This window comes from Humibacillus sp. DSM 29435 (assembly GCF_001758225.1).
GTDB lineage: Bacteria > Actinomycetota > Actinomycetes > Actinomycetales > Dermatophilaceae > DSM-29435.
The window spans coordinates 115,343-166,731 of the sequence record NZ_MAST01000002.1 but is presented as its reverse complement, the minus strand read 5'-3'; the positions used below and the strand labels follow the sequence as shown (position 1 = coordinate 166,731).

Below are 51,389 nucleotides of genomic sequence, written 5' to 3'. Positions count from 1 at the left end.
TCGGTGGCGGCATCCGGCCGCGGGGATCGGACCGTGGCGGGGTTGCTGGGGTCGGTGGCGGCATCCGGCCGCGGGGATCGGACCGTGGCGGGGTTGCTCGGGTCGGCCGACCGGAACGCAGGGCTCAGCCGTCGGAGCCGTCGGGCGCCGGGTTCATCCGCATGAGCGAGAAGGTCTCCCCCTGCGGGCCGGCGACGAGGGACACCCGGCCGTTGGGGGTGTCGAGGGGCGGTTGCAGAACGCTGCCGCCGAGCTCGGTCACCAGATCGGCAGCGCGGTCGCAGTCGTCGACGGCGAAGTACGGCATCCAGTGCGACGGAAGCTCTGCGGGCGCTTCGACGGGGATCGCCCCCACGCCACTGACCGGTCGGTCGGGGGCACTCTCGAGCGTGGCGATGGAGTAGCGGAACCCATCTCCACCGACCTCCTGGAGCCGGTAGCCGAAGACGTCACGGTAGAAGCTGAGCGAGAGCGGGTAGTCGCGGCTCAGGGACTCGGCCCAGCAGAGCGCTCCCGCCTCGTTCACCAGGTCGGCGCCGGTGTGGGTCTTCGCCTCCCAGATGCCGTAGACGGCGCCCGCCGCGTCGGCGCCGATGGCCATCCGCGCGAGCTCGAGCACCTTGAGCGGCTCGGTGAAGAACACCCCACCCGAGCTCTGGGCCAGCGCGACCGTGGCATCGGCGTCGGTCGTGGCCAGGTAACAGGTCCAGCTCGAGGCCATCTCCTCTCGCCCTGGGCCTTTGGGGCCCAGGCCGGCGACGACATGACCGTCTCGGTAGGCCAGCACGTAACCGCCGGCCTCGGGGGGAAGCTCGTCGAAGTCCCAGTCGAAGAGGGCGGCGTAGAACGCCCGCGCGCCGTCGACCTCATCGACGATCACATCCGCCCAGCAGGGCGTTCCGGGCTCGAAGGCCGCTTCGTGAACCGGCATGGTGGCTCCTCGGGCTCGGTGGGTGAGCAGATGGTGGGTAAGAAGTCGGTGGTGAGGGTCTGTGGGTGGAGTCGGCGGGTGGAGTCGGTCGGTGCTCAGGCCATTCTCAGTCTTCGGGCACCAGCACCGAGAAGATCTCACCTTCGAGGCCGCTCAGCACGGCGCTGAGCCCGAAGGGCCCCTCGAACGGACCCTGCAGCAGGGTTGCGCCGTGGTCAAGGGCAGCCGCCACGCTCGGCACTACGTTCTGCGTGGCGAACGACACGACCCAGTGCGAGCTGATCTCCGTCGGCCACTCCTCGCCGATCTCGGCCAGACCGTACGCCGGGTTGCCGTCGCTGGTTCTCGCCACCGACCAACGCGGCTCACCCTCGTGACTCTGGTCGTCGAACGTGTGGCCGAGAACCGCCGACTGGAACGCCCTGACGTCGTCGTAGGAACGGGTGAGCAGCTCGTTCCAGGCGAGTGCCCCCGGACTGTCGAGCAGTCCGCTGCCCCCGAGCGAGCCCGGCTGCCAGAGGCCGAAGAAGGTGCCACCCGGATCTCGGGCCACCATGGTTCGAGCGAGCCCGCCCAACGAGACAGGTCGGCCCAGAGTCTGCCCGCCGAAGGCGGTCACCGTGGGCAACAGGGCCTCGATGTCGTCGACGCGCAGATAGGTCGTCCACTGGCTCGGCGCCGCAGCGTGGTCGGGGCGATGGCTGATGCCGGCCACGGGGTGACCATCGTGCAGAGCGAGCTGATAGCCGCCGGTCTGGTCGTCGCCCGCGCGCCATTGCCAGCCGAACACCGCGGAGTAGAAGGCCTGGGCACGAGGCACGTCACCGACCAGCAGGTCGACCCAGCAGGGAGCGCCCACGGGGTACTCGGGGCCGGACAGATCGATCACTGACATCAGGTCAGTGTGACGCGGAGCCGGCTGCGGGCCTCGACCGGGTGCCGTGGCCCGACCCGGATCGGCTGGCCTTGCGGCTCTTCGCGCCGGGTACGGATCGTGCGTCGTCGGCTGGCGTGGGGGCCTGGAGGGCCCGGCGCAGATGGTCGAGGATGCCGTGGCAGGCGGCCTCGACCGCCTCGAAGCAGCGCGAGAAGTGCTCGTCACCGCCGTACCACGGGTCGCTCGTCTCGAGGGTGCCGGCGGCCACAGCGCTCGGGTCGAACTCGCGAACCAGGCGGATCTTGGCCAGGTTCTCTGCAGACCCGGCCAACCGCTGCAGGGTGCGCACGTGCCCTTGGTCCGAGGCGAGCACCAGGTCGAGACCGTCGAACTCGGTCGGGTCGAACTCGCGCGCCCGATGGCGCGTGCCGTCGTACCCGTGCTGGGCCAGCACCTCGACCGTGCGCGGGTCGGCCTGCTCACCGACGTGCCAGTCGCCGGTGCCGCTCGAGCTGACGACCACCGCGTCGCTCAGTCCCGCCGACTCGACCATGTGGGCGAGGACGACGTGGCCCATGGGAGAGCGACAGATGTTCCCGCTGCACACGAAGGTCACGTGGAGGGGGCGCGACGGCATGGCCCCATTGAACACCGTGGGTCAAGCCGGGTGGGCGTTCGGTGACCCCCTCGGACTGCCCGCAGTCGTCGCGTTCGAAACTGGCCACTCGACCGGGAACGCGGTCGAGTGGCCAGTTTCGTACACGGCGGCCGGGTGTTCGGGTCGAGACCACTGTCGGTGCGTGCTGAGACGGTGTGGCCATGACGACGAACGAGGCGGCTGAGCGACACGAGGGCCCCGAGGCGCTCTGTGCCCGGTTCGCGGCCTACGCGGCGGCCGGTGACCTCGACGGCATCGTCAGCCTCTATGCCGCTGACGCCGTCGTCACGCTGCCGCGCGGGCGCGAGGCGGCCGGGCCCAGGGCGATCAAGGCGGCCTTCTGCGGCGCGCTCGCGGCCGGCGAGCCGATCACCGGCTCCTCGGTCGCGTCATCGCGGATCGTGGTCGCCGGCGACCTGGCGATGACCTCGGCCACCGGCCCTGACGGTCAGGTGCGCACCCAGGTCGCCCGGCGGTGCGCTGACGGTCAGTGGGTGTGGATTCGCGACAGCGGGCACCTGCGTGACATCGAGTCGGCCCTACCGGCCCAGGACGGCGAGCAGCAGGTGGCGTAGTTTTCGCTGGTGAGCTCGTCGGCCCCACCGTCTCGTCCCCCGCGCCGGTCACACTTCGTCGACCTGACACCGCTGCGGACGAGCCCGGCGTTCGCGCGGCTCTGGTTCGGCAACAGCCTGGCCGGCGTCGGCACCTTCGTCACCATCACCGCCGTCGGCCTTCAGATCTACGACCTCACGAGCTCCACCTTCGCGGTCTCGCTCGTCGCCTGGTTCTCCCTGCTGCCGATGATCGCGGCGGGCCTCTACGGTGGGGCGATCGCCGACCGGTTCGACCGGCGCACCGTGGCGATCATCGCCTCGGTGATCGCGTGGCTGGCCACGGTGTCGCTGGCCTCCATCGCGTGGGCCGACGTGCGAGTCGTGTGGCCGTTCTACGTCATCACCACGGTTCAGGCCGTCGCGGCCACGATCGCCTCCGCCACGCGACAGGCGATCACGCCCCGGCTGCTGCCCCTGTCGATGATGCCCAAGGCGGCCGCGCTGTTGGGAATCTCGTCAGGCTTCATGGTGACGGTCGGTCCGGGGCTGGCCGGGGTGCTCGTCGCCCGGGTGGGTTACGCCTGGACCTACAGCGTCGATGTGCTGCTCTTCCTCGCCGGCTTCTTCGGGCTCTACACCCTGCCGAAGATCCGCCCGCTGGAGCGTGAGGGCGACGACCCTGCGGGCGGTCGGAGCGGGGGAGTCCGTTCGGTGCTCGACGGCCTGACGCACCTGCGGAGGGCTCCGAACGTGCGGATGAGCTTCGTCGTCGACATCATCGCCATGACCTTCGGCCAGCCCATGGTGCTGTTTCCGGCGGTGGGGGCGGTCGTGCTCGGTGGGGGGTCGATCACCGTCGGCATCCTGCTCGCCTCCTTCGCGGTGGGCAGCATCCTGTCGAGCATCGCGTCCGGACGGCTCACCGACCTGCGCTGGCAGGGCCGGGCCATCCGCAACGCGATCGTGTCGTACGGGCTCGCGATCCTCGTGCTCGGCGTGGTGCTCGCTGTCGTGATGCTGAGTGGTCAGGCGGTGACCTCGGCCGACTTCGCCGACGTCAACCGGCCGGCGCTCGCGATCGCCTCGTTCGCTCTCGCTGTGGCCGGGGCGTCCGACAACGTCAGTTCGATCTTCCGTCAGTCGATCCTGCAGTCGGCGGTGCCCGACCACCTGCGCGGGCGCACCCAGGGGGTCTTCACCGTCGTGGTCACCGGGGGCCCCCGTCTGGGTCAGATGTTCGCCGGCACGCTCGCCACACTGACGGCCACGTGGGTGCCGCCGGTCGTGGGCGGCATCCTCGTGGTGCTGCTCGTCGTGATCTCGGTGGCGCGGGTCACGAGCTTTCGCGACTACGACGCGCTCGACCCGCAGCCGTGAGACGGCCTACTCCTGTGAGGGCTCAGGCGTCGGGGTAGCCCGTCGGGTTGGCGCTCTGCCAGCGCCACTGGTCGACGCACATGTCGTCCATCGAGCGGGTGGCCGCCCAGCCGAGCTCGGCGTTGGCCCGGTGCGGGTCGGCGAACGACTGGGCGATGTCGCCCGCCCGGCGACCGACCACCTCGTACGGCAGCTCGCGGCCGACCGCTCGTTCGAAGGCGTGCAGCACCTCGAGCACGCTGGTGCCGTGGCCGGTGCCGAGGTTCCAGGTCGACACGGCCTCGTCGGTCTGGGTGAGCTTTCTTAGCGCCGCGAGGTGCCCGGCGGCGAGGTCTTCAACGTGGATGTAGTCGCGCAGCGGGGTGCCGTCGGCCGTCGGGTAGTCGTCGCCGAACACCATCAGCTTCTCGCGGCGACCGACCGCGACCTGGGCGATGAACGGCATGAGGTTGTTCGGGATGCCCTGAGGGTCTTCGCCGATCGTGCCGCTCGCGTGGGCCCCGACCGGGTTGAAGTAGCGCAGGATGGCGATGCGCAAGGAGGGGTCGGCCACGGCGACGTCGCGCAGGATCTGCTCGATCATCACCTTCGTCCACCCGTACGGGTTCGTCGCAGAGGTCGACATGTCTTCGACGAGCGGCGAGGGGTTGTGGCCGTAGACGGTGGCCGACGAGCTGAACACGAGCTTGTCGACGCCGTGGCGACGCATCGCCCGCACCAGCGAGAAGGTCGAGCCGAGGTTGTTCTCGTAGTACTCCAGCGGCTTCTCGACGCTCTCCCCGACGGCCTTGAAGCCGGCGAAGTGGATCACCGCGTCGATCTGCTCGCTGCTGAAGAGCTGTTCCGTCTTGTCGGCGTCGCCCAGGTCGAAGGCGTGCACGGGCAGGTGGGTCCCCGTCAGAGCCTCGAGACGGTTCACCACCGAGGGCTTGCTGTTGCCGAAGTGGTCGACGATGAGCACGTCGTGCCCAGCCGCGACCAGCTGAACCACGGTGTGCGATCCGATGAACCCTGCTCCACCACTGACGAGTACGCGCATGGCCGCCAGCCTAGCCAACCCGGCCTGCCGCGCCCGACGAAAGGCGTCTCGCCCCCGGCGGGTCACGGCGGCGAAGGTGACGGGGGTCATGCCGCGGTCGGGAGGTGCGCGCGCGTCGGTTAGGCTGTCCTTAATCACGGAAGATTCCGTGATTAATAAGACAGTCTGAAAGGGCACATCATGGAGCTGGTCAAGTACGGAGAAGGGGCACTGCGTCAGCCTCCGGTGCCGAACGCACCCACCGTCGAGGTCGTGTTCGGCGGTCAGGAAGGTGGCTCCGACGTGGGGCTGGTTCGGGTGCGTATCCCGGCCGGCGCGGGGATGTCGGCCCACCGGCACAGCGGTTCCGACGTCATCCTCACGCCCATCGCGGGCTCGGTGCGCATCAGCAAGGGCGAGCAGAGCATCGAGGTTCAGGTCGGGGACTCGGCGCTCGTCAACAAGGACGAGGAGGTGGCTCTGACGAACCCGGGCAGCGTAGCCGCCGAGGTCATCGTGGCGGCCGGTCCGGCCAACTTCGTGGCGAGCATCCGTCGTTGGCCCGAGCCGGCTGCGAGTTGAGCGCGCGGCTGCCCGCCTACCCCGGCGCCGAGCTCCTATGACCAGGCAAGCGCTGTTGGTCTCGGTGCTGGTGCTCGCCACCAGCGTGTGGGTCGGGGGCTACGTCGCGATCGTGGTCGTGGCGCGTACCGCGACCGCGACGTTGGAGCCGGCCGCCCGGGTGAGGTTCTTCCGATCCCTCGGACGTCGGTACCTCTGGGTGGGCGGTCCCGCGCTGCTGGTCGCACTGGCCACCGGGGCAGTGCTGCTGCGGAGCCATGAGTGGGACCTCCTGCTCATTGCCACCGCCGCCGCGGCCGTTGCGCTGCTGCTGCTGCTCGCGTTGGCGGTCGGTCAGGCACGCCGGATGACCCGGTTGCGCCGTCGCTCGGTCGACGACCCCGCGAACACTCGCCTGACCCGTCAGGTCACGGGTGCTGCCCGCGGTGCTGCGGCCCTCCGGGGAGTCCTGGGCCTGTTCACTGTGGCCCTGGTCGTGCTCGGCGCCTGCCTGGCCACGGGCTGACCGCGCGAGACCGACCCCGATGGGCGAGCCGTCGGCCTCCGAGAAAGCCGCCCGGCGACCGGTACCGGCTCAGCTCGACGTGGTAGCCAGGGCGGCGAGCAGCAGCGCCACCGGTGCAGCCACGAGCAGGCCGGACGCGGTGTAGATCAGCCCGGACGCGACCACGTTCGGCAGGCCGAACACCCGCCCACCCTCCAGCAGCTCGATCCGCTGTCTCGCGTCGGACGCTGACGCGGGCCCAGACCCAGACATGCCGAGCGCGCCCTCGGGACGGGGACCACCGACCATCGCGACGATGGCCCGAGCCGTGGCGACGACGCCGACCGAGCGCACCGCGGCCCGGTCGGCCAGCACCTCGATCAGCAGCGTGACCGAGTGCAGGGCCTGGTCGGAACGCATGAACCGGGGCACCGCCTCGTGCATCACGGTGAAGAACTCCAGCACCAGGTCGTGGCGGGCGGTCAGGTGCGCGCGCTCGTGGGCGAGCACCGCCCCCAGCTCGTCGGCAGCGAGCGAGTCGAGGGTGCCGCGCGTCACCACGACCCGACGGGCCAGACCCGGCACGCAGTAGGCCGTCGGGGTCGCGTGCTCGAGCACCCGCATCCGGTCGTCCTCGCGGGGGTCGTTCACTCCGTCGACGGCGAGCAGGTCGACGAGGTCGCGGTGACGACGCCGGGCAGCGCGCAGTCGGCGGCCCACGCGGTCACCCGAGAAGAGCAGCCGGGCGGCGACCACGGCGGTCACGAGCAGAGCGACCGGGGCCGGCCACAGACCCACGTTGCCAAGGGTCAGGCTCGTGCCTGCCTCGGCCGTCGATCCCACGGCCGACCCCACCCGCGACCCCACCCCCGATCCCGGTCTCGCCTCGACGATGGTCAGTACCGCAGCCGGTGCGGCCAGCAGGGCCGCGAGCACAGCAGCAACGGCCGAGGCCTGCCAGAGCACCAACGACGCCCGGGGCGCTCGGCGCAGCCTGGTCAGGCGAGCCAGCCCGCGTGGGACCGGCCAGGCGAGCACGATGGCCAGCAGGGCGAGCGCGGCTACGGGCAGGTTCAGTGCACTACGCCGGTCGGCCGGATCGGCCGCCACTGACGTCGGCGGGCTGCTGTCGTGCTTCGAGATCGGCCAGCGCCGAACGCAGCTCGTCGACCTCTTCCGGTGAGCTGCTCCCCAGGAAGTGCAGCAGGGCCCCACGCCGTTCGTCGCCGGCGAGCTCGCCGAGCGTGTGGTGCATCGTCTCGGAGGTCAGTGCCTCACGTGACGACGCGGCGGTGTAGCGCCAGGCCCGGCCGTCGCGCTGGCGTGAGACCAGGCCCTTCTTGGTCATTCGGTCGAGAACGGTCATCAGGGTCGTGTAGGCCAGGCCGCGGTCGACGCCCACTGCGTCGTGCACCTCACGCACGGTGACGCCCGAGCTGGTGTGCGGGGCCGCCCAGAGGTGCTCGATGACCGCGCGCTCCAGGTCGCCGAGGATGTTGCGTGCCTTCTGCATGATTCAAAGACTCTACTCGGCCGCGGCGGTTCGAGTCGGGTCGGCGATGTCGAGCACCCGGTCGAACAGGTCGAGGCCCTCGTCGCGGTGCGTTACCATGACGATGGTGCGTGAGGGTTCGAGGGTGCCTTCGGCCAGCAGGTCCGCCACGACGGCACGGGCGGTGGGCGGGTCGAGATGGGCCACCGGCTCATCGAGCAGCACCACGGGTCGTCGGCTCAGCAGGGCGCGCGCGATCCCGAGCCGGGCCCGTTCGCCCCCGGAGACACCCCGACCGCCGGTGCCGAGAACGGTGTCAAGACCGTGCGGGAGTGACTCGACGAAGGGAGCCAGCCCGACCCGCCTCAGGCCGGCGAGGAGGTCGGCGTCGGTGGCCTCTGGTGCGGCCAGGGTCAGGTTGTTGCGCAACGTGGTGGCGAAGACGTGCGGCTCGTCGTCGACGACGGCGATGCGGTCGCGGACTTCGGTCAGGGCCAGCCCGCTCACGTCGACGCCGTTCCAGGTGAAGGCCCCGCCGGTGGGGTCGAGGTTGCGCGCCAGCACGGCGAGCAGCGTCGACTTGCCGGCGCCGTTGGGGCCCGTGACTGCGACGCGGCTCCCGCACGGTAGGTCCAGGTCGACCGGCCCGAGGTGCGGGCCCTGGCTGTTCCACGAGGCGGTGACGCCGTGCAGTGCGATGTCGGGTGCGGTCGAGAGGTCGCCGACGAGCGCGGCCAAGCCGTTCGAGCCGCCCCAACGGGTCAGGTCGGATGCCGCTGTGCCTGGCACCGCTGTGCCTGGCACCGCTGTGCCTGGCACCGCTGGGCCGGATCCCTCGCTGCCCGCTGCGGTCGGGCGCGGTGCCACGTTCTCCGGGCCCGTCCGGCATCCGGCATCCGTCACCGCGGGGGGAGGCACGGCCCGAACGGCGGGTTCGAGCCCCAGCAGGGCTCGCGTGCGGCCAGCGGCGGCGCGGGCCCGGGCGCGGGCCCGCATCGCGTCGACGAGGGGGGCGATCGCCTCCGACGCCGCGACGGGCGTCAGGGTCAGCAGCGCCTTGACGGGGCCTGAGGCGTCGAGGTCGCGCATCAGGACGGCCACGGTGACCACGGCGCCGCCGACAGCGATGAGAAAGCCGGCGGCGGCGCTGGCTCGACCCAGACTGACCCGCCGCGTGGCCTGTGCCAACCCGGTGTGGGCGTCGTCGAGCCAGCGGAGGGCGGTCGGCCAGGCGCCGACGGCCTGCAGCTGGTCGGCCTGGCTGGTCGCCAGAGCGGCTACGCGGGCCACCTCGTCGCGGGCCCCCAGCAGCTGGTCGAGCGACCTCGTCTCGAGCCGCGCGGCGACGACGCAGATGGCCGCGACGACGACCATCAGGGCGGCGAGCACGGCACCCACCGTGGGCTCGAGCGCCGTCGTCAGAGCGACGACCAGCGACCCGGCCAGCAGAGCCCCGATGACCGGGACCGTGACGCGCACCGTCGCCTCGACCTCGTCGGTGAGGTCGTCGACCACACCCGTCAGCACCTCTGAGCGCCGCCGTGTACCGAGGCGTGCGGGCGTCAGCGGGATGAGGGCCTGGTAGGCCGAGGTGCGGCGTCGGGCCAGCAGGCCGAGGGCCGCGTCGTGGCTCACGAGCCGCTCCCAGTACCGAAAGACCGGGCGGGCGATGCCGAAGGCGCGCACCATGACGATGGCGGTGAGCAGGGTGAGGATGACCGGTCGCTCGGCCGCCCGCACGATGAGCCACCCCGACGTCGCGGTGAGTGCGATGCCGGCGGCCGCGGCCACAGCGCCGAGCACACCGCCGCGAACCACGCTCACGGTCGACGGGTCTGAACGGGCGGTCATGGTCATGTTCGCACCGCCTCGGCAGGGTCGGATGCCTCGACGCTCCTGGTGTCGGGCCCGGTCAGGTGCAGGTGCTGCTGGGCGTGGGCCAGCAGCTCGCGGCGGTGGGTCACTGCGATGACGGTGCGGCGATCGGCGAGGCGGGCGACCAGCTCGGCGAGCGCGACGGCGGACTCGGGGTCGAGGTGGGCGGTCGGCTCGTCGAGCAGCATCACCGCTTCGGGGGCGAGCCAGGCCCGGGCCAGCGCCAGCCGCTGTCGCTGACCGGCCGACAGGCCGAACCCGTCGTCACCCACGCTCGCAGAGAGCCCACCGGCCAGCGCCGCGACCACTCCCTCGACCCCGACCTGGCGCAGGGCCTCCCACAGCGTGGCGTCGTCGGCGGCGTGCCCGATGGTCAGCGCCTCCCGGATGCTGCCCGCGGCGAGGAAGGGCCGCTGGGTGACGTAGTGCGACGCCGGGGACTCGACCGTGCCGGAACGCGGGCGGCGCAGGCCGGCCACGAGATCGAGCACGGTCGACTTGCCGACCCCCGATGGCCCGGTGACCACGGTCAGGCCCGGGCCGGCGACGAGGTCGAGTCGGGTGACGACGTCAGGGGCGTCGGCGCCGTACCGGTAGCTGACCCCCCTCAGCCGAACCGTCGGCCCCGTCGGCCCCGTCGCAGCCGCACCTCTCCCCGCGAACGAGTCGTTCGAGGTCGAACGCGTCGGTACACCACCGTGTTCGACCTCGAACGACTCGTTCGCGGGGGAAGGGGAAGGGGAAGGGGGAGAGGAGGGGGTGAGGTGGGTGAGGATGTCGTCGAGAGCGGCGGCCCCGTCGGCGGCGGCGTGGAACTCGGCACCGACACGGCGGATGGGCCAGAAGGCCTCGGGCGCCAGCAGGATCGCCACCAGGGCGGGCCCGAGGTCGAGCGAACCGGTCGACAGACGCAAGCCGACAGTCACGGCCACGATCGCGACCGAGATCGTCGCGAGCAGCTCGAGCGCCGCTGAGCTGAGGAAGGCCAGCCGCAGCGTTCTCATGGTGGCTCGGCGATGCCGCTCACTCACCTCGCGCACCGTCGCCACCTGTCGTTCGGCGCGCCCGTAGCTGACGAGCGTCGGCAGCCCCTGCACGACGTCGAGGAAGTGCCCGCCGAGCGAGGCGAGCGCCGCCCAGCGTTTCGACGTCTCGTCGGCGGTCGCGCGGCCGATGAGCGCGGCGAACAGGGGGAGCAGTGGCACCGTGAGCATGACGACGACGGCGCTCGGCCAGTCGACGACCACGAGCGTCGCGACCGCCAGAACCGGTACGACGGATGCCGTGACGAGCGTCGGCAGGAAGCGGGCGGCATACGGCTCCACCGTCGTGGCCCCGGTGGTGGCGAGCGACACGGCTGCGGCGGGCTCGGGCCGGGAGTCGGCGTCGAGGGTCGACCAACGCCGCAGCAGGGCCGACCGCAGGGCGTTCGAGACGGCGACGCCGGCCCACGCGGCCACCCGTTCGGTGAGGCCCGCCAGCAGGGCTCGAACGGCGAAGAGGCCGACGAGCCATCCGACGGGCGTTCCCAGCGGGTCGCCCGCGACGACGGCCACCACGAGGGCGGTCAGGGCGAAGGCGGTGCCGATCGTCGCGGCCCCCGACATCACGCCGACGACCCCGAGCGCGGCGACCGGCCGTCGCGCCGCGGGCACGGCACGCAACAAGCGCGGGTCGAACGGCCGCACGTCAGCTCCGGAGGGCGGTGTCGGGTTCGGCGGCGTGCTCGAGGCTCACGTCGGCCGGAATGTGCTTCGTGGACAGGCGCTTACGAAAGATCCAGTAGGTCCACGCCTGGTAGAGGATCACGATCGGGGTGAAGACGAGGGCGACGACCGTCATGACCTTGAGGGTGTAGTCGGTGCTCGACGCGTTGGTGACGGTGAGGTTGAAGGCTGCGTCGGTCGTCGACGGCATGACGTTCGGGAAGAGCATCAGGAAGTAGCTTGCGACCGCCATCGCGATCGTGATGGCGGTCCCGAGAAAGGCCCACCCTTCGCGCTCGCGGGCGTTCGCGGCCAGACCCGCCAGGAGCGCAACGACAGCCACCGCCGTGGTCGCCCACGAGACCGTCTTGCCGTGGTCGAGGCCGAGCAGTGTCAGCAGCACCACGGCGAGCACGGCCGCCACGACGCCCACGCGCCCCGCAACGGCGCGGGCCTCGCGACGAATCGGCCCGTCCGTCTTGAGCGCGACGAAGATCGCGCCGTGCGTGAGGAACAGGGCGACGAAGACGAGGCCACCGAGCAGGCCGACCGGGTTCAGCAGGGTGAACAGGTTGCCGGTGTACTCCATGTTCGCGTCGATCGGCACTCCGCGCACCACGTTCGTCAGAGCGACACCCCACAACAGTGGGGGCACGAGCGAGCCCCAGAAGATAGCGAGGTCCCACCGCGCCTTCCACTCCGGCTCGGGCCGCTTGTGGCGGTACTCGAAACCGAGGTTGCGCAGGATGAGCGCCACGAGGATGAGCAGCAGTGGCAGGTAGAAGCCGCTGAACATCGTGGCGTACCAGTTCGGGAAGGCCGCGAAAGTGGCACCGCCCGCGGTGAGCACCCATACCTCGTTGCCATCCCAGACGGGGCCGATCGTGTTGAGCAGCAACCGGCGTCGCTTGTCGGCGTCGGCGGCATCCTGGGCGTGGCGTTTGCCGCCGAGCAGGGGGAACAGCATGCCGACCCCGAAGTCGAAGCCTTCGAGCACGAAGTAGCCGGTCCAGAGCACGCCGATGACGATGAACCAGAAGGTGGTGAGTTCCATTGCCGCTCTCGTCTTTCTCGTCAGTAGGCGAAGGCGAGGGGGGCGTCCTCGTCCACATCGCTGGGTTCGGTGGGGGGGTCGAAGGGTTCTGCGCCCTTGCGCACGTAGGCGAGGAACAGCTTGATCTCGACCACCGCGAGCGCGCCGTAGAGCAACGTGAAGACGGTCATCGAGGTGACCACCTCACCGACCGACACCGACGGAGATACCCCGGATGCCGTTGTCATCAGGCCGAACACGGCCCAGGGCTGGCGGCCCACCTCGGTGAAGATCCAGCCGAACGAGTTGCCGAACACCGGCAGCAGAGGCGCTGCGACCGCGGCGTAGAGCACCCACTTCGACGTGGGCGCGCGACCACGTCGGGTGGTCCACAGCACGAGAGCCGCGATGCCGGCCGCGGCGATGCCCGTGCCGATCATGAGACGGAAGGTCCAGTACGTGGTCGGGATGTTGGGCACATAGTCGGTGGCGGCGTCGACGAGCGTCGGGTCACCGGTGGCGCCGTACTTCGCCGCATACTGCGCCTTGAGGTCGTTGATGCCCATCACCTCGCCGTCCCACGTGCCGGTGCCGAGAAAGCTGAGCAAGCCGGGGATCTCGATGAGAGCGTTCGCGTGCTGGCCGTCGAGGGAGCCCACGGTGAGCACCGAGAACGGTGCTCCCGCACCTTGCGGCGAGGTCTCGTAGAGGGCCTCGGCGGCGGCCATCTTCATCGGCTGCACCTCGGTCATGATCTTGCCCTGGAGGTCACCGCTCACCGCAACACCGACGCCGGCGACGAGGGTCAGCACGGCGCCGATGCGGGCAGCCTTGCGGTACAGCGGAACATCGGCGCGCGCGGCCGTGGCCTGACGGGCCTGAGCCGTCATGGTCATCTCGGCCGTGGCGCTGCTACCCGTGCCACCCCTGGTGGCGCCGGCGGTGGAGTCGAGGTCGTCGACGCCGCGAAGCAGCGCACTGGCACGCAACGACTCACGACGCATCAGGTGCAGAGCGACGCCCATCAGCACCCCGCCGCCGACCAGGTAGGCCGAGAACGCGACGTGCGGAAAGGTCACGAGCTGCACCTTGTTCGTCAGCACGGCGAAGAAGTCGGTCAGCTCGGCGCGGCCGCTGTCGGGGTTGAAGCGGAACCCGACCGGGTGCTGCATGAACGAGTTCGCAGACAGGATGAAGTAGGCCGAGAGCAGCGTGCCGACGTGCACGATCCACATCGTCGACGCGTGCAGCTTTTCGGGGATGCGACCCCAGCCGAAAATCCACAGGCCGAGGAAGACCGACTCGAGGAAGAAGGCCAGCAGGGCCTCGATGGCCAGCGGTGCCCCGAAGATGTCGCCGACGAAGCGGGAGTACGCCGACCAGTTCATCCCGAACTGGAACTCCTGCACGATGCCGGTGACGAGCCCGAGCGCAAAGTTGATGGTGAAGAGCTTGCCGAAGAACTTGGCCAGGCGCATCCAGTCGGGGTTGTGCGTGCGTACCCACTGCGTGTGGAACACGGCGACCACGAACGACAGGCCGATCGTGATCGGCACGAACAGGAAGTGGTAGAGCGTGACGATGGCAAACTGCCATCTTGCGAGATCGGTGGCGTCCACGGGCTCTCCCCGGCAGGCTCGGAAAACTACATGACCCCGCAATACTACGATGCGTCGTAGAAGGCCTCAGACCAGATCGAACGGTCTTGCCCGTGATGCCGCTCACCGCTATTGTCGCAAGGAGTTAAGTCATTGAGGCCAGCGGAGGAGGTGCAACATCGACTCGCGGGTCGTGTTGTGGTTTCTCGGGCCGGTGGGGTTGATCCTCGCCATCACGGCGCTCGCTCGATGGTGGGCAGCGCCGACTCTTGACCGTCGGGCCGCCCGTTTACGGCGCACGGCGGTCCTGGCCACCGTGGTCAGCTATCTCGTTGCCGACCGGGTACTGACGGGCTCCATCGACGGCGATCAGCTTCACCCCGCTGTTCCCGCCTTTGCCGCGGCCGTCGGAGTAGGTGTCTGCGGTCTGGCGGAAGGGTGGGCTCCGACGCCGGCGGGCGAGCAACGCGCGGCATCCCTGACCATTCGTCAAGGCACCGAGGCGGGTCGGCTCATGCTGCCGTACGTCGTCGGTCTTGCCGTGAGCGTCGGTGCCCTCGGTCTCGGGTATGCCACCTCAGGGGCCGACGGAGTGTCGGGTTCGAGACACTGGGCCCAGACCACGGTCACCACTGCTCCGTATCCCGGCCGGGCCTTCACCTGGCCTACGTTGGCCGCACTCGCGTTGCTGGCGGCCGCGACGTGGTGGGCCCTGCGACGCGTCGAGGCACGGCCGGCCCACATCGACGACCCCCGGCTGGACCGCGCCCTGCGCCTCGGCTCGCGCATCCGGGTGCTGCGGTGGTCTGGGGCCGGTTTGCTGGTCACCGCAGGCGGGCTGTGCCTCACGATCGGACCGAAGTTGAACGAGCTGACCCAGCACCTGCGTCAGTCCGCGTACCTTGCGGGCGGCTCGCCGACGCCCGACGCCCCGTGGGACTGGACGCAGAACGTCGGTTTCGCGATGACGGTGCTGGGCCTTGGGGCTCTCGTGACTGCCCTCTGCGTCGTGATCTCCTTCCCACCAGCGGTGCCGCGGTCTCAACCGTTGGCCATGCCTGCCCGCTCATGACGGCTGATTCGTGGGCGCGTCGACCCATTGCGGTGACAGCGACCGTCAGAAGAGACCTGTGATGCATGACGTGCGGATCGTGGTTGACCTCCAGGCGGCCGAGCCGCCGTTCGAGCAGGTGAGGGCTCAGATCGCCGGGCTGATCGGGTCGGGCAGCCTGCTGCCGGGAGACCGCCTCCCCACGGTGCGGGCGATGGCCGCCGACCTCGGCCTCGCCGTCAACACCGTGGCCCGCGCGTACAAGGAGCTCGAGGCAGCCGGTCTCGTGCAGACCCGGCGCCGGGCCGGCACCACCGTCGCTTCCGGCCACCACCAGGCCGACGTGGCCGTCTCCAGCTTCGCCACGAAGTTCGCCGTGCTCGCCCGCGAGGCCGGGATGGACGATGCCGCGGCCATCGACCTCGTTCGCAACGCCCTGCGCTCCACGGCCCGCGAGGCCTGAGGTTCTGGAACGCCCCTGGAAGTCAGTTCGGGGCGGCGCGGATCGGACCGTGGCGGGGTTGCTGGGCTCGGGGTAGTTCGGGGGCCGCGCGGATCGGACCGTGGCGGGGTTGCTGGGCTCGGGTTAGTTCGGGGGCCGCGCGGATCGGACCGGGGCGGGATGTCGTTGGGCTAGCCTCGCCAGCATGGCCTTGACGCGCGGCTGGCAGACCGACCTGGCCGTGCTGCGGCACCTCGGGTCGCTCGTCGACCACCGGTTCGACCACATCATCGTCAGCAGCCCCGAGAACACGACCTTCCACTGGGGCAACTTCGTGCTCGTCACCGATGCGGATGCCGCCGACGACGCTGCCCGCTGGGTGCAGGTGTTCCGCACCGAGTTCCCCAACGCCGAGCATGTCTCGATCGGTCTGCCCCGATTGCCCGCCGAGGGCAGCTGGAACGGCACCGGGCTCGTGATCGACACCGACGAGGTGCTGTTCACCGAGACCCGGCCTGAGCAGCGGCTGCTGGCCGACGGATACTCGGCGCCCGTTCGAGACCGCCGCCGACTGGGAGGCTCTGGTCGAGCTCGACGTCGCCGACAACGCCCGCACCGGCGCGCAGGAGCCCGTCGGCTACGAGAGGTTCTTGCGCGACCAGAACCGGGGCCGTCGACGAATGGTGGAGGGCGGCGTCGCCCGCTGGTTCGGCGCGTTCGACGCGCAAGGCACGCTCGCGGCATCCCTCGGCATCGTGCGGTGTGACGAGCTGGCCCGCTTCCAGGCCGTGGGAACCGACGCGGAGCACCGGCGGCGCGGTCTGGCCGGCCACCTGCTCGGGCTCGCGGCTCGATGGGCAGGCGACCAGGGCGCCACCGCCTGGGTCATCGTCACCGAGTCGACCAACCCCGCCGGGCAGCTCTACCGCAGTGTGGGCTTCGTGCCGGATGTCGTTCAGGTCACCGTCAGCCACCGGTGACCGCGCCACCCCCGCAACACACCGAGTAATCCTGAACTCACCGAGAAGCTTCCCGGTGAGTTCGGGACTGCTCGGTGTGTTGCGGGGGGAGGGGCGGCGGTGGGTCAGGGCTTGGGGCGCTCGTCGACGATGCGGCGAGCCTTGCCGATGGAGCGCTCGATCGACCCCGGGTTGCGCACCTCCACCCGGCACGAGCTGCCGATGTGGGTCTTGATCGCCCGTTCGAGGTCGCGGGCGATGGCGCTCGACTCGGCGGCATCCAGGCGCTCGTGCGGCTCGACGAGCACCGTCAGCTGGGTCATCCGGCCCGGCTGGGTGAGCACGCACTGGAAGTAGGGCGACAGGCGCGGCTCGGCCAGCACGAACTCCTCGATCTGGGTCGGGAACACGTTGACGCCGCGCACGATCATCATGTCGTCGGTGCGACCGGTGATCTTCTCCATCCGCCGCATCGACGGCACGGCGGTGCCCGGCAGCAACCGGGTCAGGTCGCGGGTGCGGTAACGGATCACCGGCATCGCCTCCTTGGTCAGCGACGTGAGCACCAGCTCGCCCACCTCACCGTCGGGCAGCACCTCCTCCGTGACCGGGTCGATGACCTCGGGGTAGAAGTGGTCTTCCCAGAGGTGCAGGCCGTCCTTCGTCGTGGCGGCCTCCTGCGCGACGCCCGGCCCCATCACCTCCGAGAGGCCGTAGATGTCGACGGCGTCCATGCCGGTGCGGCGCTCGATCTCCTGTCGCATCGCCTCGGTCCAGGGCTCGGCCCCGAAGATACCGACCTGCAGGCTGGTCGCGGCCGGGTCGATGCCGGCCGCCTCCATCTGGTCGAGCAGGCTGAGGAAGTAGCTCGGCGTCACCATGATCACGCGCGGCTCGAAGTCGGTGACCAGCTGCACCTGCCGCTCGGTCATGCCGCCGCTCACCGGCACCGCGGTCGCCCCGAGCCGTTCGACCCCGTAGTGCGCGCCGAGGCCGCCGGTGAACAGGCCGTAGCCGTAGGCGACGTGCACGATGTCGCCCGGGCGGCCACCGGCGAGACGGATCGAACGCGCCATCAGGTTGGCCCACGTGTCGATGTCGGATGCCGTGTAGCCGACCACCGTCGGTCGCCCGGTCGTGCCCGAGCTGGCGTGCACCCGCACCACCTGCTCGCGCGGCACGGCGAACATGCCGAACGGGTAGTTGGCCCGCAGGTCGGCCTTGGTGGTGAACGGCATCCGCCGGATGTCGTCGAGTGACTCGACCTGGTCAGGGTGGAAGCCGACGGCGTCGAAGGCGGCCCGGTAGTGCGGGACCTTCTCGTAGACCAGACGCGCGGTGGCTCGCAGCCGCTCGAGCTGTAGCTCACGAAGGTCACCCACCTCGATGGTGGGGATCTCGTGGTCGGGCAGTTCAGAAGCAGGCGCGTGAGACTCCGTCGTCATGCCGACCATTCTGCCCGCCACGCCTGCTCAGGTGGCCACTCGACCGGTTCCCGCCCGCCCACCGGTCTGAAGTGGGCGGGCGGAACGGGTGGCGAGATCAGGAGGACGCCGGGGCAGCCGGGTCGACCGCCTCGGTTTCCGACTGCTGCTCCTGCTGTTCGTCCGAGCGCATCCGACGCAGGAACGACTGGGTGCGCTCGTGCTGGGGGTTGCCGATGACGTCTTTGGGCTTGCCCTGCTCGACCACGACCCCGCCGTCCATGAACACGACGTGGTCGGCCACCTCGCGGGCGAAGCTCATCTCGTGGGTCACCACGATCATCGTCATGCCGGCCTTGGCCAGGTCGCGCATGACCCGCAGCACCTCGCCGACCAGCTCGGGGTCGAGGGCGGAGGTGGGCTCGTCGAAGAGCATCAGCTTGGGGTCCATCGCCAGCGCTCGCGCGATGGCGACCCGCTGCTGCTGACCGCCGGAGAGCTGGCCCGGGTAGGACGTCGGCTTGTCGCCCAGCCCCACCTGCTCGAGCAGCTCGACCGCTCGGGCGCGGGCCTGCTTCTTCTTCATGCCCTTGACCTGCACCGGCGCCTCGGCGACGTTCTCGAGCGCGGTCATGTGCGGGAAGAGGTTGAACCGCTGGAACACCATCCCGATCTCGCGACGCTGGGTCGCCACCTCCTTGTCGGTGAGGTGGTGCAGCTGGCCCTGCTCGTCGCGGAAGCCCATCAGGTCGCCGTCGACCCAGATGCGGCCGCCGTCGATCGACTCGAGCTGGTTGATGCAGCGCAGAAAGGTCGTCTTGCCCGACCCCGACGGCCCGAGCAGGCAGACGACCTCGCCGCGGTGCACGTCGAGGTCGATGCCCTTGAGCACCTCGACGCCGTGGAAGCTCTTCAGCACGTTGACCGCCCGCACGAGAGGCACGTTCGCCCCGTTGCGCGAGTGACCGCTCGAAACGGTGGATGCCGCTGGGTTCGTCTCGCTCATCAGGCTCCTCCCGCCGCGGCCGGGCGCATGAATCGTCGGTTGGGTGCGCCGGTGCCGAAACCACGACCGAAGCGCCGCTCGAGGAAGTACTGCCCGACCATCAGCACGGAGCCGACGATGAGGTACCAGGCCGACACCGCGACGAAGGCCGGCATGATGAGCAGCGTGCGGTTGCCGATGGCGCTCGTCTGGTAGAAGAGCTCGGTGATGACCGGGATCGCCGACAGCAGCGAGGTGTCCTTGACCATCGCGATCGTCTCGTTGCCCGTGGGCGGCACGATCACGCGCATGGCCTGCGGCAGCACGATGCGGCGCATCGCCTTGCCGCGGCTCATGCCGAGCGCGGCGGCCGCCTCGTTCTGGCCCGTGTCGACCGACAGGATGCCGGCCCGGGCGATCTCGGCCATGTACGCGGCCTCCGACAGCCCGAGCCCGATGATGCCGGCCAACAGCGTGCTCGAGAACTGGTTGACGTTGAGGGTGAAGAAGGTGAAGTCGCTCGAGAGTCCGAGAAACGAGGCGAACTGCTGCCCGAAGGGAAAACCGAAGTCGATCTTGTTGTAGAGGTAGCCGACCCCGCTGCCGATCATCGCGAGCAGCACGAGACGGGGGATGCCGCGGAAGAACCAGGTGTAGACGAACGACACGAAGCGCAGCACCGGGTTCTCGGAGAGGCGCAGCACAGCGATGAGCACCCCGCCGAAGACGCCGATGACCATGGCGCCCACCGTGCCGACGATCGTGCCCTTCCAGAGGCCCTCGAGAACGGGGGTCTGGTTCATGATCGTCAACGCGTCGCCGAAGCCCCAGCGCTCGTTGGTCATGAACGAGCTGATCATCATGGCGATGAGCACCAAGATGACCAGCAGGGCGACCCAGCGCCCGGGGTGGCGCACCGGCCGGGCGTCGATGACTCCCGGCCGGTCAGCGGTGGCGACCGGCGCTGCGGTCGGTGTCTGGCTCATCGTCGGGATCAGGGGTTGACGGCGAAGTCGTCGATCCCGCCGGCCTCCACGGACCATTTCTTCAGGGCGGCCTCGTAGCTGCCGTCGGCCTTGGCCGCCTTGAGTGCGTCGGCCAGCAGATCGGCGAGGGCGGTGTCCTTCTTGGGCACGACGTAGCCATAGGGCGCCGAGTCGTAGATGTCCCCGAGGGCCTCGAGCTTGCCCGTCTTCTTCACGGCGTAGAGGCCCACCGGCGAGTCGGCGAGCATCGCCACGGTCTTGCCGCTGACGAGGTCGGCGGTGACCTGGTCCTGCCCCTTCTGCACGATCGGGTTGATGGCCGCCTTGCCGGCGTCGGTGCACTTCTTGCTGCGAGCCTTGAGGTCGTCGACCTGCACCGTGTCCTTCTGCACGCCGATGCTCTTGCCGCAGACGTCGTCGATGGAGACCTTGTCGGGGTTGCCCTTGGCCACGACCCACTGGGTGCCGGCGCTGTAGTAGCTGACCATGTTGACCTCCTTCTTGCGCTCGTCGTTGATGGTGAAGCTCGAGACGCCGACGTCGTACTTGCCCCCGTTGACCCCGAGGATGATGGTGCCGAAGTCGGCCGGCTGGTAGGTGGTCTTCAGCCCGAGCTTGGCGGCCACGGCGTTGAACACGTCGACGTCGAAGCCCTCGACAGTCTTGCCGTCGGAGCCCAGGATCTCGCTGGGGGCGTACGTCGGGTCGGTGCCGACGTTGATGACCCCCTTGGCCTTGAGGGCGGCCGGCACCTTGGCGGCCAAGGCTGCGTCGACACCGCTGCCCGCGGCTGCCGTGCCGCCGGCCGCCGGCGTGTTTCCGGCCCCGGGGGAGGTCGAGAGGGAGTCGGAGCCGCACGCCGAGAGCGTGAGACCGAGGGCGACCGCGCTGGTGACAGCGATGAGGGACATGCGACGCATGGGGGGTGGTCCTTCCGAGCTTCGTTCGTTTCAGGCAGGGCCGGCACCATGACGGTCCGGCTGGTTTGTGATCCTGCCACCCTTTGCTCGCCGCACACCCGGTTGGCGCCAAACCGTTAGGCATCCGTGCACCTGCCTGTGTCACCACACGGCGAGAAGCCGGCCCCACGGCATCCCGCTGGGCCGGCCCCCGTACGTGCTGTGCTCGCTCGGCTACAGGATCCAGAAGCGCTGTACCGTGCCCGGGCCGTTGACCTGACCGGTCTCCAGGTCGACGTCTCCAAGGGTGCCGGCGTAGAGCCAACCCCCGCGCACCTCGAGCGAGATGGCGTTCGCGACCTTCGCGAAGGTCTTCTTGGCACCGTTCCACTTCACCTTGGTCACCTTGCCCGCGAAGAGCTCGGCGACGTAGACGCCGTCAGGGCCGATCGCGACGTTGGTGGCCCCGAGGAAGCCGGTCGCGAGCCGTGCGGCCTTGCCGGTGTGGGCGTTGACCGTGTAGACCGAGCCACGGGCGCCGAGGCTCGGGTCCTCGGGACCACCCGGCAGGGTCGAGACGACGAGGTTGCCCCGGTAGTCGACCTCGACATCGGTCGGTACCGGCTCGAACGCGTAGGTGACACCCACCACACAGTCGGGGGCGCCCAGGGCCGCGGCCATCGCCTTGGTCAGCTTGACCGGCTGACGCGGCAGCACCGCGAGGGTCGAGACCCTCCCCCTGGCGTCGACCCTCAGCAGGTCGTTGCCGGCGGCGTCGGCGACGATCCAGCTGTCACCCCACGCAGCGACGGCGTACGGGTGGGAGTCAATGAGGCCCCGGTAGCGGGCGGGCCCGCCGGAGATCTGCCCCAACACAGCGTCGGCGCAGGCGTTGCTGCCGGCGATGGCTCCGTAGGTGGTGTGACCGTCGGGGTTGTGGGTGCGCTCGTACTTGGCCAGGTCGGCCACGACGTCCTTCTTGCCCTGCGTACGGATGGTCAGAGAGCTCTCCACCCGCTCACCCGGACCCATCGGCATGGTCGTGCTGGTCCAGGCGATGCTTTTGCCGTTCTTGCTGACGTCTACCCCGGCGACGTCACTGCCGGTGCCCTGGGCGATGAGGCTCAGCTTGCCGTTCTTCTTCAGCAGGCTGAGGTTGTTCTTGAAGCCGTCGGCGATGTAGACGCCCTTGTTGTTCACCGCGAGCTGGAACGGTGCCAGCACCTCCGTGGTGAGGGTGTGGCCACGCCAGTGCGGGCCGGTGTGGCTCTGCGAGGCCGACGCGTTCGGCGCCGACACGAGCCCGAGAGTGGTGAGCGCGGGCGCTGTGACCGCGGCCATGAGCATGCGAGACTTCCCCATCTTGTGTGTTCCTCACACCCAGAGAGGAGGCACAGAGCCCCACTGAGGCCCCCTTGCCTCTCATCGCCAAATGACGACGATCAAATCAGGGTAGGGAGCCACACCGGCTCTCGCACTCCATTTTGCGCGGACAGGCTTCTGTCGTGGCGGCCCACCGAAGGCAATGGTCGCTTTGGGTGCTCTTGGGAGATTTCGAGGCGCCGGGCGACCCCCGGTGGTCGGACCCGCCGGTCGAGTCGGCTAGAATCGGCACAGTGGCCCGCCCAGTTCTGCCTCGGGCCGCTCTTCCAGGCCAGGCGACTGCCGGCCCAGTCGATTCGCTCTTGCGCCGCGACCACGTCCATTGACGAACGGGTTGCGCCGGGCAGAACGACCATCTTCAACTTTTCGGAGTACCTACCTGTGTCTACTGACACCTCCTTCGCCGCCATCGGCGTGCCCACCCCTCTCGTCACGGTTCTCGACGGCCTCGGCATCACGGTGCCGACGCCCATCCAGGCCGCGACCCTCCCCGACTCCCTCGTCGGCCGCGACGTGCTCGGCCGCGGCCGCACCGGCTCGGGTAAGACCTACGCCTTTCTGCTGCCGCTGCTGACCCGTCTGTCGCAGTCGGGTGGCAAGCGTCAGGCGCGTCGCCCCCGCGCCCTGATCCTCGCCCCGACGCGCGAGCTCGTGACGCAGATCGACACCGCCATGGCCCCGCTCGCCAAAGCCTTCGGCCTCAACTCGCTGACCATCTTCGGCGGCGTCGGCCAGAACCCCCAGGTGAACGGTCTGCGGGCGGGAGTCGACGTCATCGTCGCCTGCCCCGGCCGGCTCGAAGACCTCATGCAGCAGGGTCACGTCATGCTCGACGCGGTCGAGGTCACCATCCTCGACGAGGCCGACCACATGGCCGACCTCGGCTTCCTGCCCGGCGTCAAGCGCATCATGGACAAGACCCCGCGTGACGGCCAGCGGATGCTGTTCTCCGCCACTCTCGACGGCGCCATCAACGTTCTCGTGAAGCGCTACCTGACCAACCCCATGACGCACGAGGCTGATTCGGCTCAGTCGCCCGTCTCCACCATGAGCCACCACGTGCTGCACGTGAGCAATGACGCGCACCTTCCCGTCATCCTCGACCTCACCGCGGCGCCGGGTCGCAAGATCGTCTTCACCCGCACCAAGCATCGCGCCAAGAAGCTGACCAAACAGCTCAACGCGTCGGGAGTTCCGGCCGTCGAACTGCATGGCAACCTCAGCCAGGGTGCGCGCACGCGGAACATGGACGACTTCCAGACCGGCCGGGCGCAGACCCTCGTCGCTACCGACATCGCCGCCCGCGGCATCCACGTCGACGATGTCGCGCTCGTCATCCACGCCGACCCGCCCGTCGAGCACAAGGCCTACCTGCACCGTTCAGGCCGTACGGCCCGCGCCGGGAACGACGGCATCGTCGTCACGATGATGCTCGACGAGCAGGCTCGCGACGTGCGTGACCTCACTCGCAAGGCCGGCATCAAGCCGACCACGACCCGCGTGCAGCTCGGTCACCCGCTGCTCACCTCGCTCGCCCCCGGCGAGCGGTCATACGCCGGTGGGCTCGTGCGCGAGGAGGCTCCGGCGTCGTCCGGCAACGGCTCGGGTCGCGGGCGCGGCCAGCGCAGCGGTGGCAACGCCGCGGCCGGTTCCGGTCGCGGTCGTGGCCGTGGCGCGAGCGCCGGTGCGGCGCGCCAGGGCTCCCCGTCCCAGGGCGGCCCCGCCAGAGGCACCCGCTCGGGTGGCCGTGGCCGGTCAGCACAGGGCTCGGAAGGGCAGGGCGCCCCGGCCCGCAGCGGTGGGGCTGGTCGCCGCGGCGGTACGCCAACGGTCTACTCGACCAGCTCGGGCGGCAGCGCGGCATCCTTCTCGGCCGGAACACGCAGCGGAACACGACGCGCCTCGCGCTGACATCTTTTTACCGTCGAAAGGGCGGTTCGTGCTCGGCCCGCGACGTCAGTGACCTTCGCAGACCGCACGAACCGCCCTTTCGAGGTGGTGAGGGTCAGGACCGCTTGGGGCTGCGGCTGCGACCGCGGAACTCCGCCACGATCTGCCCGTCCGACTCGCGTTTGACGGTGACGTCGGTCAGTCCACTGCGCCCGTACGAGCCACGGGTTCTCGCCTCGGCGAAGAGCACGTCGCCGAGGCGCGCCGGGGCGGTGAAGGCGATGTCGGCGCCGGCCGCCACAGTGAGCCGGCCTCGCGAGTTGCAGGCCAAGGCAAAACACGAGTCGGCGAGCGTGAAGATGAACCCGCCGTGACACATCGCGTGCCCGTTGACCATGTCGGCGCGGATCGCCATGCGCACCACCGCGTGGTCGTGCTCGAGCACGGTGGCCTCCATGCCGAGACTGCGGGACGCCGCGTCGTCCTCCCACATCCGGCGGGCGAACTCGACGCCGAGGTCGGTGTCACCGGGCTGCGCGCCCGCCTCGGAGACCTCGCTCACGTCAGGCTCCCGTCGGTGAGTGCGGGGCTCGGCCGGTAGCGACCCCCCGGAAGGGCGGCATCGAGCGCCCTGATCTGGTCGGCCACCACCGAGAACCCGATCTCACGGCCCCACGCGATCGGCCCCTTCGGATACCGCACACCCAGCACCATTGCCGTGTCGACGTCGTCAGCGCTGGCCTCACCGCGGTGCACGAGGTCGACGGCCTCGTTGACGAGCATGGCGAGCGTACGGGCCAGCGGATCGGTCTCGATCAGTCCGCCCACGAGCCGGTCGGCCAGTGCGGCGTCCGGCTCGGGTCGTTCGACCGTTCCGTCAGCCGTGTACGCGTAGACGCCGTGCCCCGACTTGCGCCCGAGTCGACCCTCGGCAACAAGCTGCTGCTGGAACTGCGTTGGGGCATAACGTTCGTCGTGCTCAGTCTGCTCCCAGACCGAGGTGCCGACGGCCAGGTTGACGTCCTGCCCGATGAAGTCGGTCAGCTCGAACGGGCCCATCGGAAAGCCGCCACGTTCGCGCAGGATGGCGTCGATGGTGGCGGGGTCGGCCACACCCGTCTCGACAAGCCGTTGCGCCTCACCGTAGAAGGGTCGCGCGACCCGGTTGACGATGAACCCGGGGGTCGAGGCGCACCGCACCGGCGTCTTGCCCCAGGTCTGCATGAGCGCGGCCGCGTGGTCGACGTAGGCCCGTGACGTCTGTTTCGCGTGCACCACCTCGACCAGGCGCATCAGCGGAGGCGGGTTGAAGAAGTGCAGGCCGAGCACTCGTTCCGGCTCGGTCACGTCGTCGGCGATGGCGCCGATGTCGATGCTCGAGGTGTTGGTCGCCAGCAGCGTGGTCGCCGGCTGGTGCTCCGCGAGCTCGGTGAACACCTCACGTTTGAGCTCGAGGCTCTCGGGCACCGCCTCGATGACGAGTGAGCACTCCGGCAGCTCGGCGATGGTCTCGACGGCGCCGATGCGCGCGAGGATGTCAACCCGCTCGACATCGGTGACCCGACCCTTGGCGACCAGTCGGGCCAGGGTGCCTCCCAGGCGCGTCAGGGCCGCGTCGACCACGGCGGCGTCGCGGTCGACAAGCGTGACCCGGTGGCCGGCCGTGGCCGCGACCTGGGCGATCCCGATCCCCATGGCACCACTGCCGATCACGCCGACCCGCCCCAGCCTGGCGTCGTCTTCGCCGGAGTGGGTTGGCTGTTCGCGGTCGTTCGCGTCGACGTCCATGGTGACCATCCTGCCCTCGCGGCGTACCAACGTTCGAACGGAACGCCACGAGGCGGCAGTGCACCGCTTCGGTCAGAGGCCGCGCGACGGCGCGGGGCGGAGGTGGGCTCGCCGTTTCGTGCCGCCCGAGGTCCCGTCTAGCATCGATGGCGTGACTGCAACGGCGCCTGACCAACACCTGACCGACCACCCGCTGCTCGGCGCCCACGCCGGCCTGCTCGACGAGGCACGTGCGGCGCTCGCGGCGCGCTCCTGGTTCTCGCGCTACCCCGAGTCGCCGAGCCCGCGGGTGTACGGCGAGGCAGCCGCCGCTGACGGACTGGCCGCCCATGAGTCACACCTGAACGAGCCGTTCGGTGCCCTGTCGGGTCAGCCGACCGACGGCTCGTTCGTCGGTGGCGAGGTCTCGCCCTACGGTCCTGTGCTCGGGGTGACCTACCCGTCGCTCGACCTGGATGCCGGCCTGGCCGCCGCGCGCGCCGCCATGCCCGCCTGGCGCGACGCGGGCGCGCAGGTGCGGGCCGCTGTGTGCGTCGAGATCGTCGACCGCATCAACCGGCGCAGCTTCGAGATGGCGAACGCGGTGATGCACACCTCCGGGCAGCCCTTCGTCATGGCGTTCCAGGCCGGTGGCCCGCACGCCCAGGACCGCGCCATCGAGGCGATCGTCGCGGGCCTCGTCGAGCAGGAACGGTTTCCGGCATCCGTCGTCTGGGAGAAGCCGGCCCGCGACCAGCCGATCCGCATGCAGAAGGACTACCGCATCGTGCCGCGCGGTGTCGCTCTGGTCATCGGGTGCAACACCTTCCCGACGTGGAACGCCTACCCCGGCCTGTTCGCCTCCCTCGTCACGGGCAACGCCGTGGTCGTCAAGCCCCACCCGCGCGCGGTGCTGCCGCTCGCGATCACCGTCGAGGTGGCGCGCGAGGTGCTGACCGACGCCGGTTTCGACCCGGCGCTGGTGCAGCTCGCGGCCGAGGCCGACGGCCAGGGCCTGGCCAAGACCCTCGCCGAGCGTGCCGAGATCGCGATCATCGACTACACCGGTGGCCCGACGTTCGGGGCGTGGCTCGAGCAGTCGGCGGCCGCCAACGGCACCCTCGTCTACACCGAGAAGGCCGGGCTCAACACCGTCGTCGTCGACTCGACCGACAACCTTCGGGGCACCCTCGGCAACCTCGCCTTCTCGCTGACGCTCTACTCCGGCCAGATGTGCACGGCGCCGCAGAACCTCTACGTGCCGGCGGGCGGGGTCGACACCGACGAGGGCCACCTCAGCTTCGACGACTTCGGTGACCGGCTGGCCGCTGCCGTCACGCGCCTCACCGGCGACGACGCCAAGGCCGTCGAGCTGCTCGGCGCCACCGTCAACGCCCAGGTGCGCGACAACGCCGACTCGCTCGCAGCCCTGGCCGCCGACGGCGAGGGGCGGGTGGTGCTCGACTCGCGCCGGGTCACCCACCCGACCTGGCCGGATGCCGTCGTGCGCGCACCCGGTCTGGTGGCGCTCGACGCGGCCCGCGAAGACCTCTACACGCAGGAGTGCTTCGGGCCGGTCGGCTTCCTCATCCGCACGAGCGGCACCGACCAGTCGCTGGCCCAGCTCGCCGACACCGTTCGCGAGCACGGGGCCATGACGGCCGCGGTCTACTCCACCAGCGAGGCCGTGCTCGAGGCTGCGCGCGACGCTGCCGCCGAGGGTGGGGTCGCCCTGTCGGAGAACCTCACCGGGCCGGTCTTCGTCAACCAGACGGCGGCCTTCTCCGACCTGCACGGCACCGGCGCGAACCCGGCCGCCAACGCTGCCTACACCGACGCCGCCTTCGTCGCCAACCGCTTCCGGGTCATCACCTCTCGGCGTCACGTCTGATGGTCACCCAGGCCGACCGGGTCGGCCAGCACGTCGAGGCCGACCGGGCGGCGCTGCAGGCCGGCGCCATTCGCACGCTCGTGCTGTCGCAGGTGCTGAGCGGGCTGGGGATGGCCAGCGGCATCGCCGTCGGGGCGCTGCTCGCCCAGCAGCTGTCCGGCTCCGACGCGCTCGCCGGCCTCGGCACCACCTTCCAGGTGCTCGGCGGTGCGCTCATCGCCATTCCCGTCGCCCGGGTGATGGCGGCCAGAGGACGTCGCCCGGGGTTGCAGCTCGGGTACCTGCTCGCCTTCGTCGGCGCGGCGATCGTCGTCTCGGCGGCCGTCGCCGACTCGTTCCCGCTGATGCTCGTCGGCATGTTGCTGTTCGGGGGCGGCACCAGTGCCAACGGCCAAGCGCGGTACGCAGCTGCCGACCTTGCCCTCCCGGCGCGCCGCGGTCGTGACCTCTCGATCGTCGTCTGGGCCACGACGATCGGCTCGGTCATCGGGCCCAACCTCGTCGGCCCCGGCAAGGCCTTCGCCCAGGCGGTCGGGCTGCCCGACCTCGCCGGGTCGTTCGTCTTCTCGCTGGCCGGTTTTCTGCTGGCCTGGATCGTGATCAACCGGCTGCTCCGGCCTGACCCGCTGCTCACCTCACGCGCACTCGAACGAGCCGGTCGGGCGGCCGCGGCCCAGCGGCCCCCGGAGCCCTCGAGGGATGTGACCGACGCGGCCCGGCCGGAACCGGCCGACCCGTCGGGGCCGTTGGAGCCCGACGCGGCTGCCTCGCTCGATGCCGCTGATGACGCCGATGACCACGACGGGTCGCTGTCGCGGGGGCTGCGGGTCGTTCGCGCCAACCCGATGGCTCGCCTCGGCATGATCACGGTGGCACTCGGGCACCTGGTCATGGTCAGCGTGATGGTGATGACGCCGCTGCACATGAGCCACGGCAACGCCGAGCTCGAGGTGATCGGGTTCGTCATCTCGATGCACATCGTCGGCATGTACGCGTTCTCGCCGCTGGTCGGTGCGGCGGTCGACCGGTGGGGCGGGCGCCGCGTCGCCAGCACGGGTGGGGTCATCCTGGCTGCTGCCGGCCTGCTCGCCTCCCGCGCCCACACGGGCTGGTCCGGGCTGCTGCTGGTGGCCCTCGTGCTGCTCGGGCTGGGCTGGTCGTGCACCCTCGTCTCGGGCTCGACACTGCTCACAGCCTCCGTCACGGCCTCGGAACGTCCTGCGGTGCAGGGTCTCTCGGAGGTGGTGATGGGGCTCGCCGGCGCTGGCGGCGGAGCGCTCGCCGGCGTGGTCGTGGGCGGGTTCGGCTATCCGACCCTGGCCGCAGCCGCGGCCGTGGTCGGCGTTGGCGTGGTGGTGCTGGCGACCACGACGCACCGCGACCGGTCGACCGTTCCGACGGCTTCGTGATGGGCCGTGAGCGCGTGCTGACCCTCCGGGGTGAGGGAAGGCGGGGTCCGGGAAGGCGGGGTCCGGGAAGGGTGGGTCAGAGGAACAGGAAGAGCACGAACCCGACGAACGGCAGGGTGCCCTGAGTGAGTGCGGCCCGCAGGTAGCGTCGGCCGGTCGTGACGAGCACGGCGGCCGCGAGCCACATCGAGGCGGTGGAGAAGAGCACCAGGGCCTTGCCGCTGCTCTCGTGGCCGGTGAACCAGAGCACCAGACCGAGCGCCGCACCGACGCCGAGGAACAGGTTGTAGAAGCCCTGGTTGTACGCCATCGGACGGGTGGTCTCGGCCGAGGCCTGGTCGGCGATCCCGAACCGCTTCCAGGTGTCGGGGCGGGTCCACCAGAGGCTCTCCATCAGGAAGATGTAGGCGTGGAGCAGGGCGGCCAGCCCGACGAACACACTCGCGACGACGCTCATGGCTGGAGCCTAGTGCGAGGTCCCGGGCCCGCGAGCGACGCGACGCGAGGCGGCATCCACCGGTTGGTGGCGGTCATTCGCCGACGGGCCCGCCGCACAGCTCAGCGACGATGTCGAGGTGGCCGAGGTGCCTGGCGTACTCCTGCATCAGGTGCAGCAGCACGCGCTCGAGCGTGGCGGGCGGCTTGCCGTTCCAGCGCTCCCCAGGCTGACCGACCTCCTCGAGACCGTGCGCGGCCAGCACCGCGTCGCTGCGCGCCGCCTGCGAACGGAAGGCCGTCAGCAGGGTGGCCAGAGTCTCGTCGTCCGCTACGTGCCAACGGCCGTCGCGGTGGTCGCGGTGGTCGGCCCACGGGTCGGCGACGGTGCGCCCCTCGAAACCCCATTCGAGCCAACGTCGCTCGACGTGGGTCAGGTGGTTGAGCAGCTCGAGAGGGGTCCATCCCGACGGCAGCAGGCTGCTGCTCAGCCGGCCCTGCGGGATGCCCTCGAGCCTGCTGACGACCTGGTCGCGGAAGTACTCGAGGTAGCGGCCGAGCACTTCAGCGCGAGTCGAGGCAGCGCGGGTCGGCTCGGGGAAGGGGAGGCTCATACCGCTGACTATGCACCGCTGCGGCGCCGACGTACTCGCAGACCTCCTCGTCGCCCTCACGGCGCGCCGGTCAGGCGGTGACCCGCAGGGTCGAGGTGTGGTCGGGCCGCACGATGACCTCGATGCGGTCGGCGACCCGCGACTTCAGCTCGGTGACGTGACTGACGATGCCCACCGTGCGCCCGCCCGCCCGCAGCCCCTCAAGGGTGTGCATGACGTCGTCGAGCACGTCGGGGTCGAGGGTGCCGAACCCCTCGTCGACGAAGAGGGTGCCGAGGTCGACGCCACCCGACTCGGAGCGCACCACCTCGGCGAGCGCCAGCGCCAGCGACAGCGAGACGTAGAAGGTCTCGCCGCCTGACAGGGTGCCGACGTCGCGCACCTGGTTGGTCTGCATGTCGTGGACCCGCACCCCCAGACCCGACTTGAGGTTGCCCTTGCGGGCGCCCCAGTGCTCGAGGGTGTAGCGCCCGCCGGAGAACCGGGCCAGCTCGGTGTTCGCCGCCGACAGCACCTCGGCGAAGCGCCTTATGAGCACGTAGTTGGCCAGGTCGAGGCGCAGCTGGTTCTCGCCGCCGCCGGCCACCAGCTGGCCGACCCGAACGGCGTCGGCGGTCGCGGCCATGACCTCGGCGTTGCGGGCCAGCGCCTCGGAGACCTCGAGCACGCGCTTTCTGGCCCTGCTCAGCTGGTCACGCAGGCTCCCGTGCTCGTTGCTCGCGGCCTCCATGTCCTTCTTGCTGGCCTTCTCGAGCGACTCCAGCTGGGCGATGTCATCGAACAGGGCGTCGAGCTGCACGTCGGCGAGCTCGGGCCCGGAGAGCCCGGCCTTGACCTGGGTGCAGGCCGTCTCGAACTGCTCGATCTCACGCTGCCGGGCCTGGATCCACTCCTGGCTGCGGTCGGCCGCCAGCCACTCGGCGACACTGTCGAACCCGGCCGCAGCGAGGTCGGAGCCGCGGGCCATCTCGTCTTCGGCGACGGCGGCGCGAGCGGTGTCGCGCACTCCGAGGGCGTCGATGAGGTGGTCGATGTCGGTGGCCGCCCCGCTGAGCGTCGAGCGACGGGCGGCCACGCTCGGGTGGCCGCCACGGGCGGCTTCGACCTCGGCGCGCTCGCGTTCGAGGCGCGCCGTGAGGTCGGCAACGGACTGGTCGAGTCGGGCCAGGGTGGTGGCCAGCTCGGAACGGGTCGCAGTCAACGACGCCGCGCGCTCGCGCAGCTCTGCGAGCCGGGCCGTTCCCACGGCGACGTCGGTCTCCGCCTGCACCGACTCGGCCAACAGCTCGGCCGCCGTCTCGGCTGCCTGGGTGGCCCTCTCGACGCCGAGCCCGCCCGCTCTCGCCGCGAGCTCACGCACCTCGGCCCGGGCCATGGCCAGCTCGTCGACCCGGCCGGAGGCCAGCTCTCGCAGCCTCGCAACCCGGGTCTCCTCGGCGGTGACCTGAGCGGGGGTGACCGCATCGTCGGTCGGGCGGGCCGGCTCCGGATGCTCGACGGCCCCACAGACCGGGCAGGCCTCGCCCGAGACGAGGGTCAGGCCGAGCTCACCGGCGATGTCGTCGATGCGCCGCTGCCGTAGATGCGCCAACGATGACTCCCCGCGCCGCACGGAGTCGAGAGCCGCGGCAGCCAACACCTCACGTTCGGCCACGCGTTCGGCCGCTCCCGCATGCGCGGTGGCCGACCGAAGCCGCTCGGCCGCCCGCTCCGCCTCGGTGACCCGGCCGGCGAGGAGGGCGAGGCGCCGCCGCGCCTCCGTGAGGGTGTTGTCGTGGGTCTCGATGACGTCGGGCAGGGCCTCCAGCAGGGCCGTGGTGGCCTCGAGATCGGTCTGCGCCCGCTGCCGATCGGCCCGCAGGTCTTGGGCCTCGCCCTCGCGGGCGGCGAGCCCCGCCTCGAGCGCGATCGCTCCCGAGAGCGAGCCGACCACCTCGCGCGCCGAGGTCGCCGCCTCGCGCAACAGCGAGATGCTGCGCTCGCGCAGATGTGGCTCGACCCTCGAGCGAGCAGCCACCAGCGCAGACTCCGCCCGTTTGAGGGCGGCTTCAGAGATGGCCAGGGTGCGAACCGCCCCGACCACCGGTTTCGCCTGCGTGGCCCGCGTGACGGTGGCGGCCAGCTCGCGCATCTCGACTGCGCGCCGACCAAGGTCTTCGTCCAGCTGTTGCAGCTGCCGGAGCCGGTCACGGCGTTCGATGCGCAGCCGCGTTCGCCGCACCTCGTCGGCCATCTGCCCGTGCGCCTCGATGGCCTCGCGGCTCACCTTGGCGGAGTGCCGCTTGCGGGTGGCGAGCTCGTCGACCACCTCCGCCAGCTCGGCGGCCAGCAACTCCGGGCTGGTGCGGCTGGTCGCGACCAGGCGCTCGCGGGCCTCCTCGTCGAGGCCCACCGACACGGCAAAGGCGTGCACGGCGAGCCGGATCTCGTCGACGGCGCCCTGACGGCTGGCCTGCGCCGCCTTGCCGGCCTCGACGATCTCGTCCTGCACCCGGCGGAAGAACGCGGTGCCGAACACCTTCTCGAGGAGTCGGCCCTTGTCTTCGGGCTTGGCCCGCAGGAAGGTCGCGAACTCACCCTGGGGCAGGATGACGGTCTGCACGAACTGGTCGCGGGTGAGCCCGACCGCGCGGGTGATCTCGTCGTCGCAGTCGCCGATGTTGGTCGAGAGCAGGTCACCGCCGACAAGATCATCGGGGGTGGCGACCCGCCACAGCTTGACGCTCGGCTGCGCCACGGTGGTACCCGACCCGCGCGACTTCGGCCGTTCGAAACGGGGGGTGCGCTGCACCCGGTAGAGGCCTGACTGGGTTTCGAAGACGAGCGTGACGAGAGGCACCGTGCGAGGGTCGGCGTGGTGGGAGTGGATGCGCTCGACGTCGGCCGAGGCCTGCGCCACCTTGCCGTAGAGGGCGAAGGTGATGGCGTCGATGATCGTCGACTTCCCCGATCCGGTGGGCCCCTCGAGCAGGAAGAGGCCCGCTCGACCCAGGCTCGCGAAGTCGACACGCTCGGTGCCCGCGTAGGGCCCGATCGCCGTCATCTCGAGGTGGTGCAGCTGCACGTCAGGCCCCCTCCTGCGCCTCGGCCGCCCGCGTCGCCGACACCGCCGCCTCATACCCGGCGGTGAACGCGTCGATCTCGCCGAGACTCGCCTCGCTCTTGGTGACGTGGGCGATGAAGTCGGCGCCGAGCTCGCGGGGGTCTCTCTCGCTGACGGCGGTGGTGCCGCTGCGGCCTCGGTCGACCGCCCCCTCCGGCTCGTGGAAGACCTGCAGGGCATGCGGGAAGCGCGTCTTGAGACGGTCCATCAACGAGTCGGGGCGAACCCGGTCGGTCACCGTGACCCGAACCCAGCTCTGCTCGTGCACCGACAGGGCGGCATCCGCGAGCAGCTCGTCGAGCCGACCGCTCAGCGTCGCCATCGGGCGTGGCTGCTCGATCTCGACGGGGTGCACCCGGGCCGGGCCGGAGGCCGGCAGGTCAACCAGCAGCACCACCTTCTGCTGGCGCTCCTCGGAGAAGGAGTAGCGCAGCGGCGAACCGGAGTAGCGCACCACCGAGCCGTCGGCCGCTGCCGGTGCCTGGGGGCCGTGCAGGTGCCCGAGCGCCGCATAGTCGATGCCACGGAACACCGTGCCGGCCACCCGGTCGACACCGCCGACCATGATGGAGCGCTCGGAGTCGCTGGGCTCGGCTCCGGCGACGAAGGCGTGGGCCATCACCACGCTGCGCCGTCCCTCCCGGCGGGCGAGGTCGTCGCGGATGCGGTCGCAGGCCGCCGCGACGACCGCCTGGTGTGACCGTGGCAACAGGTCACCCGCCCCACTCGGCGCCAGCGCAGCTCGCGCGTGGTCGGGGTCGAGGTAGGGGATGCCGTAGATCGCGACCGGCACGCCGTCGGATCCCTCGAGCAGCACCGGCAGGTCGAGCATGGCCGGGTCGGTGATCATCCGGATGCGGTCGCGGAAGAGCGCCGCACCGTAGCCGAGCCGGATCGCCGAGTCGTGGTTGCCGGAGGTGACCACGACGGTGGTGCTCTGCGCCAGCCGGCTGAGGGTCCACTCGAAGAGCTGGACCGACTCGACGGGTGGCACCCCGCGGTCGTAGACGTCGCCGGCCACGAGCACGGCATCGATCGGCACCCCATCGGGCGGGTTCTCGACGAGGCTGGCGATGCGGTCGAGCACAGCAGACTGCGCCTCGTGCAGGTTCACGCCGTGGAGCGTGCGCCCGAGGTGCCAGTCGGAGGTGTGGAGCAACCGCATGTTCTGACGGTAGGCCGACCCGCTGACAGCGCGTTCCTGACACACCGGCCGTGAGACCGCTGCCGGCGCCGGCCATCATCAGGTGCACCCCCCCAGCGCCACCGCCACGCCAGCAGCGCCGCCGCCGCCGGCACCACCGCACCAGCACCACCGCGCCAATCGGGCAGTGCTGGCGCCGGTGACTCTGCGGGCGAGCGGGCCTACGGTGTCGGGATGGGAAACAGGCGCGCCGGTGGCCTCGACGAGGTGGTGTTCTCGGTCGAGGTGCAGAGCCTCGGTGTGGGCGACCGACCCTCGGTCGCGATCCTGGTCAACGGCCGTCGTCTCGAAGAGCTGGCGGCGCAGGTCGAGCGACAGCAGGCCAGCGACGAGGGGTCGCCTCAGCTTGCCGGGCAGTACGCCGGTCTGCCTGCCCGGCTCGTGGCCGAGGGCGGCCGCCATTTTCTCGGCCACCCGGAGGAGGTGTGGTTCGGAGACGGCGACACGGTGCTGCTCGGCTGCACCTGCGGTATTGCCGGCTGCTGGCCCCTGACCGCGGAGGTGGTGCTCACCCCGGTCACCGTCAGCTGGCACCGCTTCCGCACCGGGCACCGCGACTGGGACCTGCGCCGGTTGGGGCCGTTCACCTTTGCCCGCGACCGCTACGAGCAGTCACTCGCCGCTGCCGCCGGCGTCTGAGCCGAGCCGGGCGCTCAGTCGTCGGTCTTGAGGAAGCCCAGCAGCATCGAGACGAACGTGATGATGAGAGCGCCGAACACGGCATCCCAGAAGAAGTGCTGAACGTGGAACGCGAGGTTGAACTGATCGGCGAGCCACGACGTGAGCTGGAGCATGAGCGCGTTGACGATGAACACGAACAGGCCCAGGGTCAAGATGATGAGCGGCAGCGTCACCAGCTGGGTGATCGGTCGCACCAGTGAGTTCACCAGTCCGAAGATGACGGCGACGAGCGCCACCGTGCCGATCACCTTGCCGGCATCGCCCTCACCGAAGGTGATGCCGGGCACCGCCCAGGCCGCGACCCACAGGGCGAGGCCGTTGATGACGGTCTTGATGGCGAAGTTGACCAGCATGGCGTCAGTCTTCCACGGGTAGACCGGGATGCTCGTCACCTGGGATCCGCGGCTGGAACATGGCGTTGAGGCGCAGCAGGTCGGGGTCGACCATCTTCAGCGAACCGACCGCGTCGGCGACGGCGACGCGTTCGATGCGTCCGCTCCGCAGGGCGACCATCTGGCCCCAGTCGCTCTCGAGGGCCGCTTCGACGGCAGCGACCCCGAACCGGGTGCCGAGCACCCGGTCGAAGGCGACGGGGGAGCCACCGCGCTGGATGTGGCCGAGCGCGGTCATGCGGCTCTCGATGCCGGTGCGTCCCTGGATCTCGCGGGCGAGGATCGAGCCGATCCCGCCGAGGATCTTGTGGCCGTAGATGTCGATGTCGGGCTCGGGGATCTCGAACCCGCCGGGCTTGGGCAGGGCGCCCTCGGCGACGACGATGATGGTGGCGAAGCGTCCCTTGCGGTGCCGGCCGACGATGCGCTCGCACAGCTCGTCGATGTCGAACGGCTCCTCCGGCGTCAGGGTGATCGCTGCGCCCCCCGCGAGGCCCGACCAGATCGCGATGTGCCCGACGTGCCGGCCCATCACCTCCACCACGAGCACCCGGTGGTGGGACTCGGCCGTGGTGTGCAGGCGGTCGATGGCGTCGGTGCAGATCTGCACGGCCGTCTGGAACCCGAACGTCATCTCGGTGAGGCTGATGTCGTTGTCGATCGTCTTGGGCACGCCGATGACCGGGAAGCCGTTCTCGTGCAGTCGGCTCACCACGTGCATCGAGCCTTCACCGCCGATCGCGATGATCGCGTCGAGCCCGTGCCGGTCGTAGGCCTTGCGCACCCGTTTGAGGCCGTCTTCATGGGCGAAGGGCTGGTCGCGGCTGGTGCCGAGGATGGTGCCGCCGAGAGGCAGGATGCCGCGGCAGCGGTCGACGTCGAGGGTCTCGTAGTCGTCTTGCATCACCCCCGCCCAGGCGTTGCGAAAGCCGATGACCGTGCTGTCGTAGGTGACCTCGGAGGCGCGGACGGCGCCCCGAAGGACGGCGTTGAGCCCGGGGCAGTCACCGCCCCCGGTGAGGATGCCGATGCGCATTGCGACGTTCTTTCAGTGGGTTGGCGAGCTGACGGTGTCGAGACGGCCATGGCGCGACGCTGCGAGCCTAGCCACTCGCCCGGATGCCGTCAGGTTCTCGCCCAGCGAGGCGCCCGGTTCGTGAGACGGCCGGCACCGGGATCTTTGCCGGCAAACTAGTTGACATATTTGACTAGTAAGGTAAACAATCTAGTCATGAGCACCCAGACCTGGCCCAGCGAATGGCTGCGGGGCGTGCTCGAGGTCTGCGTGCTGCGAATCCTGCTCGACGGCCCGAGCTACGGCTACGCCCTGACCCAGTCGCTCGCTGCGGCCGGGCTCGGCGAGGTGAAGGGCGGCACGCTCTACCCCCTCCTGGGCCGGCTCGAGCAGTCCGGGCAGGTTGAGGTCGAATGGCGGCCCGGTGACGCGGGGCCGGGGCGGAAGTTCTTCGCCCTCACCGCGCAGGGCCGCCAGCACGCCCGGTCGCTCGCCGAGCACTGGGCGCAGTTCAGCACCACCACCCGCGCGCTGACCGACGGCGCGCTCGCTCGAGGGGAACACCGATGAACGAGACGACCGACCGAGCTCAGGCCCCACAGCGGGCGACGTCGCGAAGCACCGCCCTGGGCGTCCTGGCTCCGCACGTCGACCCCGCCTGGGCCGAGACCTTCGTCATCGAGCAGCGGCTGCTGGGCGTGACCGGCGAGCAGATCGGAGACGCCCTGGCCACCGTCGAGTCGCATGTGGCCGAGTCCGGCGAGACGGCCGTTGCAGCCTTCGGCGACGCCCGCGAGTACGCCCGGCAGGTCGCCGAGGTGCAGGGCCGCGACGCCGTCACCATCGACTCCAGAACGATCTTCGGGTCGGTGCTCGGTCTGGTCGCGATCGCCCTGGTCCCGCGCGCGCTCGGCGACTGGCTCGATGGGCGAGCGGTGTCGGTCTCGGTCGGCGACCTCGTCATGGTGGCCCTGCTCGCCGCGCTCTGCGTCGTGTTGTTCACCGCCTCGCGGGCGGTGCTCACCTTTCTCGTCGACCACCGGTGGGCGGCCCTGCTCATCGCCCCGGTGCTCATCGCGGTCTTCGTCGGCGCTCTGCTGGCGCTGCCCGCAGTGGTGACCACGCTGCCGGTGGGGGTCGTGGCAGCGGTGGGCCTCGCGGCCCTGCTGGCCGAGGTCGTGATCATGTGGCGCCAGCCGCAGGACGAGCTGGTGAACCCGGCCGCCCCCTCCGGTGCGAGGTCTACGGCATCCCCCTCGCCCGTGCTCGCCCTCATCCTCGGGCCAGGCCTGGTGGGCCTGATGTGCTTGAGCGCCTGGGCTCTGCGACTCGTCGCCTGACGGTGTCGCGGTGGCGTGAACCCGGGCCCGCTTCCCCTTCGGTCAGCCGGGCCGTAAGTTCGGTCTCCTTGACGACAACAACAACCACCACCACCACCACCACCATGAGCACGAGAACGAGCGGAGAGGGGGAGGGGTGCCTGGCCGCGGGGCCGCGCCACCCCTGACGACGAGATGAGTGAGCCCACGGACAACCCGGTACGCCTTCGCCACGTGCTGTCGCAGCTGCCCGACTACGTGCCGGGCAAGCCCGCCGCGGCTCCCGCGGGGGTGACGGCCTACAAGCTCAGCTCGAACGAGAACCCCTACGGTCCCTTGCCATCGGTGCTCAGCGCCATCGAGCAGGGGGCGACCACCGTCAACCGCTACCCCGACATGGCGGTCACGGCCCTCACCGAACGGCTGTCGACGGCGCTCGACGTGCCGCCCGAGTGCCTGGCCTTCGGCACCGGCTCGGTCGCCGTGCTGGCCCAGATCGTGGCAGCGGCCTGCGACGAGGGCGACGAGGTGGTCTTCGCCTGGCGCTCGTTCGAGGCCTACCCGATCGTCACCCAGCTGGCGGGCGCCAAGCCCGTCATGGTCGGGCTCGACGAGCAGCAGCGGCACCGCCTCGACGCGATGGCCGCAGCCGTGAACGACCGCACCCGGGTCGTGCTCGTGTGCACCCCCAACAACCCGACCGGCCCGTGCGTGCACACCTCCGAGCTCACCCGCTTTCTCGACCGGGTGCCCGATGACGTCATCGTCGTCGTCGACGAGGCCTACGTCGAGTTCGTGCGCGACCCGGATGCCGTCAAGGGCCTCGAGCTGTGGCGCGAGCACCCCAACGTCGTCGTGCTGCGTACCTTCTCCAAGGCCTACGGCCTGGCCGGCCTGCGGGTGGGCTACGCGGTGGCCCACCCCCCGGTCGCCGCCGCGTTGCGCAAGACGGCGACCCCGTTCGGGGTGAGCTCGATCGCCCAGGTGGCGGCCATCGCCTCTCTTGACGCCTTCGCCGAGCTGAACGACCGGGTCGAGTCGCTGGTGGCCGAGCGTGACCGGGTCACCCAGGCCCTCGACGACCAGGGCTGGAAGCTGCCGGCGTCCGACGCGAACTTCGTCTTCTTCCCTCTCGGTACCGAGTCGGCCGACTTCGCCCGTGCCTGTGAGGAGGCCGGCATCATGGTGCGCCGCTACGGCGACGACGGGGTGCGCGTCACCATCGGCGAGACCGAGGGCAACTCCAGGCTTCTCGAGGTTGCCGAGTCCTTCGGCGCGCGCTGACCCGACCATGACCGGGTCACGCTCTCTCAGGTCCGCGCTCGGCTCGTCGGCGGTTGTGCTCGGCCGCCCTGTGTCGGTGGCGCAGCTGACGGTCGTGGCGGTTGCCGTGCTGGGCCTGGCGCTGACCGTGCCCTCGATCGGGTCGGCCACCTCGCGGTTGGTGATCTCCGACCCCGGGCGCGGTTCGGTCATCAGCGACCAGTCGTCGTGGAGCTGGGGGCAGGTCGTCGTGCGATCTGGCGACTCGTTCGAGAGAGCCTTCCCGAACGCGCCGGGTCTCGTGCTCTTCGTGCTGAGTCTCGCTCTCGGTCTGCTCGCCGTGCTCTGGTGGGCTTGGCGCCCCGGCCGGGCCGGTGCCCTCCTCGGCGTGCTGGGGCTGACCGTCGCCACGGTCCGCGTGCTGACCTCGGTGGCCGAGCGCCTGGGCGACACACAGGTCGACGCCTACGCGAACACGGCGCTCGACGTGCGCTCCTACCTGCAGGCGGCGGCAGTGACCGAGACGATCGCGGCTGTGCTGCTGCTGCTCGCGCTGGCGGGAATGCTGGCGCTGGCTCTCGGTTCCGGGCCCATGCTGACCGAGCCCAGCGGCATCCGGGAGGGGCACGACGGCACGACCCCTGGAACGGGTCGCGCCCCACTGGCCGGCCCACCCACCGGCTTCAGCGACGAGGTTCCCAAGCCAGCAGAACGACCCGACCACCGACCCGATCACCGTTTCGAGCCGCCGGCATGAGGCCCAGCCTCGTTCCTGGGCGCTGGCCCGGCGCCCTGCTGGCCACCGTGGGACTGGTGCTGGCCTGGCCGGCCATCTTCTGGCCCGCGCTCGTGATCACCTACGGCGTGCCCGACGATGTCACGCTCAACAGTCCTCCCCTGCCCCCGTTGGCGCAGGGCATCTGGAGCTGGGGCAAGTACGCCCAGCTCGGCGACCTAGGCCCCGACATGACGTTCGAGATGTCGAACACCATGGGGTTGCTGGTGGTCGTCGGCTCGCTGGCCCTCGGGTGCGGGGCAGCGGCCGCCTGGGCCCTGGTAGCAGGGGAGACCGGCCGTTCCCTGGGCATCGCCGGCGTGGCCTTCGCGGCTGCCGTGCAGCTGGCATCGTCGGCCCTGTGGATCGGCCAACGCCAGGCCGGGTCGTTCGGGGACGGCAACGCGTTGGACCTCGTCGAGCAACAGGTGTCGGGTTGGCTGCAGCTGGGTTCGGCCGCCGGGCTGCTGGCCGCCCTCGTTCTCATGCTCTGGAGACCGGCGCGGTCGCTGTTGCTCCCGCTGCTGCTCCCGCTGTGGCAGACCTACGGCGTGGGCCGACGAACCGGGGTGACCGAGGAGCGGGCCGACGGCCCGCAGCCTCCGCAGCTGGGCACCGCAGTGCTGCGGGAGCCCGGCGGTCCGGGCAGGGCTCGCCTCCACGACGACCGGCCCTCCGTCGGCTTCTCCGACGATGAGCGCGCCGCGGGGGGTCGTTCGCGAGAGCTCGACTGAAGCGGTCTTGTCGCAGCTTCAGCCACCAGCTCCATTCTGCTGATGGCACACCCGTCGTTGTGCCATGGTGAGAGCCCTCGGGGCGTTGGCACGATGGAGGGGCCTGGTGAGTGCTGTGTTTGCGCAGATCCGAGCGTGCGTCGCCCGTTTTCCGCTGGTCGAGGGGAGGCCGCCGGCAGGGGTTCTCGCCCTGCTCGGGGTGCTGTGCTGGCTGCCCACGACCGTGTGGCCCGTGCTGCGGTTCACCTTCCCGATGCAAGCAGCGAACGCTTTCGGCCCCGACTACCGGGGCCCTGACGTGGTCACCGAGTCGTGGAGCTGGGGCAGGTCGGTCACGGTGACCGGGAGCGTCGATGCCGGTCTCGGGCAGGGCAACGTCATCACCCTCGCGATCATCGTCGTCGGCCTGACCGCCGGAGCTCTCGGTGCGCTCTGCTGGCTGCTGGTCCGAGGGGAGGCCGGCGTGCTTCTCGGCGCCGTGGCCACCACCTTCGCCCTGGCCGTCTGCGCCCGGTCGGTGGGCGAGCGCTACGGCTACCTGCTGTCGCAATGGTGGTCTGACGCGGCGCCGACGAGCGCCGTGATCGAGACGACCACCGTCGGACACGCAGAGGTCGCGGCGGCCATCGCGCTGCTGGCGGCACTCGGGTCGTGCGTCTGGCCCTCGGTCGTGGCCGTGGCCGGGCCCGGGCTGCGACGAGCCGTCGGTGCGGCCACCGTGCCCGAACCCCCCGGTGCTCGGCGGGGCCCCGCTCTCGAGGGGCCTCCGGTCGAGCTCTCCGACGACGTTGGCGAGCCCGCCCAGGGCCGGCGAAGACAGGGCTGAACGGCCGGTACCCGATGGATCGGCGGCCGGGCGGGGATCGCATGGTGTCGGTGCGGCGGCCTACGGTCAGACGATGCTGACCTGTGTCGCCGTCTCGGGGTATCGATCGCTGCGTGAGGTCGTCGTTCCGCTGCACGGCCTCGATGTCGTTCAGGGTGCGAACGGCAGCGGCAAGTCGAGCCTCTACCGGTCGCTGCGGCTGCTGGCCGGCTGCGGTCGCGGCGACGTCATCGCCTCCCTGGCCCGAGAGGGTGGGCTGCAGTCGGCGCTCTGGGCCGGACCCGCCACTCTCGGCGGCGCCCGGCGCGAGGGCCACGACGTGCAAGGCACGGTGCGCAAGGGCCCGATCAGCCTCCGGTTGGGCTTCGCCTCCGACGACTTCGGCTACCTCGTCGACCTCGGGCTGCCCCAACAGGGCAGTGAACCCGTTCGGGAGCCGTCGGCCTTTCTGCGCGACCCCGAGATCAAACGGGAGGTCGTCTGGGCCGGCCCGGTCATGCGACCCGGCTCGGTGCTGGTGCGGCGCCGCTGGTCCGTCGTCGAGACGCGCTCGAGCAGCGACGACGGTGGGGCGGCCGACCACGAGACCGGCTTCGACGACTGGGAGTCCGACCCGCTGCCGGGTGCCGGGTCGATGGCGCGTGACCGGAGGCGACCGACCCGCGGGTGGAGCGAGCTCACCCGGTCCCTCGCCCCATGGCAGAGCATGCTCACTGAGCTGGCCGACCCCGAGCGGGCACCCGAGCTTCTCGCCGTTCGCCGGATCATCGCGCGGTGGCGCTTCTACGACGCCTTCCGGGTCGACGCCGATGCGCCCGCCCGCCGCCTGCAGGTCGGCACCCGCACGCCCGCCCTCGCCGACGATGCCGCCGACCTCGCGGCCGCGCTCCAGACGATCCGTGAGAACGGGCGATCGGGTCTGGATGCCGCAGTGGCCGACGCGTTCCAGGGCGCGATCCTCGACATCGCCGTCACCGACGGGCGCTTCGACGTACACCTGCACCAGCCCGGCATGCTGCGACCGCTCTCGAGCGCCGAGCTGTCTGACGGCACCCTGCGCTACCTGATCTGGGTCGCGGCCCTCCTCACCGTCGACCCGCCTCCCCTCATGGTGCTCAACGAGCCCGAGACCTCGCTGCACCCCGACCTCATCGCGCCCCTGGCCCGCCTGATCCGGTCGGCGGCCGAGCGCAGCCAGGTCATGGTCGTGTCCCATTCCGCGCCCCTCATCGCGGCGCTCGGCATCGACGCTGGGGGCGACGACGACAGTGACGGTGGGGGCCCGGTCGGGCTGGGCAGCCCCGCCCGCTCCGTCACGCTCGAGAAGGACCTCGGCGAGACCTTCGTGTCGGGCCAGGGCCTGCTCACCACGCCGACCTGGAACTGGGGCTCTCGCCGTTGACGCCTCCACCCCGTACGGAACTGGCCACTCGACTGGTTGGGGGAGACCGCACCGCGGTCGAGTGGCCAGTTCCGTACGGACCACGGTCGAGTGGCCAGTTCCGTACGGGACGGGGCCCAGCGGCATCCGGGACGGGCCGTGTGGCGTCCCGCATTGTGAGATTCCCGGGATGCTCCGGTAAGTTGCGAAGGGAGGACCCGCACGTGCCCGCCGTCACCTCGACGAGCGCCTCTGCCCCCCACAGCCGATGAGCGGGCGACCCCCGTGAGCGGCCCGAACAACGGCCGGTTCGACCGGCGAAGGAGCCCCAGTGAGCGACAAAGCAGTCGCCGAGCGGCAGGAGCCGACCCCTTCGGTCGGCGACGGCGGCCCGGACATGATCCAGCTGCTGACCCCGGAGGGCCAGCGGGTGTCCCACCCCGACTACGACAAGTACGTCGAGAACCTCACGGCCGACGACCTGCGCAGCTTCTACCGCGACCTCGTGCTGATCCGTCGTCTCGACGCCGAGGGCTACGCGCTCCAGCGTCAGGGCGAGCTCGGCCTGTGGCCCAGCCTGCTCGGCCAGGAGGCGGCTCAGGTCGGCTCCGGCCGGGCCCTGCGGCCGCACGACTTCGTCTTCCCGACCTACCGCGAGCACGGGGTCGGCTTCGTGCGCGGTATGGACCCCCAGAGCTCGCTGCAGCTCTTCCGCGGCGTCAGCCAGGGCGGCTGGGACCCGAAGGAGAACAACTTCCACCTCTACACGATCGTCATCGGAGCCCAGGCGCTGCACGCCACCGGCTACGCGATGGGCGTGAAGATGGACGGCAACGTCGGCACCGGCGACCCCGAGCGCGACACGGCGGTGATCTGCTACTTCGGCGACGGCGCCAGCTCGCAGGGTGATGTGAGCGAGGCCTTCGTCTACGCCGCCAGCTTCGATGCTCCGGTGGTGTTCTTCTGCCAGAACAACCAGTGGGCCATCTCCGAGCCGGTCACCAAGCAGACCCGCATCCCGCTCTTCCAGCGAGCGCGTGGCTTCGGCTTCCCGGGCCTGCGCGTCGACGGCAACGACATCCTGGCCACCTACGCCGTGACGAAGCACTGCCTCGACATGGCGCGCTCGGGCAACGGCCCGGTGCTCGTCGAGGCCTACACCTACCGGATGGGCGCGCACACGACGGCCGATGACCCCACCAAGTACCGCATCTCGGCCGAGGTCGAGCAGTGGAAGTTCCGCGACCCGATCCTGCGGCTGAAGAGCTACCTGGCCCATGAGGGGATGGCCGACGAGAGCTTCTTCAAGGCGGTCGACGAAGAAGCCGACGGGTTCGCCGCCGAGCTGCGGGCGGGCTGCCTGAGCCTCGAGACGATGCCGGGACACACCATGTGGGACCACGCCTACGCCGAGGACCACCCGGTTATGGAGGCCGAACGCGCCGCCTTCCTCGCCTACCAGGCGAGCTTCGAGGAGGCGAACTGATGGCCACCACGAAGATGACTCTGGCCAAGAGCCTCACGAGCGGGATGCGCAAGGCGATGGAACGCGACCCCAAGGTCGTGCTCATCGGGGAAGACATCGGCAAGCTCGGCGGGGTGTTCCGCATCACCGAGGGCCTGCAGAAGGACTTCGGCGAAGACCGGGTCATCGACAGCCCGCTGGCCGAGTCGGGCATCGTCGGTACCGCCCTCGGCATGGCCCTGCGCGGGTACCGACCGGTCTGTGAGATCCAGTTCGACGGCTTCGTCTACCCGGCGTTCGACCAGATCGTCAGCCAGGTCGCGAAGATGCATGCGCGCGGTCTCGGAGCGGTGCGGGTGCCGATGGTGATCCGCATCCCGTTCGGGGGCGGCATCGGCAGCCCGGAGCACCACTCCGAGAGCCCGGAGGCCTACTTCGCCCACACCGCCGGCCTGCGCACCGTCGCCTGCTCCAACCCCGAAGACGCGCACTGGATGATCCAGCAGGCCATCGAGTGCGACGACCCGGTGATCTTCTTCGAGCCGAAGCGTCGCTACCACGACAAGGGCGAGTACGACGTGGATGCCGCTGCCGCCCCGCGGGGCCTGTTCGAGGCCAACGTGGTTCGCGCCGGCACCGACGTCACGGTGGTCGGCTACGGCCCGGTCGTCAAGACGATGCTGGAAGCCGCCGCCGCGGCCGAGACCGAAGGCACCTCGCTCGAGGTCATCGACCTGCGCTCGTTGTCACCGCTGCCCATCGACGTGATCACGGCATCCGTGCGCAAGACCGGTCGACTCGTCTGCGTGCAGGAGGCGAGCAGCTTTCTCGGGATGAGCTCGGAGATCTCGGCGCAGGTCACCGAGCAGTGCTTCTACGACCTCGAGGCGCCGGTCATCCGCGTCGCCGGTGCCAACATCCCGTATCCGCCGAGCCGGATGGAAGACAACTTCCTCCCCGACCTCGACCGGATCCTCGACGGCGTCGACCGCGCACTCGCCTACTGACCTCTCGCACCTGATCGGAGCCGAATCCTCATGGCCATCAAGACGTTCAACCTGCCCGATCCCGGTGAGGGCCTCACCGAGGCCGAGATCGTCGAGTGGAAGGTGGCGGTCGGCGACACCGTCAAGGTCAACGACATCGTGCTCGAGGTCGAAACCTCGAAGTCGCTCGTCGAGCTGCCGATCCCTTGGGCGGGAACGGTGGCCGAGGTTCTCGTTCAGGTCGGTGACACCGTCGAGGTGGGTGCCCCGATCGTCTCGATCGACGACGGCCTGGGCGGCGACATCGCGCCGACACCGGCCATCCCGGGCGAGACGGCCGAGCCCGCCTCCGGCCAGGAGGCCATCCTCGTCGGCTACGGCGCCAAGGCCGGTGCTACCGCTCGGCGAGCCCGCAAGGGCGTCGCTGCGGCCCGAACGGGTGCTCCGACCGAGACGGAGCAGATCGCCGCGGCACCGTCGGTGCCGGAGCCGACGGTTGCGGCCCCCCGTGAGCCCGCACCGGCGCCGACCGCCGGCGGCGCTCCGGGCGAACGCCCGCGGGCGAAACCGCCGGTGCGCAAGCTGGCGAAAGACCTCGGTATCGACCTGGCGGCCGTCACGGCGACCGGTGACGGCGGAGTCATCACGCGTGACGACGTGACTGGCCACGTGAGCTCGACGTCGGCGAACGGGTCTGCGCCCGAGGCGGTCTCGGGTAGCCCCACGGCATCCCGGATGCCGTTCGGTTCCGGTGAGCGCGAGGAACGCATCCCGGTCAAGGGTGTTCGCAAGATGACCGCGCAGGCAATGGTCGGCTCGGCTTTCACCGCGCCGCACGTGACCGAGTGGGTCACGGTTGACGTGACGAAGACGATGCAGCTGGTCGGCAAGCTCAAGAACGACAAGGAGTTTCGTGACGTCAAGGTCACGCCGTTGCTGGTGCTGGCCAAGGCGCTCATGGTCGCGATCCGCCGAAACCCCGGCGTCAACGCGACCTGGGACGAGGCGAACCAAGAGATCGTGCAGAAGAACTACGTCAACCTCGGCATCGCGGCGGCCACGCCTCGAGGCCTGATCGTGCCCAACATCAAGGATGCTCACGCCCTGACCATGCTCGAGATGGCCGAGGCGATGGGTGCCCTCACCGCCACGGCGCGTGAGGGTCGCACCCAGCCGGCTCAGATGTCGGGCGGCACGATCACGGTCACCAACGTCGGCGTGTTCGGGGTCGACAGTGGCACGCCGATCATCAACCCAGGCGAGAGCGTGATCGTCTGTTTCGGGGCGATCCGCAAGCAGCCCTGGGTGGTGACCGATGCCGACGGCGTCGACGAGATCGCCATCCGTCACGTCACCCAGATCGCGGTGAGCTTCGACCACCGGCTCATCGACGGTGAGCTGGGCAGCCGGTTCCTCTCCGACCTCGCCGCGCTGCTCGAAGACCCAGCCCGCGCCCTCGTCTGGGCCTGACCCCCACGCACTCCCCCCCTCCAGTCGAGTGGCCACTTTCGTACGGTCGAACGGCCTGAGAGTCGGCCCCTGGACCGTACGAAAGTGGCCACTCGACTTGCCAAGGGTGGTCAGGGGGCGAAGAGGCGTCGCACCGCTGCGTCCATGACGCGGTCGGGCAGCAACCGTCGGGCCGTGATCACGAACCGGGCCCCTCGCCCGGCCGGATACCGGGCTGCGGGCCCCGCGGATCCGAGGGCCTTGAGCACCTTCTCGGCTACCGCCTCCGGTCCAGAGCTGAGCCGTGGGGTGTCGACCCGGGCGTAGGTCAGGGCCATGGCGGTCGCGCGCGTCTCGTAGACGGTGCCCTGCGCGACCCCGAGCATGCTCTCGCGGGCGATCAGGTTCCACTCCGAACGGATCGGACCCGGTTCGATGATGACGACGTCGATGCCGAACGGGGCCAGCTCGACGCGGAGGCTGTCGCTGAAGCCTTCAAGGGCGAACTTGCTGGCGTGGTACCACGCTCCGAGCGGCTCGTAGATCTTGCCACCGATGCTGGAGATGTTGACGATCCGGCCGACCCGTCGGTCGCGCATGTGTGGCGTGACCAGCTGCACGAGTCGCGCCAAGCCGAACAGGTTCACCTCGAACTGGCGCCGGGCCTCATCGATGGGCACGTGCTCGACCGGGCCGTAGCTGCCGTAGCCGGCGTTGTTGACGAGTGCGTCGAGGTGCCCCTGCTCCTCGATGATCCGGTCGACACCAGCGACCATCGACGCGTCGTCGGTGACGTCCATCGCGAACGCCGTGATGCCGTGCGCGGCGAGGTCGGCCATGCGTTCGACCCGGCGCGCCACCGCGTAGACGGTCCAGCCGTCGGCGGCGAGATGGATCGCGATCGACTCGCCGATACCCGACGACGCTCCGGTGACGAGGGCTACCTTGGTCATCCGCTGACTCTAGGTGGTGTCGTCGCGGTCGGTCGCCGCGCGTTCGGCACCCGCGAAGCCGTCGGGGTGTCAGACGCACAACCCGCTGTGCGCCTGACACCCGAGGCGACTACCAGGTGCCAGACGCACGGTCAGGCAGGTGCGGTGGCAGCGCCGAGCTCTCAGGTGACGAGCAGGATGCCGGTCAGGGCGAGACCCGCCACCCACACGGTCGAGATCGCGGCCATCGCGAAGGGGCGAAGCCCGACCTTGCGCAGGTCCGCGACCCGCACGGCCGCCCCCAGGGCGAACATGGCCATGGCCAGCAGCAGGGTCTCGAGGGAGGCTCCTACCGACAGCACGGCAGACGGCACGACACCGGTCGACCGCAGGGCGAGGAAGGCGATGAAGCCGAGCACGAACAGCGGCACCAGCGGGGGCCGGCGACGGTCGCTGACGTCGACCGAGGTGCCGTCGGCCCGAGCCGCCGCATCGACGCGGCGCTGACGCAGCCCGATGATGGCGAGCACGGGAGCGAGCATGAGCACCCGGGCCAGCTTGACTACAACGGCCACGGCGAGGGCGCCGCCGCCGATGATGCCGGCTGAGGCGACCACCTGGGCCACCTCGTGGATCGAGGCGCCGGCCCAGAGCCCGGCGGTGGTCGAGTCGAGCCCGAACAACCCCGATAGCAATGGCACCAAGGGAATCATCAAGGTTCCGAAGATGACGACGAGGGCGATGGTGGTGACCAGCTCCTCCTCCTCGGCGTCGATGACGCCGTCGACCGCGGCGGCGGCCGCCGCCCCACAGATCGAGAAGCCGCACGCGATGAGCAGCCGCTGGGTGCGGCTGAGGCCCAGCAGAGCTCCGATGAACAGTGAGCCGGCGATACCGAGCCCGACGACGGTGACCACCACGCCGATGACCGGCCAGCCCAGGGCCAGCACGTCCGGGAGGGCGAGCTGGAGGCCGAGCAGGGCGACTCCGATGCGCAGCAGTCGTTTGGCCGCGATGGCCAGCCCCGCCTCGAAGCGAGCCGGCACCCCGACGGTGTTCGCGAGCACCGCGCCCAGCACGATGGCCACGAGCAGCGGGCTCATCGACGGCACGAGCCTCGAGAGGCCGAAGGCAATGGCTCCCGCCACGAGGGCAAGCCCCAGCCCGGGCAGAACAGCCAGGCGCCCGCCCAGGCGCCCACTCAAGCGCCCACCCTGGTGCCCACCGTCGACGACCGCGTGCGGCGTTGCCACCACGGCTGCCGCCCCGTCGGCGGAGGGGATCGGCGTGCGGGCTGCCTCGTGCTGGTTCAGGTCGGTGGTCATGGTTCTAGCCTGACGGCTCCGGCGTGTGGCCAGTAGACGCTGAATCAGCATGCATCCATACAACTTTGATATGTTTGAGCTTCATCGGCCATATGATCTGAGCATGCCCCGCCCACTACCTGACCTCGGCGCGCTGGCCCTGCTCGTGGCGGTCGACGAGCTCGGCAGTCTCGGGGCCGCAGCGCGACAGGTGGGGGTCGCGCAACCCAATGCGAGTCGCACGGTGAAGGGTCTCGAGCGTGACCTCGGGGTGCCGCTGCTTCGACGGGGTGCACGGGGTTCGACCCTCACGCCACAGGGAACGGTCGTCGTGCACTGGGCTCGTCGGGTGGTGGCCGATGCCGACCGGCTGCTCGATGCCGCCGACTCGCTGCGGGAGGCCCGCCAGGTCGAGCTCACCGTCGTGGCGAGCATGACCGTGGCCGAGCACCTGGTGCCCGCCTGGCTCGGCGAGCTGCGGGCCCGACACGACGGCATCCGCATCCACCTGCACGTGCAGAACTCCACCCAGACCTTCGAGCGGGTCGCTGACGGGACGTGCGACGTGGGCTTCGTCGAGTCGCCGTCGGTGCCCCGAGGGCTGTTCAGCACTACGGTGGCCCACGATCGCCTGGTCGTGGTCGTCACGGCTGACCACCCGTGGGCTCGGCGCCGGCGGCCGCTGACCGCGAGCGAGCTGGCTGCGACGTCACTCGTCGAGCGTGAACCGGGGTCGGGCACCCGAACCACGCTCGACGACGCGCTCTCGGGTCACGACCGCGCCCAGCCCCTGCTCGAGCTCTCGAGCGGGGCGGCGATCCGCGCCAGCGTGCTGGCCGGGGTGGGCCCGGCCGTGATCAGTACCCTCGCGGTCGCCGACCAGCTGGCCGTCGGCAGCCTGCGCGCTGTGCCGGTCGACGGGCTGTCCCTGGGCCGGCGGCTGCGAGCGGTGTGGCGCGCCCTACGCCGGCTCGAGGGCCCTGCGGGCGAGCTGGTCACCATCGCCCGCAGCTGGCCCACGTGAGCCGAGCCGATGCCGCTGGGCCGGGTGCGAGGTCACCGTCGCCGGCGGCATCCGGGCTGGGCGACGGGCTCAGCGGCTGGCGGCCAGTCGGTCGGCGGTGCGCAGGTTCTGGTGGTCGACCAGGTGGGCGGCGCTCAGGTCGTCGCTGACCAGCCCGAGCAGCGCGATGTCGACCGCCTCGTGCCGTTCGGCGACGGTGGGCTCGTGCACCGTCATGACGGTGTGGGCGTCTCGCTCGGCCACCGCCGTGGCCAGCTCGCGCCGCAGCTCGTCGTCGAGGATGCCGTTCGGCCGCTTCGCCCGGGCGGCGACCTCGACGGCGAACCGTTCGGTGTCGGCCGCGACGGCGAGGTCTTCGGTCGTGAGCATCCGGGAGGTGCGACGCAGCAGCGCCGCGCCCTCGTCGAGGTCTCCGTTGCCGAGCTGGGTGACCGCGCGGATCAGCAGGGGACGGTCGCCGCGCAGAGCGGCATCCGCCAGCAGTCCGAGACGCAGTCCGAGTAGGCGCTCGCCGGTGCGGGTGTGCCCGCCGTCGCGGCCGAGCGGAACCATGAGCTGCTCCTGCGAGCCCTGCGACATGGTGTCGAGCATCTCGCGGCCGGCCTCCTCGGGGGTGTGCACGGTGTCGCGTAGCGGGATCTCCTTGATGAGCAGGGTGGCGATCAGGGCGAGCGCGAACGGCACCAGCCCCCAGACGAACACGCTGTGCAAGGAGTCGGCCAGACCCTGCTGCACGCTGGCGGCGACCTCCGGCGGCAGCTTGGCCATCAGGGTCGGGTCGAGCACCGAGCCGGCGCCGATCGACTGGCCGGAAGCGGCCAGCTTCTCGGCCGCCGCGGCGGGCAGGTACGACGCGATGTTGCCCGAGAGGCCGCTGGTCATGATGGTGCCGAAGACGGCGATGCCGACGGTCGAGCCGACGTTGCGGAAGAACTGGGTCGACGCGGTGGCCACGCCGAGGTCCTTGCGCTGGGCGCCGTTCTGGATGATCAGGGTGAAGACCTGCATCGACATTCCGAGGCCGACACCGAACACGACCATCGAGAGGGTCAGGTCGAGCTCGGTCGAGCCGTAGTGCATCTGCGTGAGCAGCCAGAAGCCGATGCCCATGATGAGGATGCCGGCCACGGTCTGCAGCTTGTAGCGGCCGGTCTTGGTGATGACCAGCCCCGCGATGATCGACAGGCCGATCATGGCGACCGACATGGGCATC

General features: G+C 70.5%; 49 protein-coding genes (1 of these 49 cut by a window edge). 23 read left to right on the top strand and 26 right to left on the bottom strand.

Features of this window, described 5'->3' with window-relative positions:
- Positions 1 to 124: 124 nt before the first annotated feature.
- From BA895_RS03010 to BA895_RS03000, 3 genes are all read right to left on the bottom strand, one after another.
- The gene (locus BA895_RS03010) at positions 125 to 931 is read right to left on the bottom strand and encodes a VOC family protein (protein ID WP_070190405.1); all 807 of its coding nucleotides are present in this window, start codon (positions 929 to 931) and stop codon (positions 125 to 127) included.
- A 106-nt stretch (positions 932 to 1,037) separates the two neighbouring features.
- Positions 1,038 to 1,826, bottom strand: coding sequence for a VOC family protein (locus BA895_RS03005; protein ID WP_070190404.1), 789 nt, complete (start codon positions 1,824 to 1,826; stop codon positions 1,038 to 1,040).
- A 4-nt stretch (positions 1,827 to 1,830) separates the two neighbouring features.
- Positions 1,831 to 2,445 (bottom strand): low molecular weight protein-tyrosine-phosphatase, encoded by a 615-nt coding sequence (locus BA895_RS03000; RefSeq protein ID WP_083282916.1) that lies wholly within the window; start codon positions 2,443 to 2,445, stop codon positions 1,831 to 1,833.
- Between the two features lie 182 nt (positions 2,446 to 2,627).
- Between BA895_RS03000 and BA895_RS02995 the strand changes: the two genes are divergently transcribed.
- Together BA895_RS02995 and BA895_RS02990 are read left to right on the top strand one after the other, a co-directional pair.
- Entirely contained in the window at positions 2,628 to 3,041 is a 414-nt protein-coding gene (locus tag BA895_RS02995; RefSeq protein WP_070190403.1) for a nuclear transport factor 2 family protein, read from the top strand.
- Positions 3,042 to 3,050: 9 nt separating this feature from the next.
- Positions 3,051 to 4,400 carry an MFS transporter gene (locus BA895_RS02990; protein ID WP_083282915.1) on the top strand — a complete coding sequence of 450 codons (1,350 nt, stop codon included), beginning with the start codon at positions 3,051 to 3,053 and terminating at the stop codon, positions 4,398 to 4,400.
- Positions 4,401 to 4,422: 22 nt separating this feature from the next.
- Here the strand turns inward: BA895_RS02990 and galE are convergent, their stop codons facing one another.
- On the bottom strand, positions 4,423 to 5,439 hold the full coding sequence (gene galE, locus BA895_RS02985) for a UDP-glucose 4-epimerase GalE (protein WP_070190427.1): 1,017 nt from the start codon (positions 5,437 to 5,439) through the stop codon (positions 4,423 to 4,425).
- A gap of 180 nt (positions 5,440 to 5,619) precedes the next feature.
- On the opposite strand from galE, the gene BA895_RS02980 reads away from it, so the two are divergent.
- Positions 5,620 to 6,000 carry a cupin domain-containing protein gene (locus BA895_RS02980; RefSeq protein ID WP_070190402.1) on the top strand — a complete coding sequence of 127 codons (381 nt, stop codon included), beginning with the start codon at positions 5,620 to 5,622 and terminating at the stop codon, positions 5,998 to 6,000.
- A 37-nt stretch (positions 6,001 to 6,037) separates the two neighbouring features.
- Positions 6,038 to 6,505 (top strand): hypothetical protein, encoded by a 468-nt coding sequence (locus BA895_RS02975; protein ID WP_070190401.1) that lies wholly within the window; start codon positions 6,038 to 6,040, stop codon positions 6,503 to 6,505.
- A gap of 69 nt (positions 6,506 to 6,574) precedes the next feature.
- Here the strand turns inward: BA895_RS02975 and BA895_RS24775 are convergent, their stop codons facing one another.
- The 6 genes from BA895_RS24775 to BA895_RS02945 are packed head-to-tail and all read right to left on the bottom strand — an operon-like array spanning position 6,575 to position 14,209.
- On the bottom strand, positions 6,575 to 7,594 hold the full coding sequence (locus tag BA895_RS24775; RefSeq protein WP_305778067.1) for a M56 family metallopeptidase: 1,020 nt from the start codon (positions 7,592 to 7,594) through the stop codon (positions 6,575 to 6,577).
- Positions 7,566 to 7,997: a BlaI/MecI/CopY family transcriptional regulator gene (locus BA895_RS02965; RefSeq protein WP_070190400.1), complete on the bottom strand. Its 432-nt coding sequence runs from the start codon at positions 7,995 to 7,997 to the stop codon at positions 7,566 to 7,568. Before BA895_RS02965 ends, BA895_RS24775 begins: the two co-directional genes overlap by 29 nt.
- Positions 7,998 to 8,009: 12 nt before the next feature.
- Positions 8,010 to 9,833, bottom strand: a complete 1,824-nt coding sequence (locus BA895_RS02960; protein WP_070190399.1) for an amino acid ABC transporter ATP-binding/permease protein — start codon at positions 9,831 to 9,833, stop codon at positions 8,010 to 8,012.
- Positions 9,830 to 11,539, bottom strand: coding sequence for a thiol reductant ABC exporter subunit CydD (gene cydD, locus BA895_RS02955; protein WP_070190398.1), 1,710 nt, complete (start codon positions 11,537 to 11,539; stop codon positions 9,830 to 9,832). Before cydD ends, BA895_RS02960 begins: the two co-directional genes overlap by 4 nt.
- A 1-nt stretch (position 11,540) precedes the next feature.
- Complete coding sequence (gene cydB, locus BA895_RS02950; RefSeq protein WP_070190397.1) at positions 11,541 to 12,611, bottom strand: cytochrome d ubiquinol oxidase subunit II; 1,071 nt, start codon at positions 12,609 to 12,611, stop codon at positions 11,541 to 11,543.
- Between the two features lie 20 nt (positions 12,612 to 12,631).
- Positions 12,632 to 14,209, bottom strand: coding sequence for a cytochrome ubiquinol oxidase subunit I (locus BA895_RS02945; protein WP_070190396.1), 1,578 nt, complete (start codon positions 14,207 to 14,209; stop codon positions 12,632 to 12,634).
- A 172-nt stretch (positions 14,210 to 14,381) separates the two neighbouring features.
- Between BA895_RS02945 and BA895_RS02940 the strand changes: the two genes are divergently transcribed.
- The 4 genes from BA895_RS02940 (at position 14,382) to BA895_RS22955 (ending at position 16,661) form a co-directional block, all read left to right on the top strand.
- Positions 14,382 to 15,260 (top strand): hypothetical protein, encoded by an 879-nt coding sequence (locus tag BA895_RS02940; RefSeq protein ID WP_070190395.1) that lies wholly within the window; start codon positions 14,382 to 14,384, stop codon positions 15,258 to 15,260.
- A 61-nt stretch (positions 15,261 to 15,321) separates the two neighbouring features.
- Complete coding sequence (locus BA895_RS02935) at positions 15,322 to 15,702, top strand: GntR family transcriptional regulator (RefSeq protein WP_070190394.1); 381 nt, start codon at positions 15,322 to 15,324, stop codon at positions 15,700 to 15,702.
- A gap of 184 nt (positions 15,703 to 15,886) precedes the next feature.
- Positions 15,887 to 16,447 carry a hypothetical protein gene (locus BA895_RS23830; protein WP_070190393.1) on the top strand — a complete coding sequence of 187 codons (561 nt, stop codon included), beginning with the start codon at positions 15,887 to 15,889 and terminating at the stop codon, positions 16,445 to 16,447.
- Complete coding sequence (locus BA895_RS22955; protein ID WP_254666291.1) at positions 16,362 to 16,661, top strand: GNAT family N-acetyltransferase; 300 nt, start codon at positions 16,362 to 16,364, stop codon at positions 16,659 to 16,661. The genes BA895_RS23830 and BA895_RS22955 overlap by 86 nt, the downstream gene beginning before the upstream one ends.
- Positions 16,662 to 16,765: 104 nt before the next feature.
- Here BA895_RS22955 and paaK read toward each other — a convergent pair whose 3' ends face one another.
- From paaK to BA895_RS02900, 5 genes are all read right to left on the bottom strand, one after another.
- The gene (paaK, locus tag BA895_RS02920; protein ID WP_070190425.1) at positions 16,766 to 18,085 is read right to left on the bottom strand and encodes a phenylacetate--CoA ligase PaaK; all 1,320 of its coding nucleotides are present in this window, start codon (positions 18,083 to 18,085) and stop codon (positions 16,766 to 16,768) included.
- A 97-nt stretch (positions 18,086 to 18,182) separates the two neighbouring features.
- Entirely contained in the window at positions 18,183 to 19,070 is an 888-nt protein-coding gene (locus tag BA895_RS02915; RefSeq protein ID WP_070190391.1) for an amino acid ABC transporter ATP-binding protein, read from the bottom strand.
- Positions 19,070 to 20,035 carry an amino acid ABC transporter permease gene (locus BA895_RS02910; protein WP_070190390.1) on the bottom strand — a complete coding sequence of 322 codons (966 nt, stop codon included), beginning with the start codon at positions 20,033 to 20,035 and terminating at the stop codon, positions 19,070 to 19,072. Before BA895_RS02910 ends, BA895_RS02915 begins: the two co-directional genes overlap by 1 nt.
- Positions 20,036 to 20,043: 8 nt before the next feature.
- The gene (locus BA895_RS02905) at positions 20,044 to 20,955 is read right to left on the bottom strand and encodes an ABC transporter substrate-binding protein (protein ID WP_070190389.1); all 912 of its coding nucleotides are present in this window, start codon (positions 20,953 to 20,955) and stop codon (positions 20,044 to 20,046) included.
- 213 nt (positions 20,956 to 21,168) lie between these two features.
- Positions 21,169 to 22,296, bottom strand: a complete 1,128-nt coding sequence (locus BA895_RS02900; protein WP_139142490.1) for a ScyD/ScyE family protein — start codon at positions 22,294 to 22,296, stop codon at positions 21,169 to 21,171.
- Positions 22,297 to 22,698: 402 nt separating this feature from the next.
- Between BA895_RS02900 and BA895_RS02895 the strand changes: the two genes are divergently transcribed.
- Positions 22,699 to 24,228 (top strand): DEAD/DEAH box helicase, encoded by a 1,530-nt coding sequence (locus BA895_RS02895; protein ID WP_070190387.1) that lies wholly within the window; start codon positions 22,699 to 22,701, stop codon positions 24,226 to 24,228.
- Between the two features lie 94 nt (positions 24,229 to 24,322).
- Here the strand turns inward: BA895_RS02895 and paaI are convergent, their stop codons facing one another.
- Positions 24,323 to 24,769 carry a hydroxyphenylacetyl-CoA thioesterase PaaI gene (gene paaI, locus BA895_RS02890; RefSeq protein ID WP_070190386.1) on the bottom strand — a complete coding sequence of 149 codons (447 nt, stop codon included), beginning with the start codon at positions 24,767 to 24,769 and terminating at the stop codon, positions 24,323 to 24,325.
- Positions 24,766 to 25,995 (bottom strand): 3-hydroxyacyl-CoA dehydrogenase NAD-binding domain-containing protein, encoded by a 1,230-nt coding sequence (locus tag BA895_RS02885; RefSeq protein ID WP_083282913.1) that lies wholly within the window; start codon positions 25,993 to 25,995, stop codon positions 24,766 to 24,768. Before BA895_RS02885 ends, paaI begins: the two co-directional genes overlap by 4 nt.
- A 151-nt stretch (positions 25,996 to 26,146) precedes the next feature.
- Between BA895_RS02885 and paaN the strand changes: the two genes are divergently transcribed.
- Together paaN and BA895_RS02875 are read left to right on the top strand one after the other, a co-directional pair.
- Positions 26,147 to 27,865 (top strand): phenylacetic acid degradation protein PaaN, encoded by a 1,719-nt coding sequence (paaN, locus tag BA895_RS02880; RefSeq protein WP_254666290.1) that lies wholly within the window; start codon positions 26,147 to 26,149, stop codon positions 27,863 to 27,865.
- Entirely contained in the window at positions 27,865 to 29,274 is a 1,410-nt protein-coding gene (locus BA895_RS02875) for an MFS transporter (RefSeq protein ID WP_070190385.1), read from the top strand. The genes paaN and BA895_RS02875 overlap by 1 nt, the downstream gene beginning before the upstream one ends.
- A 76-nt stretch (positions 29,275 to 29,350) precedes the next feature.
- On the opposite strand, the gene BA895_RS02870 is transcribed toward BA895_RS02875, so the two are convergent.
- From BA895_RS02870 to BA895_RS02855, 4 genes are all read right to left on the bottom strand, one after another.
- A complete protein-coding gene (locus BA895_RS02870) occupies positions 29,351 to 29,731 on the bottom strand; it encodes a DUF1304 domain-containing protein (RefSeq protein WP_070190384.1) in 381 nt (126 codons plus the stop codon).
- A 73-nt stretch (positions 29,732 to 29,804) separates the two neighbouring features.
- Positions 29,805 to 30,323: a DUF664 domain-containing protein gene (locus BA895_RS02865; protein ID WP_070190383.1), complete on the bottom strand. Its 519-nt coding sequence runs from the start codon at positions 30,321 to 30,323 to the stop codon at positions 29,805 to 29,807.
- A gap of 70 nt (positions 30,324 to 30,393) precedes the next feature.
- Entirely contained in the window at positions 30,394 to 33,387 is a 2,994-nt protein-coding gene (locus tag BA895_RS02860; protein WP_070190382.1) for an AAA family ATPase, read from the bottom strand.
- A 1-nt stretch (position 33,388) separates the two neighbouring features.
- Entirely contained in the window at positions 33,389 to 34,591 is a 1,203-nt protein-coding gene (locus tag BA895_RS02855; protein ID WP_070190422.1) for an exonuclease SbcCD subunit D, read from the bottom strand.
- Between the two features lie 213 nt (positions 34,592 to 34,804).
- Between BA895_RS02855 and BA895_RS02850 the strand changes: the two genes are divergently transcribed.
- Complete coding sequence (locus BA895_RS02850; protein WP_070190381.1) at positions 34,805 to 35,269, top strand: hypothetical protein; 465 nt, start codon at positions 34,805 to 34,807, stop codon at positions 35,267 to 35,269.
- A 14-nt stretch (positions 35,270 to 35,283) separates the two neighbouring features.
- Here the strand turns inward: BA895_RS02850 and BA895_RS02845 are convergent, their stop codons facing one another.
- Both BA895_RS02845 and BA895_RS02840 read right to left on the bottom strand, forming a co-directional pair.
- Entirely contained in the window at positions 35,284 to 35,703 is a 420-nt protein-coding gene (locus BA895_RS02845; protein WP_371327685.1) for a phage holin family protein, read from the bottom strand.
- Positions 35,669 to 36,739 carry a 6-phosphofructokinase gene (locus tag BA895_RS02840; RefSeq protein ID WP_070190380.1) on the bottom strand — a complete coding sequence of 357 codons (1,071 nt, stop codon included), beginning with the start codon at positions 36,737 to 36,739 and terminating at the stop codon, positions 35,669 to 35,671. The genes BA895_RS02845 and BA895_RS02840 overlap by 35 nt, the downstream gene beginning before the upstream one ends.
- 195 nt (positions 36,740 to 36,934) lie before the next feature.
- Here BA895_RS02840 and BA895_RS02835 point away from each other — a divergent pair, with 195 nt between their 5' ends.
- The 10 genes from BA895_RS02835 (at position 36,935) to BA895_RS02790 (ending at position 46,937) form a co-directional block, all read left to right on the top strand.
- The gene (locus BA895_RS02835) at positions 36,935 to 37,288 is read left to right on the top strand and encodes a PadR family transcriptional regulator (RefSeq protein ID WP_070190379.1); all 354 of its coding nucleotides are present in this window, start codon (positions 36,935 to 36,937) and stop codon (positions 37,286 to 37,288) included.
- Positions 37,285 to 38,058 carry a hypothetical protein gene (locus BA895_RS02830; RefSeq protein WP_070190378.1) on the top strand — a complete coding sequence of 258 codons (774 nt, stop codon included), beginning with the start codon at positions 37,285 to 37,287 and terminating at the stop codon, positions 38,056 to 38,058. Before BA895_RS02835 ends, BA895_RS02830 begins: the two co-directional genes overlap by 4 nt.
- A gap of 174 nt (positions 38,059 to 38,232) precedes the next feature.
- A complete protein-coding gene (gene hisC, locus BA895_RS02825) occupies positions 38,233 to 39,321 on the top strand; it encodes a histidinol-phosphate transaminase (protein ID WP_070190377.1) in 1,089 nt (362 codons plus the stop codon).
- A 76-nt stretch (positions 39,322 to 39,397) separates the two neighbouring features.
- Positions 39,398 to 40,057 carry a hypothetical protein gene (locus tag BA895_RS02820; protein ID WP_139142489.1) on the top strand — a complete coding sequence of 220 codons (660 nt, stop codon included), beginning with the start codon at positions 39,398 to 39,400 and terminating at the stop codon, positions 40,055 to 40,057.
- Positions 40,054 to 40,809, top strand: coding sequence for a hypothetical protein (locus BA895_RS02815; protein WP_070190375.1), 756 nt, complete (start codon positions 40,054 to 40,056; stop codon positions 40,807 to 40,809). The genes BA895_RS02820 and BA895_RS02815 overlap by 4 nt, the downstream gene beginning before the upstream one ends.
- A gap of 106 nt (positions 40,810 to 40,915) precedes the next feature.
- Positions 40,916 to 41,635 (top strand): hypothetical protein, encoded by a 720-nt coding sequence (locus BA895_RS02810; protein WP_139142488.1) that lies wholly within the window; start codon positions 40,916 to 40,918, stop codon positions 41,633 to 41,635.
- Positions 41,636 to 41,708: 73 nt separating this feature from the next.
- A complete protein-coding gene (locus tag BA895_RS02805) occupies positions 41,709 to 43,037 on the top strand; it encodes an AAA family ATPase (protein WP_070190373.1) in 1,329 nt (442 codons plus the stop codon).
- 310 nt (positions 43,038 to 43,347) lie between these two features.
- A complete protein-coding gene (gene pdhA / locus BA895_RS02800; RefSeq protein WP_070190372.1) occupies positions 43,348 to 44,502 on the top strand; it encodes a pyruvate dehydrogenase (acetyl-transferring) E1 component subunit alpha in 1,155 nt (384 codons plus the stop codon).
- Positions 44,502 to 45,488, top strand: a complete 987-nt coding sequence (locus tag BA895_RS02795; RefSeq protein ID WP_070190371.1) for an alpha-ketoacid dehydrogenase subunit beta — start codon at positions 44,502 to 44,504, stop codon at positions 45,486 to 45,488. Before pdhA ends, BA895_RS02795 begins: the two co-directional genes overlap by 1 nt.
- Positions 45,489 to 45,518: 30 nt before the next feature.
- A complete protein-coding gene (locus BA895_RS02790) occupies positions 45,519 to 46,937 on the top strand; it encodes a dihydrolipoamide acetyltransferase family protein (RefSeq protein ID WP_070190370.1) in 1,419 nt (472 codons plus the stop codon).
- A gap of 110 nt (positions 46,938 to 47,047) precedes the next feature.
- Here BA895_RS02790 and BA895_RS02785 read toward each other — a convergent pair whose 3' ends face one another.
- Both BA895_RS02785 and BA895_RS02780 read right to left on the bottom strand, forming a co-directional pair.
- The gene (locus BA895_RS02785; protein WP_070190369.1) at positions 47,048 to 47,869 is read right to left on the bottom strand and encodes an oxidoreductase; all 822 of its coding nucleotides are present in this window, start codon (positions 47,867 to 47,869) and stop codon (positions 47,048 to 47,050) included.
- A 161-nt stretch (positions 47,870 to 48,030) separates the two neighbouring features.
- A complete protein-coding gene (locus BA895_RS02780; RefSeq protein ID WP_083282912.1) occupies positions 48,031 to 49,173 on the bottom strand; it encodes a YeiH family protein in 1,143 nt (380 codons plus the stop codon).
- Between the two features lie 103 nt (positions 49,174 to 49,276).
- On the opposite strand from BA895_RS02780, the gene BA895_RS02775 reads away from it, so the two are divergent.
- Positions 49,277 to 50,176, top strand: a complete 900-nt coding sequence (locus BA895_RS02775; protein WP_070190368.1) for a LysR substrate-binding domain-containing protein — start codon at positions 49,277 to 49,279, stop codon at positions 50,174 to 50,176.
- A gap of 69 nt (positions 50,177 to 50,245) precedes the next feature.
- On the opposite strand, the gene BA895_RS02770 is transcribed toward BA895_RS02775, so the two are convergent.
- Positions 50,246 to 51,389, bottom strand: partial view of an MDR family MFS transporter gene (locus BA895_RS02770; protein ID WP_070190367.1) — the 3' portion only. 1,010 nt of this gene lie beyond the right edge of the window; the window shows 1,144 of its 2,154 coding nt (coding positions 1,011-2,154); its start codon lies beyond the right edge, outside the window; it ends in the stop codon at positions 50,246 to 50,248.

Bases quoted from the DNA above. Each gene is read 5' to 3' on its own strand.
- BA895_RS02995 (WP_070190403.1), top strand. From the start codon at position 2,628: ATGACGACGAACGAGGCGGCTGAGCGACACGAGGGCCCCGAGGCGCTC.
- cydB (WP_070190397.1), bottom strand. From the start codon at position 12,611: ATGGAACTCACCACCTTCTGGTTCATCGTCATCGGCGTGCTCTGGACC.
- BA895_RS02805 (WP_070190373.1), top strand. From the start codon at position 41,709: ATGCTGACCTGTGTCGCCGTCTCGGGGTATCGATCGCTGCGTGAGGTC.
- BA895_RS02865 (WP_070190383.1), bottom strand. From the start codon at position 30,323: ATGAGCCTCCCCTTCCCCGAGCCGACCCGCGCTGCCTCGACTCGCGCT.
- BA895_RS02975 (WP_070190401.1), top strand. From the start codon at position 6,038: ATGACCAGGCAAGCGCTGTTGGTCTCGGTGCTGGTGCTCGCCACCAGC.
- BA895_RS02780 (WP_083282912.1), bottom strand. From the start codon at position 49,173: ATGACCACCGACCTGAACCAGCACGAGGCAGCCCGCACGCCGATCCCC.
- BA895_RS02815 (WP_070190375.1), top strand. From the start codon at position 40,054: ATGAGGCCCAGCCTCGTTCCTGGGCGCTGGCCCGGCGCCCTGCTGGCC.
- BA895_RS02835 (WP_070190379.1), top strand. From the start codon at position 36,935: ATGAGCACCCAGACCTGGCCCAGCGAATGGCTGCGGGGCGTGCTCGAG.
- BA895_RS02850 (WP_070190381.1), top strand. From the start codon at position 34,805: ATGGGAAACAGGCGCGCCGGTGGCCTCGACGAGGTGGTGTTCTCGGTC.
- BA895_RS22955 (WP_254666291.1), top strand. From the start codon at position 16,362: ATGGTGGAGGGCGGCGTCGCCCGCTGGTTCGGCGCGTTCGACGCGCAA.
- BA895_RS02885 (WP_083282913.1), bottom strand. From the start codon at position 25,995: ATGGACGTCGACGCGAACGACCGCGAACAGCCAACCCACTCCGGCGAA.
- BA895_RS02900 (WP_139142490.1), bottom strand. From the start codon at position 22,296: ATGGGGAAGTCTCGCATGCTCATGGCCGCGGTCACAGCGCCCGCGCTC.
- BA895_RS02965 (WP_070190400.1), bottom strand. From the start codon at position 7,997: ATGCAGAAGGCACGCAACATCCTCGGCGACCTGGAGCGCGCGGTCATC.
- BA895_RS02830 (WP_070190378.1), top strand. From the start codon at position 37,285: ATGAACGAGACGACCGACCGAGCTCAGGCCCCACAGCGGGCGACGTCG.
- BA895_RS02855 (WP_070190422.1), bottom strand. From the start codon at position 34,591: ATGCGGTTGCTCCACACCTCCGACTGGCACCTCGGGCGCACGCTCCAC.
- BA895_RS02785 (WP_070190369.1), bottom strand. From the start codon at position 47,869: ATGACCAAGGTAGCCCTCGTCACCGGAGCGTCGTCGGGTATCGGCGAG.
- BA895_RS02905 (WP_070190389.1), bottom strand. From the start codon at position 20,955: ATGCGTCGCATGTCCCTCATCGCTGTCACCAGCGCGGTCGCCCTCGGT.
- BA895_RS03010 (WP_070190405.1), bottom strand. From the start codon at position 931: ATGCCGGTTCACGAAGCGGCCTTCGAGCCCGGAACGCCCTGCTGGGCG.
- galE (WP_070190427.1), bottom strand. From the start codon at position 5,439: ATGCGCGTACTCGTCAGTGGTGGAGCAGGGTTCATCGGATCGCACACC.
- BA895_RS02980 (WP_070190402.1), top strand. From the start codon at position 5,620: ATGGAGCTGGTCAAGTACGGAGAAGGGGCACTGCGTCAGCCTCCGGTG.
- BA895_RS02790 (WP_070190370.1), top strand. From the start codon at position 45,519: ATGGCCATCAAGACGTTCAACCTGCCCGATCCCGGTGAGGGCCTCACC.
- BA895_RS02840 (WP_070190380.1), bottom strand. From the start codon at position 36,739: ATGCGCATCGGCATCCTCACCGGGGGCGGTGACTGCCCCGGGCTCAAC.
- BA895_RS03005 (WP_070190404.1), bottom strand. From the start codon at position 1,826: ATGTCAGTGATCGATCTGTCCGGCCCCGAGTACCCCGTGGGCGCTCCC.
- BA895_RS02910 (WP_070190390.1), bottom strand. From the start codon at position 20,035: ATGAGCCAGACACCGACCGCAGCGCCGGTCGCCACCGCTGACCGGCCG.
- BA895_RS02935 (WP_070190394.1), top strand. From the start codon at position 15,322: ATGCATGACGTGCGGATCGTGGTTGACCTCCAGGCGGCCGAGCCGCCG.
- BA895_RS02915 (WP_070190391.1), bottom strand. From the start codon at position 19,070: ATGAGCGAGACGAACCCAGCGGCATCCACCGTTTCGAGCGGTCACTCG.
- BA895_RS02870 (WP_070190384.1), bottom strand. From the start codon at position 29,731: ATGAGCGTCGTCGCGAGTGTGTTCGTCGGGCTGGCCGCCCTGCTCCAC.
- BA895_RS03000 (WP_083282916.1), bottom strand. From the start codon at position 2,445: ATGCCGTCGCGCCCCCTCCACGTGACCTTCGTGTGCAGCGGGAACATC.
- BA895_RS02795 (WP_070190371.1), top strand. From the start codon at position 44,502: ATGGCCACCACGAAGATGACTCTGGCCAAGAGCCTCACGAGCGGGATG.
- hisC (WP_070190377.1), top strand. From the start codon at position 38,233: ATGAGTGAGCCCACGGACAACCCGGTACGCCTTCGCCACGTGCTGTCG.
- BA895_RS02775 (WP_070190368.1), top strand. From the start codon at position 49,277: ATGCCCCGCCCACTACCTGACCTCGGCGCGCTGGCCCTGCTCGTGGCG.
- BA895_RS02875 (WP_070190385.1), top strand. From the start codon at position 27,865: ATGGTCACCCAGGCCGACCGGGTCGGCCAGCACGTCGAGGCCGACCGG.
- BA895_RS23830 (WP_070190393.1), top strand. From the start codon at position 15,887: ATGGCCTTGACGCGCGGCTGGCAGACCGACCTGGCCGTGCTGCGGCAC.
- BA895_RS02960 (WP_070190399.1), bottom strand. From the start codon at position 9,833: ATGACCATGACCGCCCGTTCAGACCCGTCGACCGTGAGCGTGGTTCGC.
- paaK (WP_070190425.1), bottom strand. From the start codon at position 18,085: ATGACGACGGAGTCTCACGCGCCTGCTTCTGAACTGCCCGACCACGAG.